A 57,671-nucleotide genomic window follows, 5' to 3' on the forward strand; every position below is an offset into this window, starting at 1 on the left:
AGAGTGAGCGAGGGCGACATTCGGTCACCTTAAAGTGTGCGAATGTCACATTCGGTCACCCCAAAGTGAGCGAATGGCACACCCAGTCACTCAGAGTGTGCGAGGGCGACATCCGGTCACCTCAGACTGAGCGAATGTCACATCCGGTCACCTCAGAGTGAGCGAATGGCACACCCAGTCACTCAGAGTGTGCGAGGGCGACATTCGGTCACCCCAAAGCGAGCGAAGGTGACATCCGGTCACCCCCAAAGCGAGCGAAGGTGACATTCGGTCCACCCCCCCCGAGGTGTTCACACCGTCGGCGCGGTTTTCTTGCCCGCGAGACCGCGCCAGGCGAGGTTTTCGAGCAGATCGGCAGCGGCGTCGACCTCGATTTCGCCACCGGCGACGCGGTCGGCGACGGCTTCACCGGCTCCGACGAGGGCGACGGCCATCAGTGCGAAATTCTGGCCCGGATCGGGGTCTTTGGTGCTCATTTCGAGCAGGCCCGCGGTGAGTTCGATCAACCGATCACGGCTGCTCTGGACCTGCGAGGCGAAGGCCGTCTGACCGATCGCCTGGCGGTACAGCACCATCCACGATTTCCGGTGTTCACCGACGAATCCGAGGAACCCGAGAAGTGCGCTGCGCAGCTGTTCGCGCGGGGTCAGCAACGGATCCGCGGCGGGTGTCATGGCTTCGACGAATTTGACGCCTTCGCGGTGGATGCAGGCGGCGAACAGTTCGTCCTTGGATCCGTAGTAGAGGTACAGCATGGGCTTGGAGATCGCAGCCTTCTTGGCGATCGCGTCCATCGATGTCTCGTGGAACCCGTTGTCGGAGAAGACATCGACCGCCGCGTCGAGCATCTGCTGCTCACGGACGGCACGGGGCAATCTTTTGGTGCCTCCAGCCATCTGTCCTCCAAACCGATGTCGAACACACGATCTTACTCCACGGTAAGGACGCCGGAGGCGGCAACGGAAATCTAGCAGGCGCCTTTGAACCGCGCGACTGTGGCAGCCGACGCGTCGACCTGCGCAGCTGGCAGCCTGCCGGTGGCGACGGCATCTTCGAGATTGTCGAGAACCTGCGGCACGTCGTCGGTCGTCAGCCACAGTGCAACGTCCGCGCCTGCCACCAGAGCCGCTTCGACGGCCGCGACGATTCCGAGCCGATCGGTGATCGCGGCCATGCCACTGAGATCGTCGGTGAAGATCGGTCCCGTGAACCGCGCGGCGCCGTAGCCGACGCCCTCGCGCAGCAACGACATCGCTGCAGGGCTGATGCTCGCCGGCACACCCGGATCCGTCAGTCCCGGCACGTCCAGATGCCCGACCATGATTCCCACACCCGTCTGCGACAGCGCGTTGTACGGAAGCAGATCGGATTGCCTGAGTTGCTCGATGGGAGGCGTCGTGACCGCACCTGTGTGCGAGTCGCCCGAGCCCGATCCATGACCGGGGAAATGCTTGAGGACCGGTTGGATACCTGCATCGCGCAGTCCCTGTGCGTAGGCACCGGCATACGCGATCACCTCCTTCGGATCGGAGGAGTAGGAACGGTCACCGATCACCGAGTCGTCGGGCTGGCTGCTGACATCGACGACCGGTGCGTAATCGACCGTCACCCCGAGATCCTTCAGACCGAGGCCACGTTCGAGAGCCATCTGGTACGTCTCGTCGACGCTCATCGTCTGGGCCGTCTCGCGAGCCGACGGGTCGGTTCCCAGCAGGTCTTCGACGCGGGAGACCCTGCCGCCCTCTTCGTCGATCGTCACCATCGGCGGCACCTGCGCTGCCTCGTCGATCTGGGGTACTTCACCGTTGGCCAGCGTCGACGAATCGGTCCAGCTACCGATGAAGATGCCGCCTACCTGTTCGCGTTCCATGATGTCGACGGCGTCCGCGGTTCCGGTGACGCCGACGGTCAACAATTGGGCGAGCCGTTGCCGCTCGGTGAGCGTTCCGACGAAGCTCGCACAGGCGTCCACCGGGGGCGGAGGCAGTTCCGTCGTCGCCTGGGTGGTCGGTGCGGCAGCGGAGGTGGCTACCGGAGCCGCCTCGGGAGCCTTGCTACTGCACCCAGCGATGAACCCGACCCCCAACACCACGGCGAGGACGGGAACGGGCGAACGGAACTTCATCATGATGCTCGACCGTAGCCGACTGCCAACGTCCGCGAAATCGAGGCGCCTGGGACTAACCTAGGACAAAAGCGACATCAGGAGGGACTTTCGATGCCTGCAGACCTCATACTCATCGCCTACGACGGGTCCGACAACGCCAAGCGAGCCATCGAGTACGCCGGCCGATTCCTGACGACGCATCGTGCCGTCGTCGTCACGGCATGGGAGCCGATGGTCCGTCAGGCAGCCCGCATGTCGGGGCTCTCCGGCGTCATGCAGCCGGAATGGGTTCCCGACGACACAGCCGAGGACGTAGCGCTGACCGACGCCAAGGTCACCAACAACGAGGGCGTCGCGCTCGCCGAACTGGCGGGCCTCGACGTGGAAGGCCACTGCGCCGAATGTACGACGGCAATATGGAGCGCCATCGTCGAGAAGGCCGACGACGTGAACGCCGACATCATCGTCACCGGCACCCGCGGCACCACCGGACTTCGTTCCTTACTCCAGAGTTCGGTCGCCGATCATGTGCTGCGCCACAGCCACCGGCCGGTCTTGATCGTTCCGCCCGGCAAGTAGGGCGCGTGCACCCTGGCGCCGCGGCCTTCGGGTGATACCGTGATCCGCGCGCGGGGATTGCCGGCCGTCGCACCGTGAGTCCTTGTCGACGAAAGTGGAGAACCGAGATGAAGTTCGCTGTCCCGGGAGTTGTTGCTGCGGTAGTCGGCGCGGTATTGGGTGCAGGCGTCGTGTTCGGAGTGACTGCGGCCGCGGCGGAGAACACTCGCCCCGACATCGACCGTTCCGGAAACGCCGATTCCTCGTTGTTGAACCAGGTTGAGTACGGCAGCCGCTGACGCTCCCGCATCGATCTCCACCGAACCACTCGGTCGTAGGTGGCTGCTCGGCGTCTCCGCCCTGGCGTTCGTTCTCACTTTTCTGCAGATTCCCGGATACACCGTTGCAGACACCAAGTACGACCTGACCCAGAATCCTCTCGGTTTTCTGGCTCGTGCGTCGCATCAGTGGACATCTCAGGCACCGCTCGGCCAGGTGCAGAACCAGGCCTACGGCTACTTCTTCCCGCACGGAGCGTTCTTCGCGCTCGGTGACGTTCTGTCGATTCCGCCGTGGGTGACGCAGCGCATCTGGTGGGCTCTGCTGCTGATCGCCGGGTTCTGGGGCATCGTCCGGCTCGCCGAGGCTCTCGGAATCGGCAGCCGCAGTTCACGGATCATCGCCGCGTGCGCGTTCGCTCTTTCCCCCCGCGTCATCACCACGCTGGCGTCGATCTCCTCGGAGACGATGCCGATGATGCTGGCGCCGTGGGTGCTGATTCCCATCGTCCGCGCTTTCCAGAGCGAGTCACCGCCGCTTCGCCGACTCGCCGCCCAGTCCGCGCTCGCCGTCGCTCTGATGGGTGCGGTCAATGCGGTCGCCACCGCCGCGGCCTGCCTCGTCGGGGTGATCTGGGTGCTGTGTCACCGACCGAACAGACGCTGGGTCGTCTTCTCCGGCTGGTGGGCCGGGTTCCTCGTGCTCGCGACGCTGTGGTGGATGGTTCCGCTTCTGCTTCTCGGGCGCGTCAGTCCGCCGTTCCTCGACTACATCGAATCCTCGGGTACCACGACGCAGTGGGCGTCGCTGGCGGAAATCCTTCGCGGAACCTCCAGTTGGACCCCGTTCGTCTCACCCGAGCGCGTGGCGGGCGCAGTCCTGGTCACCCAGCCGGCCGCCGTCGTCGCTACCGGGGTCATCGCGGCAGCCGGTATCGCCGGATTGGCCATGCGATCGATGCCTGCGCGCGGACGCCTCACGATCATGCTCTTCGTCGGCATCCTCGGGCTGACGGCGGGATATGTCGGCGAGCTCGGCTCACCGGTCGCCGACACGGTCCGCATGTTCCTCGACACCGCAGGCGCTCCGCTGCGCAACGTCCACAAACTCGAGCCCGTCGTTCGAATTCCGTTGGTGCTCGGTCTGGCTCACCTTCTGGCACAAGTTCCGCTACCCGGTTCGGTGCCCGCAGCCCGATGGCGTCGGGCCATCGCACACCCGGAGCGCGAGAAGATGACGGCCGTCGCCGGTCTCGTGCTCGTCGCTCTGACGTTCTCGACCTCGCTCGCATGGACCGGCAAGCTCGCCCCTCGGGGAGCATACGAATCCATCCCGGACTACTGGCACGACGCCGCGGACTGGCTCACCGATCACGCGTCGGGATCATCGCCCGACGGGTCCGACGCCGAACGCGCGCTCGTCGTCCCCGGTGCGCCTTTCGCACTGCAGACGTGGGGCCTCACGCGCGACGAACCGTTGCAGGCGCTCGCGACCACTCCCTGGGCTGTTCGTGATTCGGTTCCACTGACCCCGCCCGGCGCCATTCGCGCACTGGATTCGGTGCAACGACTCATCGCCGACGGCACCCCCTCGCTCGGGCTTGCCGATACGTTGCGGGGGCAGGGAATCGGGTACGTCGTGGTGCGCAACGATCTCGAACCAGAGACGTCACGATCGACGCGTCCGGTGCAGGTTCACGCCGCACTCGACGGCTCCCCCGGCCTCACGCGCGTCGCCGAGTTCGGCAAGGAGATCACGACCGGCACGGTGGAGGGCTTCACCGTCGACGGTGATCTCCGACCGTCGTATCCCCCCGTCGAGATTTACGCCGTCGAATCGACTGCGTCGGTGTCCGGCCCGTACACCGTCGACCTCGATCGAGTCCCGTTCGTGCAGGGTGGACCGGAATCGCTGCAGCGCTTGAATTCCCAGCGGAACGCCGGCGTTCCGGACCCGGTTCCCGCCGGGCCAGTGCTGCTCGCGTCCGACGCTGCAGCCGCGGGGATCGACGTCGACAAGGTCACGGTGACGGACACTCCGATGAATCGGGAGACCGATTTCGGGCAGGTCGACAACCACAGTTCGGCGTTGCGCTCGGTCGACGAGCCGAGGCGTTCGCTCAACGACGTCGCCGATTATCCGCTCTACGGCGCCGACACCGTGAACGGCGAATGGGAAGGCGCCCGTATCACCGCGTCGAGTTCGGCGTCGGATTCCACCCAGATCGGCGGCACCAAACCGGGCAGTGGCGTCGCCGCCGTGGTCGACGGTGACCTGGCCACGGGCTGGGTGTCCAACGGCATCGAAAGCGCGGTCGGACAATGGATACAGCTCGACTTCGACACACCGGTGCGCGACGGCCTGCTCCACCTACGTACCAGCCCCGGCACCATCGGGGATCCGGTGAAATGGCTCGAGATCACCACCCCCAACGGAAGCACTGCAGCACGGATCGACAAACCGGGCGATCCGATCACGGTCTCGCTTCCGGGCGGTTCGACGCCGTGGCTGCGCGTGACGGCCAAGTCGACGGTCGATGGAACGAGGGGAAGCCAGTTCGGGATCAGCGAACTCTCGGTCGAGGACTATTCGAATCGTGATGCGCCCCAGCAGGTATCGATCGTCCACCGGGCCGTACTGCCCGCCGTACACGACGGCGCCGAGGTCACGGCATGGGAGCTCGGCCAGGAATTCCCCGGCCGGCCAGGATGCCTCGACACCGCCGATCGCATCCGCTGCAGCAGCGGACTGTCGCAGGCACCGGAGGAACTCGGTAGATTCTCCCGAACACTGTCGGTGCCCGAAGGTACCGCCGTGCTTCCCGAACTGACCTTGCGGACCCGGCAGAGCCCGGAGCTGGAAGCTCTTCTGTCCCAACCGGGAAGGCCGTCGGCGCGCGGTGCCTCGGACGTCGGCGATCTGCACGGGTCGGCGTTCGCGGCCACCGACGGCGACGAGCGCACCTCGTGGACCGCGCCGGAGAAGAGCATTCGGTCGCAGGCGGGGACACAACCGACACTGACCATCGATCTGCCCGAGCCGACACTCGTCGACGGCCTCACGTTGACACCGAGCCTCGGCACCTTGCCCGCCCACCCGACGACCGTCGCCGTCAATCTGGGCGGCGGACCGCAGGTTCGCGAGGTCGACGCCGACGGCGCGACGACCGTCGAGCTCGAACCACGGGTGACGAGCCGCATCGTGCTCTCGCTCGTCGACTGGAAGGACGTGCTGGACAAGAATTCGCTCGGATTCGTTCTCCCCCAACCTCCCGGCCTCGCCGAGGTGACGGTTCTCTCCGGCGGGCGCGAGGTCGGAACTCCGCTGGACGAGAGCCGCGAAATCACCGTCGGATGCGACGTCGGCCCGGTCGTCTCGATCGCAGGCCAGACCGTCCGCGCATCGGTGACCGCGACGGCTGCGCAGTTCCGCTCGGGCGAGCCGCTGCAGGCGACGCTGTGCGAGGGCATCTTTCCCGTGCCGAACGAGACTCTGAACCCGATAGCACTGCCCCACGGCGAGCAGGACGTCGTCGTAGATCCTGGTGCTGCGTTCTTCGTCGACGGAATTCGGTTGCGCACCATGCCTGTTCCTGCGCTCAGTGCGACCAGCTCGGCACCCGTCGCCGCGTCGACCACCGCATGGACTGCCGACCACCGCGAGATCGACATCGGCGAGGCGGCGACGGATCAGCTACTGGTGGTGCCGGAGAGCAACAACATCGGTTGGGTGGCAACGGCGTCCGACGGGACGGAGCTGAAGCCGGTCGTCGTGAACGGGTGGCAGCAGGGATGGGTCGTGCCCGCGGGAACCACGGGGACCGTCACACTCGATTTCCCGTCGGACACGTGGTACCGGCTCGGGATATTCGGCGGCCTGCTTCTGCTGATTCCGTTGACGTTCTTCGTGTTCCGTCGCAGTAGGCCGACCGGCGACCCGGCTCCGCGCGCATGGCGAGCGAGCGTGCTCGGATGGGTCGCGCTCGCGGCGGCGTCGTTCGTCGTCGCGGGCATCGCCGGAATCGTGGTCACCGCCGCCGTTGGCTCGATCGCCCGCGTCGCAGCGCACCGATACGGGCCTGCCGCCGAGGCCCGGGTTCTCGTCGGTACCGCAGGAACTGCGACCCTCCTCGCGATGGCCCTGCTGTCCAAGGGACCCTGGCGCGCAGCCGACGGATACGTGGGCCATTCCTACCTGATCCAGCTGGCGGCACTGATCGCGCTGGTCGCGGTGGGCGTGGGTGCCCTACGGACCCGTACGTGAGGGGTCAGGCCCGGCCGTTACCCATGCGCTCACGGGTGCGGAGCGCACGCCGCGACGGCTCCTCCACGAGCGCATAACTGGCGGCCGCGACGGGAATCGACAGCGCGGTGGTCACACACAGCACCAGCACGAAATGCCCGGAGAACGGGATGATGCCGAACACCGGGAACACCATCGCAAGTATCACCAGGTGCCAGATGAAGATTCCGTACGACCAGCGGCCGAGAGCAAGTGTCACCGGATGCTCGAGAATCCGGTGACGGTGCGTGTCGGCCAACACGAGCGGCGCCAACAGTGCGAACGCGAGAATCGCGCCGAGCACGATCTTCACCTCGAACTGCCACGCCGCCGGACGCACCAGACCCTGTGGGCCGGCAAGGGCCGTCGCCGACAATGCGAATGCCACGATCGCGATCGCCGCGCACAGTGCCCGACGCGCGGCGAGCCGGTGGGCCCATGTCTCCTCGCTCGTCGAGTACTCCGCCAACAACATTCCTGCCGCGAACCAGGCGAAGTAACCCGGGAGCCAGTTGTCGTGATGGATCGCATCGGGCGTCGGTACCGGTACGAACGCCCAACACAGACTCGCTGCCGCCACCACGAACAACAGCGGCCGCCGCGCGCGTGCGGCGGCGCCGCGCAGGCGCAGCATCAGAAACGCGAACACGGGGAGAAGCAGGTAGAACGACACCTCGACCGACAGAGACCACATCTGCGTCATGCCCTCGGTCAACGTCAACGGCATGAACACCTGTGACAGCGACAGATTGGCCACCCACACCCGCCAACTGCTGCCGGTGTTCGGCAGGAACAACAGCACGAGCGTCACGACGACCCAGTAGGCGGGGAGAATGCGCACCGCCCTCGACCACAGGTATCGCAGCACCGGCTGAGCCTGCCCGAGCCCGCGCGCCTGGGCGGCGTGCGGTCGCCACAGCAGAAACCCCGACAACGCGAAGAACAGCGCGACGGTGAGGTCGAACCGACCCCAGATTCGGCCCATGATCGGTGAACTCGCCACGCCGGTCTGAAAAGCCACGTGCGTGACGATGATCCCGAGAGCCGCGAACGCGCGCATCCCTTCGAGCGACGGTATGAAGCCACGAAGCGGCACGACGGCGCGCGGCAAGGCCTCGATCGATGTGTTCATCGTCGACCAGTACAGCATCCTGGTCGCTTCATGGTGAATGTCGACCATCCTCGGGCGTGCCCGAGACTGCGCGACGTGATCACTGTTACTGTCACCAGCGACGTGGCGATTCCAATCGGACACTCCAGGTCGAGGTTTCGATTCTCCTCGACTTGTCGGGGGTGGAAGCAGGGGCGCGCCGGGACTTAAGACTAAGGAGATTCTCACATGGCGGAGCGCTCAGGGCCGAGCCGGATTCTCGCCCTCGCACTCGTTGGTTTGGGCGCATTCCTGCTGGTTGCGGCAATTCTCATTCCCACTTATACCGTCTCTCGCCTCGAGAAGACGCCGCTCGATCTGGAAGTCACGACGGTATCGACCGGCTCCGGCAGCGTGTTGAACGCGGCGTCGTTGGCGGCCGGCCGCGCACAGGTCGACGAGAACGTCCCCCTGGTGTCGCAGCGATTCGTCACCGTCGAGGATCCGTCCAACGCGGACGAGATGACATTGCAGGCCGGACAGACGCTGCGCCGCAGTGACAAACAGGGCGACACCGGCCTCCTCACCGCGAGCGTCGACCGCGTCACCATCGACCGCGTCAGCTCGCTTCCCGTGGAGGATCCCATCGGAACCATCCAGGTGCAGGGCGACAAGCCGGCCGAGGAAGTCCGCCACACCGGATTGCAGTACAAGTTCCCGTTCGGAGCCGAGCAGACCAGTTACCCGTTCTTCGATATCAATGCACGCGCATCGAAGGACATCGACTTCGTCGAGGAGACGGAGATCAACGGCACCAAGGTGTACAAGTACGAGCAGACGGTCGGTCCCGTCGACCTGGCCTCGGTGGTCAACATTCCGACCAACAGGGTCACACTGCCTGCCTCGACGTGGGGCGTCGAGGGCGGCGCAGACCCGGTCACGATGACTCGCTGGTACGAGAACAAGCGCACCGTGTGGGTCGAGCCGGAGACCGGCGTCATCGTCAAGGGTGAAGAGCAGGTGCACCAGTACTACTCGCGCACGGCGGGCACGTCCGAGGTCGACGTGCTCAACGCACCGATCACGTTCGACGAGAACACTGTCGAGTACCAGATCCAGCAGGCCAAGGACGGTCAGGACACGCTCTCGCTGTTCGGTCGCACAGTGCCGATCATCGCGGCCGTTCTCGGTGTCATCGCGCTGATCGCCGGCATCATCCTCGGCGTGCGCGGCGGAAACGGCCCTCGTCGGCCGGCCACCACCGGCGGACCTCGCGAGACGGACGGCGGCGGCGGATACGCAGCTCCCACCGAACCACGAGGCCGCGACTGGACGACGGATCAGACCGAGGTCATCCCACGCACGAATCTCTCCAAGGACTGATCACGAACAACCCCGGATGGCGCGGGGCGAGTGAATTTCACTCGCCCCGCGCCATCCGGTTTTCGTAGGACCGACGACTCTCACGCCTGCAGTCTCAAGCCCGGGTCAGAGCCACGACGCTCATCACGACGGCGCAGGCAGAGGCAACCGATGCCGCGACGACGACGAACTGCAGCACCGTCGAGGCCACCGTCAGCAGCAGCACGACCTCGACGGCCAGACCGATCCACCCGATCATCGCCAGCCGAGTTCTGTTGCCCGCGATGGCCCACAGCATTCCGCTCTGCACCACCGCGAGAGCCGCGCCCTGCAACGCGAAGATCCACACATAGCCCTGCACCGGCGCGTATGCCTCCCCGACGACGACCGGCAACAGCGGCGCAGCCACGGCGCAGCCGGCGACCAGCACCGCGCCGATTCCGGCCACCACGGCCAGCGCCGACCGGACAGCAGAGGCCGATTGCGCAGGATTCGCCATCCGCGGATACAGCACGACGCCGACGGCCTGAGGCAGCCAGAACGCCGCCTTCGTCGCAACGGCGCCGAGTGCGTACAAGCCTGCTTGTTCGGCGTCGAGCAGCGCCTTGGCGAGCACGAGATCGACTGCGGACAACCCGATCAGCGCCAACTGGACCTGCGACGCCCCGAGAACGGACGCGACGCTGAGCGTGGTCGTCGAGTGGCCCGGTGTCGCATCGGTTGCGAGCCGCGCCCCGATCGCCACCAACGCCGTCCCGACGGCGCTCGCCGCCAACACGATCCCCGGCCCGCCGCCGAACGCCAGTACGACGACCGCGGGTGCGACCTTGCCGACTCCGGCCGCGGCGAGAACGACACTCAGCCTGCCGAATCGAGCTGTGCCCTGCAGCAATCCCTGCTCCGTCGCGAGGAGCACCAGCACCGGTGCGACGACGAGCGCCGACGCGGTCGCCAGTACCCCGGTGTCCAGCGCGAAGGCCACGGCAGGCGCGAGCAGGAGTGCCAGCACCGCGACCACCGCGGCGGATCGGTATCCGAGAGTACGAAGTTCGGCGCTTCCCCGGCCGCGCACCACCTCACGCGCGACGACCGACTGCACGGCGAGCGCCGGAACAGCCAGCACGAGTTGAGCTGCGAGAAGGCTGGCGAACTCGCCGTACCCCGTGACGCCGAGCAACCGACTGGCGGGCAAGTGGAGGAGGTACGAGGCGGCGTTGGCAGCCATCGAACCGGCCGTGACCATCGTCATGCCCGCGACCGCCGAGGTACTGACGGTGCGAGACGGCATGTAGGACACGGTATAGGGTCCCGTGGGTGGTGTGGACGCAGCGCGGCCGGACGGTCGCACCGGCAGCGTTCAGCCTGATCCTCGCGCTCGCGATTCTCGGTCCCCTGCTCGGGCCCGGTTACCTCCTGCTGCGCGACGCCGTCAGCACACCCCGCTCGTACCTGACCGACGCCGCGCTCGGCACCACCGATGCTGCGGCCCGTGCCGTCCCGCAGGATGCATTCGTGGCGGCGGCCTCGACCGTCGTCGACGGCGGCATCGTCGTCAAAGCGATTCTGCTGCTGGCGCTCTGGTTCGCCGGCTGGGGAGCCGCGAGGATGGCCCGCGCTGTGCTCCCGTCGTCGGGCACGCCTGCGCTGCTGACCGCCTCGGCGGTGGCGATCTGGAACCCCTACGTCGCCGAGCGGCTGCTGCAGGGGCATTGGAGCCTGCTGGTCGGGTACGCGGCTCTGCCGTGGACGGTCACCGCGGCGCTCACGCTCGTACGCACCGGCCGGTGGGCTCCGCTCGCGGTGTGTCTCGCGGTTGCCGGTCTCACGCCGACCGGTGTGCTGCTGTGCGGATTCGCCGCCGGTGTATGCGTGGCCTGTGTACGCGTGGCCGGCTCGGCCCGCAGACTTTCGATCGCGTTCGCGCTCACCGCCGCCGCGTCCCTGCCGTGGCTGGTCGCGACGGCGGTCTCGGGCGGCGGCGCAGTGGGCACCGACCCGGCCGGAGTCGCAGCGTTCGCCGCGCGAGCCGAACCGGGACTCGGGACGATCGGCAGCCTCGCGGGCCTCGGCGGAATCTGGAACGCCGACGCGGTACCGACGACGAGGACGTCGCTGTTCGCCGTCGTCGGCACAGTGCTGCTGCTGGCCGTCGTCGCGCTCGGAATCGTTCCGCTCTGGCGTCGCCGGCGACATCCCGTCGTTCTCGCGCTCGGTTCGATCGCCGTCGTCGCTGTCGTCGGTCCTGCGCTCGGGGCGACCGCGCTCGGTCTGCGGCTCGGCGAATGGGCGGCGACGGACGTGCCGGGGGCAGGGCTGCTGCGCGACAGCCAGAAGTGGGTCGCGCTCGCCATGCCGTTCTACGCGCTCGCCGCGGCGGCAGGCGTCACCTGGGCCGGTGTGAAACTGCGCAACGCGTGGTTGCCTGCGGTCGCAGCGATCCTGGCAGTGGTGATCGCGCTTCCCGACCTGGTGTGGGGCGTCGCAGGGCAGTTGGAACCCGTCGAGTATCCGTCGTCGTGGGCATCGGTCGCCGCCGAACTGGACGGCCGGAGCGGCGATGTCGCGGTTCTACCCGCGGGGACGTTTCGGCTCTTTCCGTACAGCGGCGACGTGCCCGTGCTCGACCCGGCGCCGCGCATGCTCCCGCTCGACGTGCTGCAGACAGGCGAACTCGTCGTCGCGGGCGGGACCGTTCGCGGTGAAGGGGCGCGCGCCGAAGCCGTCGAAGCGGTCCTGTCGGCGGGCGGTGCGGCCGATCGTCTCACCGAGCTCGGCGTCGGCTGGGTCCTGGTGGAACGTACGACGCCGGGGCAGCTCGGCGATTCGCAGGCGACTCTCGACCAGCTGGAGCCGGTGTTCGCCGACGACGAGTTGGCGCTCTACCGGGTCCCCGGCGACCCGGCGGATCAGGGATCGGGACAGGGTTCGGGACACGACTGGGCCGTGGGCGCAGCGCACATCGTCTGGATCGCGATGGTTGTCGGCGGGCTCGGCGTCCTCGCCTATCGCCGAATCGGCTGAGGCAGCGCCTGCGACACCAGCCCCGACACGTGGGATCCCGACACCGATGCCTCCAGCACGCTGTGCACCTCGTTCGCGCACTGTTCCCACGAGAATTCGCGGGCACGGACCCGCGCCTTCTCACCCAGGTCGTCGCGTACCTCGGCGTCGAGCAGCAGCCCGGCGATGGCGTCGGTCAGCGCCGGCACGTCGCGGTCACGGCCTTCGGAACCGACGAGCAGGCCCGTCACGCCGTCGATGATCGAGTCGGTGAGTCCCTTGGAACTGCGGTATCCGACCGTCGGCACACCGTGCTGGGCCGCCTCGACGACCGCCAGCCCCCAACCCTCCTTGCGCGAGGGCATCACGTGCACCCAGGAACGTCCGAGCAGCTCGTGTTTGCGCCGCTCGTCGACGTGTCCGTGGAAGGTCACCGCGTCGGGAATGCCGAGCTCGTCGACGCGGTCTCGCAGATTCTCTTCCCACCAGCCGCCGCCGATGACGTCGAGATGGAGGTTCGGAATGCGCAGCCGCAATGCGGCGACGGCAGCGAGGGCGTCCTCGATCTGCTTGTGCGGCACCAGGCGTGAGAGCACGGACAGCGACGGGTGCGCCGACCTGACGTCCTCGGGCGTGGTCGCGGGTAGGGCGTCCACACCGTTGCGTACGACGGCCACGCGGCCGCGGTCCACCCCGAGCGTGACCAGCTCGTCCGCCGACGGCAGCGACACCGTCAGGTACTGGTTGCGGCGGTGCACCCGCGGCGACACCGCACTTTCGAGCCACCAGCCGAGCTTCGCCATCAGCGGACCTGCCACGGGCCACTGTTCGCGGTGGCAATGGTGGACCAGCAGGGTCACCGGAGCACCCGAGACCAGACGCGAGAAGAAGGGAATGCCGTTCTGCGTGTCGACCACCGCGTCGGGCCTGATGCCGCGGAGAGGACCGAATCCGACGCGGCCTGCCAGAATCGCGGCCAACGCGCGGGGGTAGACGCCCAGCCGCCCGCCCGCCCGACTGATGCGAATGCCGTCGACCCATTCTTCCGCCGGAGCACCCGGATACGATGCCGTCCGCAGCGTCACCTTGACACCCAGCCTCGCCAGGCCCGCACCGACCTGCTCCAGATAACGCTCACTACCGCCCCCCTGTGGATGGCCGGTATCGCGCCAGCACAGCAACAACACCTCGCGCACAGAATCCGTCCCCCATCGCGGCCGTGTACATGAACTTCGAAGACACCTTAGCGGTTCGCCCAGCCCCGCGACGGGCCGACATGGCGCCCTCGCCTAGTCTTCTTGCTCGTGCGCACAGTCCGGAACGTCACCAGGCTGTTCGCCGCGCGTGCGACGCTCGGCCGCTCGGTGAGCCTGCTCCGCGATTTCGGGCACGAACAGTCCGCCCCCGACATCTTCTACGGTGCACTCGCTCGGGACTCCGTCGAGCTGATCGGCGACCTCTACAAGGGCCTGACCGGCGACGAGTTGCAGGGTCGCGTCGTAATGGACGTCGGCGGCGGGCCCGGGTACTTCGCCCAGGTGTTCCTGGGCCGCGGAGCTCGCTACATCCCGGTCGAGCCCGATGCGTCCGAGATGCACGCCGCAGGGTTGACGGTGCACGGCAGTGTGCGGGGTTCGGGAATGGCGCTGCCCTTCCTCGACGACAGCGTCGACATCTGCTTCTCGTCCAACGTCGCCGAGCACGTTCGCGAACCGTGGACGATGGCCGAGGAAATGCTTCGCGTCACCAAGCCGGGCGGGTTGATGGTGTTGTCGTACACGCTGTGGCTGAGCCCGTTCGGCGGCCACGAAACCCGGCCGTGGCACTACCTCGGTGGCAAGTACGCCGCGGCGCGATACCTGCGCACGCACGGTCGTCCACCGAAGAATCTGTTCGGGGAATCGCTCTTCGACATCGGTGCTGCCGACGGATTACGGTGGGCGCGAAGCACTTCCGGTGGCACTCTGCTCGCGGCTTTCCCGCGTTATCACCCACGCTGGGCGTGGTGGCTCATCCGCATCCCCGGTGTGCGTGAACTACTCGCCAGCAATCTCGTGGTGGTTCTGCGCGCTCGGTGAACCGGGAAGCTACGTTGGAACGATGACAGCGCTCGCATTGGACATCGGGGGAACGAAGATGACCGCGGCGGTCGTCGGCCACGACGGACGCCCAGGCGAGGCACTGGCAGTCCCGACGCCGGAGAGCGACGTCTGGAATGCCTGCTCCGAACTTCTCGATGCGGTGGCCGTCGGCTCCGACGTCGACAGGATCGGCATCGCATGCGCAGGCCCGGTGGACACGCTCGCCGGCTCCGTCGCACCCATCAACATTCCGGAGTGGAAGAACGGATTCGGCCTCGCCGACGCGGTTCGGCAACAGTTCCCCGACGCCTCGACGTCCATCGCGATGGACGGCGGGTGCGCGGCGCTCGGTGAGCACAAGTTCGGCGCAGCTCGCGGAGTCGACGACGTCCTCAGCCTCGTCGTGTCGACCGGTATCGGCGGCGGCCTGGTACTCGGCGGCGAGATCGTGCACGGCAGGAGCGGTAATGCGGGGCACATCGGGCACATGGTCGTCCCCGGTTCGACGACGCCTTGTACGTGCGGCGGCCTCGGCTGCGTGGAGACCGTGTCGAGCGGGCCGTCGGCGGTGCGCTGGGCGCAGGAGCAGGGGTGGCTCGGGTCCACCGGCGCCGAGCTGGCCAAGTCCGCCCAGGAAGGTGACGTCGTCGCGATCACGACGTTGCAGCGAGCGGGCGTCGCTCTCGGCCAGGCGATTGCGTCGGCGGCAGCCCTGGTCGATGTGAACCTCGTCGTCATCGGTGGTGGGTTCGCGCAGGCAGGCCCGCCGCTGTGGGATCCGATCCAGGAGTCCGCCGCGCTGCATGCGCGTCTGAAGTTCTTGGTCGGCCTGGAGATCGTGCCTGCCGAACTCGGTGCGGTGGGGACGCTGACGGGGGCGGCCGTGCTTGCGACGTCGCCTCCCAGCTGAGGTCGTTTCGCACGCTCCACGCACACCTTCCCAATTTCTGTAACGTGTTCTAGTGTCGTTTCATGACCGACTTCACGAAGCTGTTCCTCGGCGGGCACTGGACCGCGCCGTCGACCGAGGAGACCGCGGAGGTCTTCTCACCCGCAACGGAAGAGCGCGTCGGGAGCACTCCCGTCGCCGCTCCCGCCGATATCGACGCTGCCGCAGCGGCAGCGCGTACGGCCTTCGAGTCGGGTCCGTGGGCCCGAACCTCACCCTCGAAACGAGCACAGGTTCTCGGTAGGGTCGCCGCGCTGATCGAGGAGCGTAGCGCCGCACTGACGGCCGTGACCTCCGACGAGATGGGCGCGCCTCACTCGATGGTCGGGATGCTGCAGCAGACCCCGGCGCTCGCGGTTCTGCAGTACTACACGCAGCTGGCCGAGTCGTTCCCGTGGACCGAGACGCGGCACGGCCCGTTCGGACAGACGCGGGTCACCCGCGAGCCCGTCGGCGTCGTTGCCGCCGTCATCGCCTGGAACGTCCCGCTGTTCCTCGCCGTCAACAAGCTGGCCCCCGCACTGCTCGCCGGATGCTCGGTACTGCTCAAGCCCGCACCGGAAACACCCCTCGGAGCCAATCTGCTCGCGGACATCTTCACCGAAGCGGGAGTCCCCGAAGGCGTGCTGTCGGTACTGCCCGGCGGCGCCGAGACCGGGGAGTACCTCGTCTCGCACCCCCTGGTGGACAAAGTGACCTTCACCGGCAGCACCGCCGTCGGCAGGTCCATCGGCACCATCGCAGCGCAGCAACTGAAGCGGTGCTCCCTCGAGCTCGGCGGCAAGTCCGCGGCAATCCTGCTGGAGGACATGGACATTGCGTCGACGATGCCGATGCTGCTGCTGTCGGGGTTGATGAACACCGGTCAGGCGTGCGTGGCGCAGACCCGCATTCTCGCGCCGCGTTCACGCTACGACGAGATCCTCGACGCCATGGCCCTCGGCGCCGGATCGATGAAGGTGGGAGATCCGACCGATCCTGCCACCCAACTCGGTCCGCTGATCTCGGAGAAGCAGCGGCGCCGTGTCGAGGGCTACATCGCGAAGGGCAAGGAGGAAGGTGCGCGCCTGGTCCTCGGCGGCGGCCGTCCCGAGGGCCTGACCACGGGGTGGTTCGTCGAACCGACCATCTTCGCCGACGTCGACAACTCGATGACCATCGCCCGCGAGGAGATCTTCGGGCCGGTCCTGGCGGTGATCCCGTACGACTCCGAGGACGAAGCGATCAAGATCGCCAACGATTCCGACTACGGTCTCGCGGGCTCGGTGTGGACCACCGACATCGATCACGGACTCGACGTCGCCGCACAGATCAGGACGGGCACCTACGCGATCAACTGGTACGCCTTCGACCCCGGCTCACCGTTCGGCGGCTACAAGAACTCCGGCATTGGACGCGAGAGCGGACCCGAAGGCCTCGACGGGTACTGCGAGCTCAAGTCGGTCCTGATGCCGCCGGGGTATGCGGGCTGAAGGGTGCCGACATACATCTGCACCGGGATCTACCATTCTCATCCCACGTTTCGGGTGAGGACTGTAGATCCCGGTGCAGATTAGATGCTGGTTACGCTTCCAACCGCTGCTTCAGTGCGTCGAACTCGTCCTTGATACCGGTCGGCAGTTTCTCGCCGACGAAGTCGAACCACTCCTCGATCAGCGGGATCTCGGCCTTCCACTCGTCGACGTTCACCGCGAGAGCCTCGGCGACGTCTTCGACGGTGGTATCGAGTCCCGAGATGTCGAGTGCGTCGGCGGTGGGCACGACACCGATCGGAGTTTCGACGCCTGCAGCCTTGTGCTCGATGCGCTCCACGATCCATTTCAGGACGCGGGAGTTCTCACCGAATCCTGGCCAGAGGAAGCGCTTGTCGTCACCGCGGCGGAACCAGTTGACGTAGAACACCTTCGGAAGCTTCGACTCGTCGGCGTTCTTGCCGAGGTCGATCCAGTGCTGGAAGTAGTCACCGACGTTGTAGCCGAGGAACGGCAGCATCGCCATCGGATCGCGGCGGATGGTGCCGACCTTGCCCTCGGCGGCCGCGGTCTGCTCCGAGCCGACGGTGGCGCCCATGAACACACCGTGCTGCCAGTCGCGAGCCTCGGTGACCAACGGGACGGTCGTCTTGCGACGTCCACCGAAGAGGATCGCCGAGATCGGCACGCCCTTGGGGTCGTCCCACTCGTCGGCCATCGACGGGCACTGAGCCATCGGCACGCAGTACCGCGAGTTGGGGTGAGCGGCAAGCGAATCGGACTCCGGAGTCCAGTCGTTGCCCTTCCAGTCGATGAGGTGCTGCGGGTCGCCTTCGAGGCCTTCCCACCACACGTCGCCGTCGTCGGTCATCGCGACGTTGGTGAACACCGAGTTGCCCTGATCGATGGTCTTCATCGCGTTGGGGTTCGAGTCCCAGTTGGTGCCGGGTGCGACGCCGAAGAATCCGAACTCGGGGTTGACGGCGTAGAGGCGACCGTCCTCGCCGAAGCGCATCCAGGCGATGTCGTCGCCGATGGTCTCTGCGCGCCAGCCCGGAATGGTCGGCTGAATCATCGCGAGGTTGGTCTTGCCACATGCGGACGGGAACGCCGCCGCGATGTAGTACGCCTTGTCCTCCGGCGAGATGAGCTTGAGGATCAGCATGTGCTCGGCGAGCCAGCCCTCGTCGTGCGCCATGGCCGAGGCGATGCGCAACGAGTAGCACTTCTTACCGAGTAGAGCGTTGCCGCCGTAACCAGAGCCGAAGCTCCAGATCTCGCGGTCCTCCGGGTAGTGCGTGATGTATTTGGTGTCGTTGCACGGCCATGCGACGTCGTCCTGGCCTTCGGCGAGCGGTGCGCCGAGCGAGTGCAGTGCTTTGACGAAGAATCCGTCGGTTCCGAGCTTCTCGAGTACCGCCGCACCCATACGAGTCATGACGCGCATCGACACCACGACGTATTCGGAATCGGTGATCTCGACGCCGAGCTTGGGGTCGTCCGCACCGAGCGGTCCCATACAGAACGGGACGACGTACATGGTGCGTCCGCGCATGCTGCCGCGGTAGAGACCGGTCATGAGCTCACGCATCTCCGACGGGTCCATCCAATTGTTGGTGGGACCGGCGTCGATTTCACGCTTGGAGCAGATATAGGTCCTCGACTCGACACGTGCGACGTCGGAGGGGTCGGAGTTGCCCAGGAACGAGTTCGGCTTCTTCTCGTCGTTCAGACGGGTGAACGTCCCGGCGTCGACCAACTGAGTGGTGAGTCGTTCCCACTCCTCGTCGGAACCGTCAGCAAAAACCACCCGATCCGGCTCGGTGAGTTCTGCTACCTCCTGAACCCAGGCAAGGAGCTCCCTGTGCTGGGTGGGAGGTGCGGCGTCAGTGCCGTTCAAACCGGGAATGGTCGCTGAGGTCATCTAACTCTCCTGGGGTGAGCCGGAACCGGATCCAACGTCGTCCACTGCTGGGCAATACAGCGGCGCGACGCAGACCTGATTGTTCCCCTGGGTGGGGACCTGCCCGATCACTCGATCTGCGTATACAGCATCATACTGGTCACGTCAAACCCAGGACACGGGCGCCGGGTGTCCTGGTCCCAGGTTAACGCCGGAAGTTGCCAAACCGGAATCAGGGTGTTGTCCGATTGGTCACAAGAACGATTCAGCTACTGGAAAGTAGGCGTTCAGATGCTCCGAGCTGCCATGATTCCATGTCTTGACATTAAATTCTTTCCGTGAATTCTAGGGGAACAGCTCTTCTGAAGCCGATTGTTCCCACCGGGCGGTGCCGTCCGCGGCCCTGAATATGGCCCAGGATTCGTAATGACCACCACGTCCGAAACTGCTGAACGTATCCGTCACACCATCGGCATCTCGGTCGGTTGCCACCGTCACCCCGGCGTCGGTGGTGGACACGCGCGTCTCGAACAGGCCGTCACCGTCCACGTCGAACAGTTCGACGACGGCAGCTACCGAATGCTCCTCGAAGGCACAAGCGTCGAGTCCGGATGAATGCAGGCCGGGAACGATTGCATCGTCGATATCCATCAGCGAACACTCCGATCTTCTTTCATGACCCCGAAACCATCTATATGTTTCGACGCACGGAAGATGCCTACGGTTCCCCCCGAATGCGCGATCGGGAACTTCTCCACACCTCGGTCGAGGGCCGCCAGATCTCGATCGCACGCGGCCAACACACCGGCGCGGCGTTCGGCGGCAGATCGCAACTCGGCCTCCACCCGTTCGAGATCGGATTCGGCGGTGCGCAACGATGATCTGACCGATTCGCTCGACGCTGGTACGAACACCGATTCCACGGCCAGAACCCGCGCAAGAGCTGCCTGCTCCCACGACGACTTGGCCGACGCGGCTGCGTCGGCGGACCACGTTCGAAGGTGCGCACGGTCGGCGATCAGTGCCCTCGATCGCACCAGCCACCACGCCGACAGCGCTCCGACCAGCAGCGACATCGGTAGGATCACCAAGTCCAGGGCCGGCACCGTGGACAGCGGCGACACCGCAATTCGCCCCAGGCCCACACCCGCCGATGCTCCGACGACGACCATGACCCTGTCCTCGACGCCTTTCGTGCGCGCAGCGGGTTCGACCGATTCGGCCGGCAAATCCTCGTGTGCGGGAATGTCGACGCCGAGCTCGAGGTCGTCGGCGATCGCCCGCATCCGCACCGTCAGTCGTGAGTCGACACGCTCGCGCCCCTGCGCGAGTTGCTCGATCAGGTGCGAGGACAGGTGCTTCGACTCCGACCTCGCCGCCGTGGCGATGGATTCCCGTGCCCGTGACGCGAATCCGCGCGTCTCCTCGTTGATGTCGTGGATCGACTCGGCCCTGGCGAGTTGCAGTCTGCTGCGCAGTGTCGCCGTGCGTTCGGCCCGCTCGCGGTCACGCCGGTCCGTCAGTCGCGCGCGTTCGGCTCGCAGACCCGCCGTGCTCGACGCGCTCGTCACGGCACGCGCCTTGTTCACGATCTCGTGTCTCGCCCCAGCGGCCGCAGCATGCACCGACGCGTGGAATTTCCGTCGACGCGCCACATCGATGGACTGCGCAGACGCCGAGACGACGAACGCAGCGAGCTCCTCGATTCCCGATTCCTCGTACAGTTCGCGTCGAACATCGGGGTCCACGGCGATGCGGGAGCGTTCGGCGAGTGCGGCAGAGGTGGCCCAGAACGACACGTCCACCGCCCGCGGAACCAGCTCTGCGATGGAGGACGCCACCACACGTGCGACCGAACGCCACTCGCGGTGCACGTCGATCTTGTTGACGACGACGGCCACGGCGGTCGACTCCAGCGCGGGTGTCAGTTCCGCCAATGCGCGACGACCGATCGGCGCCGCAGCGTCGAGAACGAACACCACCGCCGCAGCGGATGCGACATCGGGACTGTGTTCGAGTGCGTCGCCTGCGCTGCGCTCGAGCTGAGTGCGCAGCGCCGACACTCCTGATCCGGCGATGCCCGTGATGTGCACACCGCGCGGCGTCACGCGCGCGGCGCGGGCGATCCCGTCGAGGCCCGCCGGGTTCCACCGCCGTAGAACACTGTTCAGGTCGGCGGGAACGTCGATCACGCGCGCATCCTCAGGTAGCCCCTCGATACCGCGAAGAAGGCCCGGCGGTGACTGGGGTCGACCGCCGAACACGCGCGTCGATGCCATTCCAGAGCCGCATCCACCGGAGAGCCGACGGGCTCCGCCACGTTCGTCGTACGTAGGGCCGACCGCATGATGACGAGCACTGCCTCGTCGGACGCGAGGTACTCCTCCAGTCTCTCGCTCACCGCCGGGAACTGGACGGCGAGCTCGGTCAGCCGGTGCGCCAGCCTGCCCGCTCGATCGACACGAACACCGTCGATGCTCGATCGAACTGCGTCCATCATCGGCGCGAGACCGCTGACCTCGGCCAGCCTGCGGCGCAGAAAAACATCGTTGCGAGCCGGATCCTCTCGAAGCGCCTCGACGACGGTACGGACCCCGAGCATCTCGATCGCGTCGACGAGATCGTGCCTGTCCTGCCTCGACAACGACGAGTCGGCGAGCTCGAACCGCTCGGGCGTCAGCAGCGCGGACTCGGCGATGGCCACGAGACCGTCGCGTAGCCCCGCGAACGTGACAGGTCGGCCGCCGAGCACCGTCCGCGCGATGGTGCCCGTCAACGGCAGGACCGGAACCCCTACGGCCTCCGTCAGTCGCTCGACCGCACCGGGGACGTCGTCGACGGTGTCGGCCTTGGCCAGTACGACCACCGGGCACGATGCAGCCGCGATGACGTCGACGTCGGCGGCCTGCACGCCACCGGCGAGCACATGGATCAGTACGTCGCCGTCGAGAATCGGATCGGGTGACCGCGGAACGTCGACGGCCGCGGACTCGGTGGTCTCCACGTCCGGGCCCGTCAGTTCCTCGTGGTGATCGAGGACGGCACGCACCGTCGACTTCCCGACACCCACGCGACCCGTCACTTGCACGCGGATCCGCGTGAAACACCGATCGAGCGCCGTGGACACCTGATGGCCGAGCTCGCCGTCGCGTACCGACAGCTCCGAAGCCAGCCGTCGTAGACGCCCCTGATCCACACCGTTCATCGAGATCCCCCCGGTGCGGCTTCGGGCCGCGAACGACAGGTCCCCACCCGTCGCGGCATCGCACCGGTGGCAATTCTGACATACGACGCCGACAGAATTCCTGCCGTGGAGGGGCCCTGGCCTGCACCGACATCAGAAGTCTCAACTTCAACTCGAGACCCATCTGTCACACACTCGCTCGATGGGCGACAATGGACCCGTGAACGACGCACGGAGCACCACCCAGAACCTCCAGCCGGGGGACGAGACGGCCCCCGAACGAGGGTCCCGGCTCTACCCACGAGTGACGAGTTTCAGGTCGAGACGTGGTGCTCTGACCGAGGCCCAGCAGACCACCTGGGACGCACTGTGGCCGACCATCGGCCGCGACGTCGCCGACGACAAGATCGACGTCGACGCCTGGTTCGGCAGGTCCGCGCCGGCAATTCTCGAGATCGGATCCGGAACCGGCACCGCCACCACCGCGATGGCGACGGCCGAGCCGCACGTCAATCTCATGGCCGTCGAGGTCTACCGCCCAGGTCTCGCGCAGACACTGCAGCAGATCGAACGCCAGCACATCGACAACATCCGCCTTCTGCGGGGTGATGCGATGGACGTTCTCGAGAACATGCTGACCTCGGAGTCGTTGACCGGAGTCCGCGTATTCTTTCCTGATCCGTGGCCCAAGGTTCGCCACCACAAGAGGCGGCTGCTGCAGGGACCGACGTTCGCGATGATCGCCGACCGGTTGAAGCCGGGCGGCGTTCTGCATGTCGCGACCGATCACGCGGAGTACGCGGAATGGATTGCCGAGGCCGGGAACGCCGAACCGGCCCTGTCCGTTCTCGACTGGGAATCTCCGATGACACACGAGCGTCCGGTCACCAAGTTCGAGGGCAAAGCCCAGCTTGTCGGCAGTTCGGTGACGGAGCTTATTTGGGGGAAGAGCAGATGATGAGCGCCAGCGCAGACGTTTCGGAGACCACGCTCGACCCGATACCCGCACTCGACACAGGTGATTCTCGACACACCAAACGTGTCCTTCTGGTGTGGGACGCACCGAATCTCGACATGGGACTCGGCGCCATTCTGGGCGGACGCCCGACGGCCGCGTACCGGCCTCGCTTCGATGCGCTGGGGCGATGGCTTCTGCAGCGAACGGCCGAACTGTCCGCGAACGGCACGACGACGCTCGAACCCGAGGCAACGGTGTTCACCAACATCGCGCCCGGCAGCGCCGACGTCGTTCGCCCGTGGGTCGAGGCGTTGCGTAACGTGGGATTCGCGGTGTTCGCGAAGCCGAAGGTCGACGAGGACAGCGACGTCGACGCCGACATGCTCGACCACATCGAGTTGCGTAATCGTGGTGGCGGGCTTGCCGGTGTCATGGTCGCGTCCGCGGACGGCCAAGCGTTCCGCGAACCGTTGGAAAGCATTGCCGCAACGGGTGTACCCGTCCATGTGCTCGGATTCCGCGAGCACGCAAGCTGGGCGGTCACCTCGGAGACCTTGGATTTCCTCGACCTGGAGGACATTCCCGGGGTCTTCCGCGAGCCATTGCCGCGGGTGAGTCTCGACTCCCTGCCGGACGAGGGCGCGTGGTTGCAGCCGTTCCGCCCACTGTCCGCCCTGCTCGTCGGGCGCCAAGGAGTTTCTTAAGTGTTCGCCAGATGGGGAGATCTCGTGTACCGCTTGCGGTTCACGGTCATCGGAGTCATGGTGGCGGGGCTTCTCGGCTTCGCTGCGTACGGGCTGGATCTGAACGATCATTTGAGCCAGAGCGGCTGGGACGACCCCGGATCCGAGTCGGTGCAAGCATCCCGGCTCGCCGATCAGACCTTCGGGCGGGACACTCAGGGCGACGTCATCGTCCTGTACTCGGCGCCCGCGGGTAAGACGGTCGACGACCCCGAGTTCAACTCCAAGGTCGTCGGCAGTCTCAACTCGCTCGTCGCCGATCACCCCGACCAGATCGCCAAGATCAACGGCACCTACTTCAAGGTGGACGGTGCAGTCAGCGTCGGAGCCCTGGCAACCCAGGACAAGACGCACGCCATCGCCAGCATCGCCATCGTCGGCGACGACGACACGCAGCTGACCAACAACTTTCAAGAAATCAAGGACGTCTTCTACATTGACGGCGTCGACGTCCAGGTGACCGGCCTCCAAGCTGTCGCAGGGGCGTTGCAGTCGACCATGGCCGGTGACATCCACCGCATGGAGCTTCTCGCCATCCCCGCCGTCGCGGTGCTGCTGTTCTTCATCTTCGGCGGCGTCGTGGCCGCCGCGCTACCGCTCATCGTCGGCGGTCTCACCGTCGTCGGCGCCAACGGCATCGTGAAGGTGTTCACCAACTTCACCGAGGTCAACAGCTTCGTCGCGCCCGTTGTCTCTCTCGTCGGGCTCGGACTTGCCATCGATTACGGGCTCTTCATCGTGTCGAGATTCCGAGAAGAGCTGGGCGACGGCTATTCGACCAAGCAAGCCGTGCGCCGATCGGTCATGACCGCAGGCCGAACGGTCGTCTTCTCGGCGACGATGATCGTCGCTTCGCTCGGTGGCCTGTTGCTCTTCCCTCAGGGTTTCCTGAAATCCGTCGCCTACGGGTCGATCGCCACGGTCGCCCTCGCCGCGCTGACCGCGATCACGATCCTGCCCGCGATGCTCGCCATCCTCGGCCCACGCGTCGATGCACTCGGCCTCAAGTTCATGCGCAAGACCAAGTCGTCCGAGGAAATCGAGAACGGCATGTGGGGCAAGCTGACCCGCTGGGTCATGCGCAACCCGCTCAAGGTCACCATCCCCATCGTCCTCGGCCTCGTGCTGCTGACGCTGCCGGTCGGCAACATCAAGTTCGGCGGCATCAACGAGACGTACCTCCCGCCGGACAACGTCACTCGACAGGCTCAGGGTGAGTTCGACGAACTCTTCCCGGGCCAGCGCACCGAGCCGCTCAAACTCGTCATCGAGAACGCGCAGGGAGCCAACCTCGCCGCGATCACCAAGCAGGCCAACCAAGCGCCTGGACTCGTGGAATCGTTCTCCCCCACCGGCGCCAGCAAAGACGGAGTCATCGTCTTCAAGGCAGGCCTCGTCGACCGCAACGACTCCAAACCTGCGATCGACTACCTGCGCAGCATCGACGTCCCCGACGGCGCGACCGTGTCCGTCACCGGAACCCCGGCGATCGAGCAGGACAGCATCGCCGCGCTGATCGACAACCTCCCGCTCATGGCGATCCTGGTCGTCTTCGTCGTCACATTGCTGATGTTCCTGACGTTCGGATCGTTGGTGTTGCCGATCAAGGCCGTCCTGATGACGACGCTCGGACTCGGCGCGACGATGGGCATCCTGACGTGGATCTTCATCGACGGCAACGGTGCGAGCTTCATGAACTTCACACCGGGGCCGATCATGGCACCCGTATTGGTGCTGATCATCTCGATTGTGTTCGGGCTCTCCACGGATTACGAAGTCTTCCTGCTCTCCCGCATGGTCGAGGCGCGCGAGAAAGGCGCGTCGACGAGCGAAGCCATCCGCATCGGGACCTCACACACCGGCCGCATCATCACCGCAGCGGCGCTCATCCTCATCGTGGTGACCGGGGCATTCGCGTTCTCCGATCTGGTGATGATGAAGTACATCGCCTACGGCATGATCGCCGCACTGATCATCGATGCGACCCTCATTCGCATGTTCCTCGTCCCCGCGACGATGAAACTGCTCGGTGACGACTGCTGGTGGGCACCGCAGTGGATGAAGCGGATCCAGCAACGACTCGGACTCGGCGAGACCATCCTCGAGGACGAGTTGATGCCGCAGGACGTTCCCGAACTCGCGACCGTGGGAGCAGCGCGGACATCGACCGTCCGTCCCCCTGTGCGCACGGCACCACGGCCGGACGAGCCGCTGACCGAGCCGATTCCCGTCGTCGCGCCGTCGGGTTCCGGGCCGATCCGTGCCACTCACGTGGCCAAGGAAACCGAACGACGATCGGTCACCGGCAAGCCTGAGAAGGCACCGCAAGAACAACCGCAGGCCCAGGTGGTCCGTCCCAGCACACCGATCGCACCGCCCGTCCCCGACGAGCAGCCTCCAGCGCGGACGCAAGCACCCACCACGCGGGAGACCGTGCAGCCGACTCGCGCATCCGGTGTGGGGCGCCCGACCAGCCCGGACCCTCGCTCCATCGAGAGTTGGCTCGCGGACCTCCGGGCACCGTCGGAGAAGCCCCGCACATCCGCAACCCCGACCGACGCTCCCTCGAACAACGACCAGGTAGTGGCCAACGGTTCTTCCGCGCGCAACGGGTACGGGCACGCAGGCACCAACGGGCACTCGCCGTACACGAACGGTTCCTCGAACGGCAGTGCAGCCAACGGCAGTGCAGCCAACGGCAGTGCGACCAACGGCAGTGGCACCAACGGCAGTGGCACCAACGGCAGTGGCACCAACGGCAGTGGCACCAACGGCAGTGGCACCAACGGCAGTGGCACCAACGGCAGTGGCACCAACGGCAGTGGCACGAATGGCAGTGCAACCAACGGCCGCGGGGCCACCACGAACGGCACCGGCGGTCTGCGCGGATACAGCACCGGTTCGAGCGGATCTTCCGATGCGGGCTCGGAGTCCACACGGAGGAGCACCCCGAGCGAACCGCAACCGCGGTACGACGCGTCGACGCGCAATGCGCCACCGCGCCGGCCCGAGCCTCCCCGCCAGGCCGAGCCACCTGCTAGGTCCGAGCAGCCTGCTCGGCCCGCCGAGCCGACGCGTCGGGAACCGGAACCCGGCAACGCCGAGAGCACTCCGTTGCCGACGTCGCGCGCAAGTCGCCGAGCCAACCCCGAGACACCGGAGTCGGATGACGAGGATCGCGGGCGTCACCGCGGTGGTCAGCAGGCGTTGAGCGTCAGTGAGTTGCTGGCGCGAGAGCGAAGGAAATAGGCGCGACACATACATGAGAGCGGTCACTCCGAATCATCGGAGTGGCCGCTCTTCGTGTGGCCCGGCACGATCGACAACCGTATCCAGACACGGGGGGAAGCATGTTCGCGAAGTGGGGAGATCTGGTTCATCGGCTGCGATTCACGGTCATCGCAGTGATGGTGGCGGGATTGCTGGGCTTGGCTGTCTACGGCATAGGCGTCGAGAATCATCTGAGCCAGAGCGGTTTCGACGACCCTGGATCGGAGTCGGTCGAGGCCGCAGCACTCGCCGATGCCACGTTCGGTCGCGACAGTCAGGGCGACGTGCTCGTCCTCTACACCGCGCCGGAGGGCAAGACCGTCGACGATCCCGATTTCTCTGCAGCGGTCACCGGGAGCTTGAACTCGCTGGTCGCCGATCACCCTGATCGGATCGCCGCGATCAACGGCACCTATTTCAAGGTCGACGGCGTCGTCAGTGTCGCGGCCCTGGCCACCGAGGACAAGATGCACGCGGTCGCCAGCATCGCGATCGTGGGCGACGACGACACGCAGCTGACCAACAACTTTCAGGACGTCGAGGACGCCTTCTACATCGACGGCGTCGACGTTCAGGTGGCCGGTCTGCAGGCCGTCGCAGGAGCGTTGCAGTCCACGATGTCCGAGGACATTCACCGCATGGAAGTACTCGCGATTCCTGCCGTCGCGGTGTTGTTGTTCTTCGTCTTCGGCGGTGTCGTTGCCGCCGCGCTGCCGCTGATCGTCGGTGGACTCACCGTCGTCGGCGCCAACGGTGTGGTCAGGATGTTCACCAATTTCACCGAGGTCAACACATTCGTGGCGCCTGTGGTCTCGATGGTCGGACTGGGGCTCGCGATCGACTACGGATTGTTCGTCGTCTCCAGGTTCCGCGAAGAACTCGGAGACGGCCGCACGCCGCAGGAAGCCGTTCGCCGTACCGTCATGACAGCGGGTCGCACCGTCGTGTTCTCGGCCACGATGATCGTGGCGTGCCTCGGTGGCCTGCTGCTGTTTCCGCACGGATTCCTCAAATCGGTTGCCTACGGATCCATCACGACCGTCGCACTGGCCGCACTCACTGCGGTGACGGTTCTCCCGGCGATCCTGGCGGTTCTCGGCTCCCGCGTCGACGCCCTCGGCTTGAAGTTCATGCGGAAGACGAAGTCCTCCGAGGAAATCGAGAACGGTATGTGGGGCAGGCTGACTCGATGGGTCATGCGGCGTCCGGTCAAGGTTGCCGCCGTGATCGTGTTGGGCTTGCTCGTACTGACTCTGCCCGTCGGCCGAATCGAATTCGGCGGTATCAACGAGACCTACCTGCCACCGGACAATCCCACGCGCGTCGCGCAGGCGCAGTTCGACGAACTGTTCCCCGGTCAGCGAGCCGAACCGCTGAAGCTGGTCATCGAGGGTGCCCAAGGTGCCGCGCTCGGCCAGATCACGAGCCAGGCCAACGACGCTCCCGGTCTGGTCGAGAAATTCTCGGCGACCGGGGCCAGCAAGGACGGCATCATCGTCTTCAAGGCCGGGCTGGTCGATCGGAACGATGCAGGCCCGGCCATCGACCATCTACGCAGCATCGACGTCCCCGACGGCGCAACCGTGCAGGTCACGGGAACCCCTGCCATCGAGAAGGATTCGATCGCGGCGCTGGTCGATCTGCTTCCGTTGACCGCGATCCTCGTGGTGTGCATCGTGACACTCCTGATGTTCCTGACATTCGGATCGTTGGTGCTACCGATCAAGGCCGTCCTGATGACGACACTCGGCCTCGGTGCGACGATGGGGATACTGACGTGGATCTTCATCGACGGGCACGGGGCGGGTCTGTTGAACTTCACTCCCGGTCCGATCATGGCGATGATTCTGTTGCTGATCGCCGCGATCGTGTTCGGCCTGTCGACCGACTACGAGGTGTTCCTGCTCTCCCGCATGCTCGAAGCGCGCGAAAAAGGCGCCAGCACAACCGATGCCATCCGGATCGGAACTGCGCATTCGGGTCGGATCATCACCGCGGCCGCGCTGATCCTGATCGTCGTCACGGGTTCGTTCGCCTTCTCGGATCTGGTGATGATGAAGTACATCGCCTACGGAATGATTGCCGCACTCATCATCGACGCCACGGTGATCCGCATGTTCCTGGTGCCCGCGACGATGAAGCTGCTCGGTGACGACTGCTGGTGGGCTCCGCAGTGGATGAAGCGGATTCAGCAGAAACTCGGGCTCGGCGAGACGTTCCTGTAGCCGGGCAGATAGGCGGGGCTATATGACGGCAGGGGTTGTGACGGCAGGAGTTGTGACGGCAGGAGTTGTGACGGCACGGGTTATGTGGCGGCGGGTGCCTTCTCCCGTTCGGCGAAGACCTTGGCGTATCGAGTTCCGGCGAACAGCAGCAGAAGTCCGACGACGATGAACGCTCCCACTCGGAACAGCCCGTCCAGTGCGACGAGATCGAACAGAAACAGCTTCGTCACTGCCGCGGCGGTCAGGGACAATCCCGTCAACAGTGCGGTGTGCGCGTACTTCTCGCTCCTGAGACCGAGGACGAGCAAAGCCATTGCCACGACCATCCATTCGATCGTCGCGAGGCACTGCCCGGCAACAAAACCGGTGGCGCCGCCGAATGTCGCGACACCGAGGGTCACCGTGGCCGAGGTGAGCGCATACAGCGACACGATCCCCGCGATCACCCAGCACGATCGAAGATTCGGGCCCACGATCGACAGCGTCGACGCGACGGTCACCAGTCCGACTGCGGTGACGGCCAACAGGACACCTGCGATCACCACGCCGAATTGCCCTGTCGCATAATCGGAGTCCATCAACGATGCAGGTGGGGAGACGACGAGGAACCCGAGCGCCCCGAGCATTCCGAACGCCGCACCGATCCAGTAGAGCAGCCTGGACGACATCTGCTGCGCTGCAGCAACAGCGCCCAATGCGATCACCAAGAGCGCAAGCGGGCGAAGGTCGACCGACGTCGGCACCAGTACGGCCTGCAGCAACGCGAGCGACCCGGCGACCGACAGCACGATCCTGGCGCGGGCGGGCAACCATGCAGCCAGGGCGATGGTCAGGACGCAGGCCACGGCGACCACGCCCTCGATCAGCGACTGCGTCCATGGCTCGAACACGGCGCCGATCGACAGAACAGGCACTGCGACGATGCCCATCGTGACCGTTGCCATCGAGTCGGCACTGTTCCGGCGCAGTAGTTCTGCAGCGCTTGCCACACCGAACACGAAGACGATTCCCGCAATGACGAGGAGCTGGATCGCGTCGGACGAGGGAAGTGTCCACATCGCCGCGCGTGCGATGCCGACGAGGAGGACGATGACGATCGGCACGGTGCGCACGAGTTCGAGAATCGGCCAGTGCCTCCCCAGCTGCGCAGGGAAGCTCGCGACGAACATGGCCGTGAAGAATGCGATGAGCGGCAACGTTATTCCGCCGGTGACGAACGGCGCGCACCCCGCAACGCCGATCAGGATCAACGACGCCATCGGCTGCGAGCGCCAGGAGACGGCCAATGCGACGCCTGCCGCGGCGATGCCGAACGCCACGATCAATCCGAGTGCCGGTTCGAGCCAACCGTAGATCACGGTCACCGCAACGACATCGAGGTACAGCCCGGCAATTCCGGTCGCTGCGACAGCGATCCCGCCCACACGCCCACCGGGCCTGCCGAACACGCGAGTCCCCACGAACACCAGCGCGGCCGAGAAGATCGCGCCTGCGCCGACGCGCAACTCCGGTCCGAACCACCCTGCCTGGGCCGCCAACACCAGCAGCATCACGACGCCGACGAGTGTGACGCCTGCACCTGCGACGGCCAGCAGTCTGCTGATCACCCCGTCCCGCTGCCACCAGGGGTCCTTGGCAGCAGGTGGGACCGGCCGAGGCGGCCGGGGTGGCAGGGTGTGCACCTGCCTCTGGGGCTGGGGCTGGGGCTGGGGCTGCCGCACGGGTTGGGGCTGGGGCTGCCGCACGGGCTGGGGTTGGGGCTGCGGTTGAAACTGCGACTGCGGTTGAAACTGCGACTGGGGTTGAAACTGCGGCTGAGATTGGAACTGCGGCTGGGACTGGGTCGCCAGCTGGGCGTGCAGAGCGCCCAGGTCGCCCGAAGCTTGACGCAGGTGCTCACCGAGGGACGCGAACTGGCCGGAGAGCCTGGCCACCAACTGCGGGTCGATGCCGGAACTACGCGGAGTTGTCATGCAGACGATCCTGGAAGATCGGTCGCCCTAGCGCGTGAGTAGTACTACCCGGTTGTCACCAGGGGTTTTGTCTTCGCCCTGGCCACGGTATGTGTGTTCGCCGAAACATCGAGGTGGTCAGCCCGCCTGCGCGATGCGCCACCGTATGTCGATGCTTGCCTTCGTCGGCACGTCTGGATGACGCCACAGGTGGGCCCCGCTCGCATCGCCGACCCCGACCCCGACCCCGACCAACAGCCGACCCCGATCAAACACTGGCCGGAGAATCAGCGAGCGATCCGTCACGACGCAGTCTGCCCCGCCAGCGCGAGTCTGAGTTCGCGACGCCGTTCGCGGCTGACCCGCCCACCGGACAGTGTCGGAGCCGAACCGAGCAGCAATGCCGTGTACGGGTGCGTCGGAGCATTGACGACACTGGCGGTCGGGCCCACCTCGACGATCTTGCCCTCATACAACACCGCGATGCGATCGACCAGTGATGCCACCGCCCCGAGATCATGGGAGATGAACAGCTGCGCGATGTTTCGAGACCGCCCGAGTTCACCCAGTAGTTTCAGGATCTGAATTCTGTTCACCGAATCGAGTGCACTGACCGGCTCGTCGAGCAGCAGCAGTGATGGATCGAGCACGAGCGCTCGCGCCACCGCGACGCGTTGACGCTGCCCGCCCGAGAGCTCCGCAGGTCGCCTCGACGCGATCGCTCGATCCAGGCCGACACTGTCCACCACGTCGGCGACTCTGGCGCGAATATCGCTGCGCTCCAGACCACCTCGGACCACGAGCCCTTCAGCGATCGATTCACCCACCTCGATGTCCGGGTCGAGGCTCGCGAGAGGGTCCTGAAACACGTACTGCACCGAACCGGTGCGTCGGTGCGCCCTGAGCTCGCTCGTGCTCAGTGAGTCGATTCGCTGCCCACGAAGTTCGACCGTCCCGGACGTCGGAGTGATCAAGCCGAGCACAGTTCGCGCGAGAGTCGTTTTTCCGGAACCGCTTTCGCCGATCAGTCCGACCTTTTCGCCTGCTTCGATCTCCAGGTCGATTCCGTGCAGGATCGTCTTGCGCTTCGATCGGACACCACGATCGACACGCAGGTTGTTCAGCCGCAGCAGCGGCGGACTATCGGGCACCTGCGTTCTCCTTCTCCAGCACGGCTTCCAAGCCGTAGTCACGATGGTTGTTCACCAGGTGGCGCGTGTACTCGTGGCGAGGTTCATTCAGAAGTCTCTCCGCTGTTCCCGCCTCGACGACGGCGCCGTCACGCATGACGATCACGTCGTCGCACACCTGCGCGACCACGGCCAAGTCGTGCGAGACCAGAACGAGCGCCAGCCCGAGTTCGATTCGCAGATCGTCGATCAGGTCCAGGACGGCGGCTTGCACGGTGACATCGAGCGCGGTCGTCGCTTCGTCGGCGATGAGCAGTTCCGGTTCTGCGCACACTGCGATCGCGATCAGAACACGCTGGAGCATGCCACCCGAGAGTTCGTACGGATGCTGCCGGTAGACCGACTCGGGGTCCCGCAGACCCATCTTGGCGAACAGTTCGACAGCACGTCGCTTGGCATCTTTCCGCGACAGCCCCGCGGTCGCCCGCAGCGCCTCGGCAAGCTGCTCGCCGACGCGTATCGACGGGTTGAGATACGCCGACGGGTCCTGAAACACCGCCGAAATGCGCGTCCCGCGGAGCGGACGCCACTGCTTGCTCGTCAGCTCGGTCAGCTCGACACCGCCGAAATCGATCGATCCGGACGACACTGCGATGCCGTCGGGCAGAATCCCGAGAATGGAACGGCAGGTCAACGACTTTCCACTTCCGGACTCGCCGACGATTCCGAGCGCACCACCCTTGTTCAGCACGAAATCGACGCCGCGTACCAGCTCGGTGCCGTCGGCCAGAGCGATGTGAAGATCGCTGACCGTCAGGACCGGGACCCGCTCCGATGCAGTACTTTTCGTCAGTTCGACCGTTTCAGTGGACATCGTGGTCGACCTTCTTCGTCTCGGTGTTCGTACGGGCCCTCGGGGCACTGCTGGCATCCCGTACGGCGTCGGCGAGGGCATTGAGTGCCCACACGGTCGCCACGATCAGCAGCGCGGGGACGACGGGTGACCACGGCGCCTGGTAGAGATACTGCAGACCGCCGGCCAGTAGGCCGCCCCACGTCGGATCCGGTGGTACGACGCCGATTCCGAGGAATGTCAGCGACGAGACGATGACGAGGCTCGCTCCGGTCATCGTGGCGAACGTGACACCGACGGCCGGTGCGACCTTGCGGACCGCGTGCCGCACGATGATCCATCGCGTCGTCGCCCCCATGAGCGCTGCCGCCTCGACGTACTGCGAGTTCGCGACCGTCATCGCTGCCGCTCTGGTGACTCGGTAGAAAGCGGGGGCGATGAGGATTCCGACCGCGAACATCGCCTGCGTCAAACCGTTGCCCAGCAGCGCCGTCATCGCCACGGCGAACACCAGGAAGGGCAGTGTGATGAGTGCGTCCATCAGACGCAGCGTGAACCATTCGACTCCGCGCCCCAGGTACACCGACAGGAATCCGGGAGTGACACCGAGAAGAAACCCGACGACGACGGCTTGCAGCGCGGACAGCACCGACACGGTGGATCCGGAGAGCACACGGCTGAACACATCTCGGCCGACGCTGTCGGTGCCGAGCCAGTGCGCAGCACTCGGACCGTCGAGGATGGCAGAGCTGTTCTGCTCCAACGGATCGAACGGCGCAAGCAGCGGCCCGAGGACAGCGAGGAGGACCACGATCGCCAAGACGACGAACGCGAGCTGCACCGAGCGGTACCGCACCAGTGTCGAGAACATGTCTGTTTTCACTCTCTCCGTTTGGCTGCAGGTTGGAGCATGCCCTGGGTGATGTTGACGACGACGTTGCACACCAGAACGAACACGATGGCAACGACGAGTGCACCCTGAACGATGGGTACGTCTCCGCGCAGCGCCGAATCGGCTGCCAACCGGCCGAATCCGGGCATCGAGAACATTGTCTCCATCACGACGGCCCCACCGATGAGCGTCGGAATCTTCATGCCGAGAATTGCCAGTGCCGGCCCGGCACCGTTACGCAGGGCATGGACGAGAAGGATCCTTCTCGGGCTGATCCCGCGAACGACGGCTCCGACGATGTAATCCTGCTCCAGTTCGGCGACCATCCCGGTACGCAACTGGCGCGCGACGTCGGCGACGACATCCATGCTCAGCGCCACGGCCGGCATGATCACGAGCATCAGCCATCGGTCTGGATCTTCTTCCAGCGGAACATATCCGGCCGACGGGAGCCAGCCGAGCCACACACTGAAGACCAGAATCAGACCGATCGAGATGACGAACGGTGGAAGTGTGGACACCACGGAGGTGTAGGCGGTGACCGCCCGATCGAACAGACTCCCCCGGTACACCGCGGCGAGCAGGCCGAGGCTCACTCCCGCGACCAGACCGATGAGCAACGCCAGACCCGCGATCGAGGCACTGACGGCGAGCCGCTGCTCGATGAGTTCCGACACCGGAATCTTGTTGAACCACGACACGCCGAGGTCGCCCGTCAGAACTCCCGACATCCAGTCGAGGTACTGAGACCACACCGGTTTGTCCAAACCGAATTCGGCGTCGATCCGCGCGATCGCCTCGGGAGTCGCTGCATCTCCCGCGATTCCAGCGGCGGGATTGAGCCCACTCGTCGCGCCCAGCAGGAACGTGATGAGCGTCGAGAACAGGAAGACCGGAACCACGATGAGCACGGTGCCGAGAACAACGCGGGCAACGCCGCGCAGCCGCGCCCCCCACACCGACGGAGCCGGTGCTCCGTCGATGTGGGGGGTCTCGATCGCGGTTGTCGTCATGAGACGGTGACGCCTTCCCACCGAACCTGGGACGGAAGGATGTTCAGGTTCTGCAGATCAGGATTGGACACGATGACCCACGGCTTGCTGAACAGGTAGTTCGTCGGCGACTGCTCGACTCCGACCTTCACCGCGTTCCACAGAACGCTCTGGTACTCGGGATCTTCCAGCGGCGTACTGCGAACCTGTTCGAGGGCGGCGAGGAACTCCGGGGAGGAGTGCGGTCCACTCAGATTCATGATTCCCTGCGGACCGTAGGTGGCGAGCAGATTCTGCACCGGGGACTCACGGCCGATGGTTCCGTCGGTGGCCAACTGCGGGTTCTTCGCGATGTAGACCTCGCTCTGCCACGTCGACGATCCCGGCGGCACGACGGAGATGGTCGACTCGACGCCGATCTTCTTCAGTTGTGCCTGAGCGAGTTCCGCGTGGCTGGACTCTGCCGACGAGGTGGTGATCTCGATCGACAACTGCCCTGGGCCGTAGCCTGCATCCTTCAGCAAGCTCACTGCACGGTCCGGGTCGTAGCTCCACAGGTTCTCGATCTCGGGGTTGAACGCGAGGTATCCCTTCGGGAACGGCTGGTTGGTGGTGCTGCCGAGTCCGCCGGTGACGACGTCGACGAACGCCTGCCGATCGAAGGCGTACCGGAATGCCTCGACGACCTTGGGATTGTCGAACGGAGCTTTGTTCAGGTTGATCGACACATCGGTCACCGCGAGCGAAGGCTCGACCGTCACATTCAGTCCGGCGGCTTTTGCTGCGTCGGCCTGCAGCGCAGGCAGTGTCGCGAAATCGATCGCACCGGACTGGACTCCGGCGACGAGCGTTGCCGGGTCGCCTACGACGCTCAACTCGAACCGATCGATGTCGATGTTCTCCGCATCCCAGTAGTCCGGGTTCTTCTCGAAGTACGCGTGATCCTCGGCGACGAAATCGGTGATCTTGAACGGGCCTGCTCCGACCGGCCACACGCTGAGCTTCTGAGTGTCCGACGCGGCCGCCGGGCTCGAGATCGCACCGGTGCGTCCCGCTACCAGGTACGGAATCTGATAGTCCGGGTACGCGAGCTTCAACGTGACATCGGTTGGGCTGTCGGCGGTCACCTCGGTGACGTCGGCCAACTGATCCTTGAGGAACGAATCTTCCTGCGTCTTACCGCGATCGAAGAATGCCTTGACGGCGGTCGCATCGAGTGCGGTGCCGTCGGTGAACGTCAGTCCGTCACGCAGTGTGAACGTGACTGCGGTTCCCGATGGGTCGTACTCCCAGCTCTCGGCCAACGACGGTTCGACGTTGCCGCTCTCGTCGAGCCGAGTGAGCGAGGCGTATGCGAGGCTGATGGTGTTGATGTCGTTGCCGGTGCGGCTGGTCACCGGATCCCAGGAGGTGGGGAGATAGAACGCCCACTTCACCTCGGATCCGTCTGCGCTGCTGCTGCCGCCGCAGGCTGTGGCGATGAGCGAGACGATCAAACCGAGTGTTACTACGCCGGCGGTCCGCCGACCTGTCTTGCTCACTGGATACTCCTGAAGAGGATGTCGATTGGGGTTTCAGACACTTGCCGGCAGCGCGCCGGGAAGTGGCGGTGGAGCAATTCCGTCACGGGAGGCACGCGTGTGCCGATTCTCCGCGAACGGGATCCCGAGATTGCCGCGCAGCGTGTTCTCCTCGTAGTCCGCGCGGACGACGCCGCGCTCGCGCAGGATCGGCAATACCTCGTCGACGAATCGCTGAAATTGCGCCGGGTGGCCGATGTGGATGTTGATACCGTCCAACGCCCGCCCGTCGAGCCAGCGCTGCAGCTCGTCGGCCACGGTCACAGCAGTGCCGGTGAACGGCGACAACTTGGGCGCGTTCAACGCCTCGACCGTCTGGCGCAGCGTCAGCCCCCGCTCGACTGCAAGCTCGGTGATCTTCTTGGCCTGGGTGTAGAAGCTGCGTTCGGCGTACTGCAGCGCCGAGGTCGGGAACGGCGCATCCAGATCGTACTGGGTGAAATCGTGCCACCCGAACGGTCGACCCAGCTCTTCGACGGATTTGCCGAAGTCGTTGTCGGCCAACTGCGTCGCACGTTCGATCTCGCGCGCGTCGGCGTCGGTGTCACCCACCGTCACCGACGCCCCTGGCAGTACGACGATGTCCTCCGGATCTCGGCCGTATGCCGCGGCGCGGGTCTTGATGTCGGTGTAGAAGGCAACACCGGCCTCGAAAGTGGGAGCGTGCGTGAAGATTCCGTCGGCGATGCGGGCGCCCAGGTCGCGGCCCTGCTCGGAGTCACCGGCCTGAAAGATGACCGGTTGGCCCTGACGTGAGCGCTCGAGGTTGAGCGGACCGACGACGGAGAAGTAGTCGCCGCGATGATCGAGGGTGTGGAGCTTGCTCGGATCGAGGAACGTCCGCGCCTGCTTGTCACGAGGAAACGCGTCGTCCTCGTACGAATCCCACAGTGCCTTGACGACCTCGACGTGCTCGAGCGCGCGCCCGTAGCGGGTTGCATAGTCGTAGTGCTCGTCGAGACTGTAATTGCCTGCGGTGCCCGCGTCACCGCTGGTGACGACGTTCCATCCGGCACGGCCCTTGCTGATCAGATCCAGCGATCCGAAACGGCGGGCGACGTTGAACGGCTGGTTGAACGACGTGGTGAGTGTTCCGACGAGCCCGATATGTTCGGTGGCGACGGCCAGCGCGGACAGCAGTGTCAGCGGCTCGAGCCGGTTCAGGTAGTGGGGCGGCGAGGACGGGGTGATGAACTGGCTGTCCACGATGAACACCAGGTCGAATCGTGCCTGCTCGGCCAGACGTGCGTAACGGATGTACCAATCGATGTCGACACTGGCGTCGCCGGGGATCTCGGGGTCGAGCCAGGAGTAGGGATGACCAGGGCCACCGGTCGGGGTGAGAACTGCCCCCAGCTTCAGTTGCCGTTTCGTCATGGATGTACTCCTTTGTCGTGTGCCACAAGTCGTTGTTCGGCACGCTTCGTGGAAGTGTATGAAACAAACGAGCGCGTGCAGAGAGTTAAATTCTCGATGGTTTGAAACATATTTTTTTGTTGCACCAGGTGGTTCGAACAAACATGGGTCAGTCGAAGTACTCGCGTGCCGACTCCGCTACCGCGGTGGCCACGAGATCGGCCAATTGATCGATTCCCTCTGACTCGTCGGGCAATTGGGTCGCCGAGATGCGCAGCAGATTCAGTCCTGACGGTTCGACGAACGAGCGCGATCCGGCTCCGACGGAGATCCCTTGCCGTGCCAACGCGACGAGCGCCGCCGTCTCGTCCGACACCGCAACCCACACGACCAGACTGTGCTCACCTGCGTACGCATCGATACCACGCGCGCCGAGAGCGTCGAGAAGCGCTGTCCGCCTGGAGGTGTACCGATCTCGGGCGATGTCCACCGAACGCTGCGCGTCGTCGCTTCCGATCAGGAATGCGAGGGTGTTCTGCAGAATTCGACTGTTCGATCCGACACCGTGGCTCCGAAGTTTCATCGCGTTCTCTATCAGGTCGCGCGAACCCCCGAGAACCGACGTTCGTACATCGATGCCGTATGCCTTGCAGTAGCTTCTGATTCGGATCACCCGGTCGGGAAGAACCGCGCCCATCGACGGCAGCGGTTCGGCTTCGAGGGGTCCTATCGAATCGTCCTCGATGACCCACACACCCTCGTGTCGACCGAGGACTTCCGCGAGTTCGGACGTCCTCGCCGCGGTCACGACGTGATCGACGGCGAACGGCGCACCGGGCTGGAAGACGAATGCGACTGCACCGGAACGTAATGCAGCGTCGAGCGCGTCGGGTCGGGGCCCGTCCGAATCCGCGCCGACGCCGATGGCATGCAGCCCCAGGTCCCGAATGGTATCGAGCACACCTGGTCCGAGCGGTTCGTCGACGGCGATCGTCGATCCGGGTGGCGCGGCGGCTTCGACGGCGAGCAGGAGCGCTTCGGTTCCGCCTCCTGCTGTCGCCCACGCCTGCGGCTCGAACGGCCAGCCGTCGGCGACTGCGGCACGCAGCCGCTCGGTCATGAGTTCTCGACCGAATACATTGAGCGTCTCGGCACCCAGACTCGACATCAGCGCGTCCGACAGCGACGGCTGCAGCGAGAGGTCGGGCGCGTTCTGCGCCAGATCGACGCCTCGCCAGTCCGGGATTCCGCGCTCGGGCACACTGTCCCGCGGCGGCAGCACGACGGTTCCGCCGCGCCGTCTGGTCTGCACGAATCCCTGCTCCTGCAGATGACTCCACGCGTTGACGATCGAGCCGACCGTGAGGTCCCCCGACTTCGCGAGTGCCCGAACCGTCGGCAGCCTGTCACCTGGGGCGAGCTCACCCGACCGAATCAGGTCGGCGACCGCGTCGGCCAGATCGCCTGTGCGGCCTGCGATGCGCTCGACGAGCCATTCGGGGGTTATGGCACCCGTCTCCAGCAGCGTTCCCATCGGGTGGCGATCTAACTCGCCGCGAGAGCGCCGACTGCGCTCCGCACCAGGATGTCCGGCGCACCGGGCAGTCGCAGGCGCTCGAGGAACTGGACCGTCTCGGCGGCAACCGATCGATGCGAGACGTCGTTGAGGATGTCGTGCCTGCCGCCGTCGACGAGCACGACCCGAGCGTCGGGCAACGAGTCCGCGACCCGAACGACGCCGTCCACCGGGCTGACCACGTCGGCTGTTCCGTGCACCACGAGGGCGGGTACCCGCACCACGGAGAGAACGTCCGTGGTCGCTCCGGGAGCGCGTGTCGCCAGCGCATCTCGGTCCAGGTTGGCGGCGGCATCGAGGACGCCTCGGTGAACCGGGCATGCCGATCGCAGTTCCAGCTCGTCGGTCCAGTCGGCCGTCGTCGCAGCGTTGCTCGTCGCAGCGTTGCTCGTCGCAGAGTTGCTCGTCGCGGCGGCGTCGACGAGCAGCCCTGCCGCCACGACCCCGGTGACGTCTCCTCGGGACGAGGCAACCGTCAGTGCCGTCAGTGCTCCACTGTCGGAGCCTGCGAGAACGATCGGGAGCGCACCATCTGCGTCGTCGACGGCCGCGGAAGCAGAAGTCGGGTCGTTTTCCACAACAGCTACCCGGTACCCGTCGAACGCGATCCGCCGGGCGAACCGGCCGTACACCCCTGCATGCTCGCCTCGGCCGGCCACTACTACCACCGAGCCGCGCACAGTCGTTTCGGGTTCCAGCCAGTCGATGCTCACAGATGTCCTCACTCGAGATGTTTGCGCAGCGCGTCCGGTCACCGCTTCACGTCACTGTGGCCGCTGGAAACAATTCGAACAAGAGTAAAAATCGGGCAGAACAAAACTCGTGCAATATCGACTACCTCGTGTTTTGTTCCGAACATATCTGTTCGGCCCATCGCACAAACCTGGTCGACATCGATCGACACCTACATGCCTCAGCCTCTCCACAGCCTTCCGGCTTCGTGGTTTGTCAGGATCCGAACATTCGACGGAGCGAGGTGCCGAGTGGGTGTTTGGCCGTGATCGAGCCGAAACGGATCTTTCCCCGGACCACGATGTGGAGTGGGCCGATCGGCGGGCCGGTGCGGACCTTGTTGTTCGCGCTCCCGCCGACGGTCTCGACGCCGTTGAGGTCGACCGTCGCCTCCGGAGGCAGCACGAGGGTGATGGAACTGCAGTAGTCGTCCACGGAAATCTCGACGACCTGGCTCGACATCACCGCCTGCGTGAAGTCCAAGGTCACACTCGACATCTTGCTGGTCACCGACAGCCGCGGCGGCACGGTCCACCGACCCTTGCGCGTGACCGTCGACATGGTGCCCCTGATGTCGCTGCTGCCGTTGCCGTCCCAGGGCGCCTGCGGGCGGGCCTGCGGCGGAGCGGCGAGCGAGTGCACCGGTCGATGCTCCTCGGCGATCCGCATGCCGGGAAGGTCGGCGAGGACGGAATTGAGTTCGCCGCGGGTCTTCGCCGCGAGGGCCGTGTCCATGCGTTCGGTGAACTCACCCAGAGACAACATCCCGAGCCCGACCGCACGCTGCAACAATTGGCCCACGTGTTCCTTCTCCGCATCGGACACCCGCAGATTCCGCTCCTCCATGACTGCCAGGATAGGGGTCAGACCGATCGGAGACCACGTTCGAGGACACCGAGCATGCCCTCGATCGATGCAGGCCACCCGAATTCCTCGGCCCGGCTGCGGGCGGCACCGCGTCGGGCCTCGGTGGGGAGTGCGAGCACCCGCGAGATCGCCGACGCGAATCCGTCGGGCGTGTCGTCGAACTGTCCCCCGCAGGCGGGGGTGACGATGTGCGCGAGCGCGGACGAGCGCGATACGACGACGGGTGTTCCCGCAGCGAGTGATTCGAGGGCCGCGAGCCCGAATGTCTCGTGCGGCCCCGGGGCCAACGCCACGTCGGCCGATGCCAGCAGCGACGCGAGTTCCGCTCGGCCGTCGACGAATCCGAGGAAATCGATCGGCAATCCGCGCGCACGACGTTCGAGGGCGAGCCGGCGCGGCCCGTCCCCGGCGATCACCAGACGAGCATCGACTCCCGAATCACGCAGTGCCGCAACGGAATCGATGCTCCGTTCGACCCGCTTCTCCACTGAGAGCCGCCCGCAGTGCACGAGGAGCTGTTCGGCACCGCCGTGCCACGCCGAGGCAGGGCCGTGGTGTCGTCGAGCCGGACTGAACATGTCCAGATCGACCCCGAGCGGCACTTCGGTGACATTGTTCGCGCCGATTCTGTCGAACTCTTTCCTGGCGAACGTCGTCGTGCACACGACGGCGTCGTACGACTCCGCTGTTCGCCGATTCGCGGCGTCGGCGATTGCACGAGCAGCAGTCGAGGGCAAGGCCTGCGCGAGCAGCCGGTCGAGCCGCTCGTGCGAGATCATCACACTTCCCACGCCGCGGCGACCGGCCCACGCACCCATCCCGCGAAGGGTCAACCGGTCCGACACTTCGAGGACATCGGGGCGTAGCGCGGCGGCGATGTCGGTGACCGTCCTGGGATCGGCGGCCCGGTACCCACCGGTCAGCGGGATACGTACCGCCGGAACCGTGATGCGGAGAACACCGGTCGGCAGAATCTGCTCTGTTCGCGCCGCTCCCGGCACGACGAGAACGACCTCGTGCCCACGCGCGCTGTAGCCGGCCCCGAGCTGATCCACGGCAGTACGCAGCCCTCCCGAGCGTGGCCCGTAGAAGTTCGCGAGTTGCACGATACGCATACGACCAGTCTCGTGCGTGGCCATGACCGGCGGACCAATGGACGACGAACAGTCGATCCATCGGAAATCGACACGGTCGGTTCGTCGAGTGCCAATCGGGGTAGCCACGGGAGATGAAGCTGACGTTGGCCGCGACCGGAACGGCTACCCCCGAACTCGCGTGGGAGCGCTACATGGACACGCGGCTGTGGCCGGTCTGGGCGCCTCAGATCCAGGGCGTCGAAAGCAGCGGTGACCGATTGGCCGCCGGTGTCACCGGACGAGTCGTCGGGCCGATCGGGTTCGCAGTGAACTTCGTCGTCGACGACGTCGACGAGCACGCGCGCATCTGGACATGGCACGCCTGGTGGCAGACGCATTTTCTGGGTCTTCGCCTGCGCCACAGCGTCGCCGACGACCCTCGGGGCAGTCGCACCACCCTGCAGATCGACGGGACTCCGCCTCTCGTCCTGCCGTACGCGCCGGTAGTCCGGTTCGCGCTCACGCAGCTGGTGAAGGGCTGACTACACAGTGCGCGTCCTACACAGGCCGCGTCCCCCACAGTGCGAGTCCTACTCGGTGCGGGTTGTCGTCTTCGGGTCGGTCGGGGTGTCGGTGACGTCGTCGGCATCGGGTGTCGGCAGCGACGGCGTGTCGCCCGACCCGTCCAGGTGATCGTCGAACTCCCCGATGGCCTCGTCACGCTCGGCGGCGTTCTGCTCGGTGTCGGCGCCCAGTCCACGAGACTTCTCGGTCGGGTCGACGGTGGTGTCCACTGGCTTGTCGGTGTCGGTCATGCCCACAGGGTTGCCCGCCGCCTACTGTCACAAACCCTGCTCGATCGCGTAGCGGGTCAACTCGACCCGATTGGCCAGGTGCAGTTTTCGCAGAGTCGCCTGAACATGGTTCTCGACGGTCCGGTGGCTCAACGTCAGCTTGGTGGCAATCTGTTTGGCGCTCAATCCCTTTGCGACAAGTCGGAGAACCTCGGTCTCCCGATCCGTCAGAGTGGGCCTGGCATCGAGCTCGGCGGTGGCGGGGCCTGCGGAGATTCGGCGATATTCACCGAGAACCAGACCGGCAAGGCCCGGAGTGAACACGGCCTGACCTGCTGCGGTAGCCCGAACCGCATCGAAGAGCTCCTCCGCCGATGCACTCTTGACGAGGTAGCCCGACGCGCCCGCCTTGATGGCGTCGAGCACATCGTCTCGTTCCGCCGACGCCGACAGCACGAGGATGCAACTGTTCGGCGACCCTGCCAGCACCTGCGCGGTGGCGTCGGCGCCGTTGCCGTCGGGAAGGTGCATGTCCATCAGTACGACGTCGGGCAGCGTCGCGGTCGCCCGTCGCCGCGCGGCCGCGACCCCGTCCGCAGTGGCCACGACGTGGAAACCCGCGGCGTCGAGATCCCTGGCGACGCCGTCGCGCCACATCGGGTGGTCGTCGACGACCATGATCGAAATCGGATTGTCCGTCACTTCTTCCCTTTCGGTACGCGAATCTCCCACTCGGTTCCCATGTCTTCTCCGGTGTCGAGAACCGCCGAACCGCCGAGGGTGTCGACACGTCCGAGAATCGACTTGGCCACACCCATTCTGCCCTCCGCTTCCGCTTCAGCGAGGCGACCTGCAGGGATTCCGCGGCCGTCGTCACGGACACACACCACTATCTCCTCGCCGACATCCTCGACCAGGACGTACGCGCGTGCACCGTCCCCGGCATGAAGTGCGACGTTCGACAGGGCCGTCGCGACGACGGCGGACAGCTCGTAGGCGGTATCGGGATGCAGCAGAACAGGATCGGCGGGTGCGGACAACGAGACCGTCGTCGACGTCTGCTGCCGGAGCAGGCTGCGAAGGTCGACGTCGCCACCGGCGCGGCTCGGCTCGGCCTGCTCCGAGATCAACATTCGAAGGGCGACCTCCTGCTCACCGGCCAGGTCGGCGAGTTCTGCTGCAGCACCGCCGATCTCGCCACCGCGCCGACGGACGAGCGCGAGGACCTGCAGAACGCCGTCGTGCACCTGCCTGGCGAGGCGCTCGCGCTCCTCGGTGATCGCAGCCAGACGAGCAGCGCGTTCGAGTTCTGCATGTGCACGCCTGGCAGTGTTGCTCGCCAGCCCGAGGGCCAGACCCACCGACACCAGGACCGGCGCCGTGGCGTCGGTCCACAGGTCGAGGTTCACCTGATCTCGCACGATCGCACTGACCGCCGACAGCAACACGCCCGACGCGATTCCGCCCTTGGGCCCGAACAGAATTGCCGCGGAGATGACTGCATTGGTGGCCCACAGCGTCGTCGGCAAGGTCTGGTGGGTGCTGTACCACTCGTGGTCCGATACCAGGCGCGTCGAGGCCATGAGACCGATCACCACGAGCTGATCGGCGAGTACGACCTTCCAACGCTCCACCGTCGCCCGGGACAACAGTATCGCCGATGCGCCGGTCCACACTGCCATCAGCGCCACGAAGAACCAGCTCAGCCGTTGCTCGGTGTAGTTGGACATCGAGGCGAGCTGATAGCTGATCGCATACAGAAGCGTGATCAGACGGAATGCCTGTGACGCCCGCCAGAGTGGGCCGACGGCGTCAGTCATGCTCGGGCTTGCGCAGTGAGCCCGGGTCGAGTTCTCGGTTGCGTGCATGCGGGCTGTCCGGTGCAGCAGGGAATCTCGGCTCTGCGGGATCGTGCTCTTCGAGTTCCTCGTACACCTCGTCCGGATCGTCGGCGAGCAGCGATCGGATAGCGGTGTTGAGCACGGCGACGATCGGGACCGCCAGCAATCCGCCGACGATCCCGGCGAGCAGAATGCCGACCGTGATCGCGAGCACCACCGCCAGCGGGTGCAGGCGCACTGCCCGCCCCAGCAGAAGCGGTTGCAGCACATGGCCTTCCAGCTGCATGACCGCGACGACGATGCCCAGCGTTATCAACGCGGTGATCAAGCCCTTGGTGACCAGCGCGATGAACACCGCGACGAACCCGGTGAGAAACGCACCGACGATCGGTATGAAGGCACCGATGAACACGAGGGACGCCAACGGCAATGCGAGCGGGACGCCGAGAATGGCGAGACCTGCTCCGATTCCGATCGCGTCGGCGGCGGCGACGGCGACCGTCGCGCGGACGTAACCGACGAGCGAGCCGAATCCCTGACTTCCCGCCAGACGAATTCGACGACGCGCCGACGTCGGGGCCAAACGGGTCACGAACTCCCAGATCTGATCGCCGCCGTAGAGAAAGAAGATGAGTGCGAACAGCGTCAGCAATGCACCGGTCAGGATTTCGCCGATGACCGTCGCGGTCGTCAGCGCGCCACTGGTGACGGCGGCTTGATTGTCCTGGATGACCTTGACGACGTTGTCGCTCGCCTGCCGGATCTGGTCCTCGCTGATATGCAGCGGGCCGTCGGTGAGCCATTGCTGGACGTCGTTGATCGATGTCGTGAACTGGTCACCGAGCTGCGGCAACCCATGGATGAACTGTTCGACGACGAACGTCATGATGCCCGCGACCACACCGATGCTCGCGATGATGACGATGACGACGGCCGCAGCTCGCGGGACACCGCGTCGTTGCATCCAGTCCACCAGCGGCACGAGCATCGCCGACGCGAGCAGCGCAAGACCGAGAGGAATGATCACCGTGTCCAGGCGAGCGACGACGTAGCAGAAGGTGATGAACGCGGCGAAGAGCACCAGCAGCCGCCACGCCCATTCGGCGCCGACCCGGACGAGCGGGTGAACCGAATCCGCCGCGGTGGAGCGCGCCTGAGGTGTGCCCGAGGGCACTCTTGGTGCTTCTGCCCGCGGCTCGTCTTCGGTCACCCGGTAAATTTAACCTGTGCTGGCATCTTTGAGAGCGGTCTCGCTCACCCTGAAGAGTCGCTGGCCTCTCTATATGTTGTCGATGCTGCTGGCCAATCTGTTCGGTGCGGTGTTGGTTTTCGCGTTCGTGCGCTACGGATTGCCGATCGCCGAATCGCAGTCCATCGTCGCGGACCGTGTGCGCAACGTCTATGTTTTCGGTGCTTATCTGGCGTTGGCGGGTCTGGTCAGTCTGTATTACGCGGCCAGGATGCTGCGCTCGGTCGTGCGGTGGCAGTTGCGCGGTGGCCCGCCGACTCGCCAAGAGCAGATGACGGCGTTGCACGCGCCGCTGCGTCAGGCCATCGTCCATCTTGTTCTGTGGGTCATCGGCGGTGTTCTGTTCGTCGTTCTCACGGTCACCGAGATGCCGTCGCTGTCGGTGGCCGTCATCGTCACTGTCGTCATGGCCGCCACGGTGACGTTCGGTTTCACGTACATGCTCGGCGAGCGCATCTTGCGACCCGTTGCGGCGATGGCGCTCAGCGAGGGCCGTTTCGATCGGACCATGACTCCCGGCGTCGGAACTCGCATGGCGATGACGTGGGGTCTGGGGACGTTGATGCCAGTCATCGGCATCATCTTGTTGTGCGCGACGCAGTTGACGACCGATCTGGTGTTCTCGCCGAATTCGCTCGCCATTGCGATCATCCTGCTCAGCGTTCTCGCGATCGGGCAGGCGTTCATTCTGTCGATGCTGACCGCGAGCCAGATCTCGGATCCGATCCGCCAGCTCAGGCGCGCCATCGAACGTGTGCAGCGCGGTGACAACGACGTCGAGGTCGATGTCTTCGACGGCAGCGAGATCGGCCGATTGCAGGTCGGCTTCAACCGCATGATGGAGGAGTCGGCCGAACGACGCGTCCTACGTGAGCTCTTCGGCCAACATGTGGGCGAGGACGTGGCGCGTCGCGCGTTGCAATTCGGTACCGAATTGGGCGGGGAAACGCGCTTCGTGGCGGTGCTCTTCGTGGACATGGTCGGTTCGACGGCGACGGCGTCGGAGCGCCCTCCCGGTGAGGTCGTCGTCCTCCTCAACGAATTCTTTCGCGTGGTCGTCGACGTCATCGACGAGCACCACGGTTTTGTCAACAAATTCATGGGCGACGCCGCACTCGCTATTTTCGGGGCCCCGCTGGATCGTCCCGATGCGCCGACGGCGGCGCTCGCTGCGGCCCGTGACCTGCGGTTCGCTCTCGACGACATCACCGGGCTCGATATCGGGATCGGCGTGTCGGCCGGTCTCGCAGTCGCCGGAAACATCGGAGCCAAGGAGCGGTTCGAGTACACGGTGATCGGCGATCCCGTGAACGAGGCGTCGCGTTTGACCGAATTATCCAAATTGCGGCCAGGTCGAGTATTGGCGTCGACGTCGGCCCTCTACTTCGCCAGCGACGAGGAACAGGAGCACTGGGAGCTCGGGGACCAGGTCCAATTGCGTGGACGACGACGCCCCACTCACCTTGCGTGGCCCATCGAGCATCCGTGATCGTGTCGGAGGGTGTGGTTACCCTGTGAAGGTGCCCGAACCGACACCCGAGGCCGCGGCCACAGTTCCGCGCCGCCGGAACCGGCTCCGCCTGTTGAAGTGGGTTGCAGCATTCGCCCTCGTCGCATTGTTGATCGGCGAGGGGATCTACCTGTGGCCGAGACTGCACGAATCGTGGACAGCGCTCACCGAGATTCACTGGGGCTGGCTCGCGGCGTGCATCTTCGCGCAAGCTGTGTCTCTGAGTGCGTTCGCTCGGGTGCAGAAGCAGCTCCTTCAGGCCGGCGGCGTGCGCGTCAGGCAATCCAAATCGGTTTCCGTGATCTACGGCAGCACCGCGATGTCCTTGACGCTCCCCGCGGGACAGGTCTTCTCCACCGCCTTCACCTACCGCGAGACCCGGCGGTGGGGTGCCAGTCCCGTCGTCGCGTCCTGGCAGTTGGCCATCTCGGGCGTCATTGCAGCGGCAGGGCTCGCCGCGCTCGGCGTCGGCGGCGCGCTGCTAGTCGGCGGCTCGGTCAGCACGTTCACGCTGGTCCTACCCATCGTCGGTGTCGCGGCCATCGTGTTCGGCGTCCGCTACATCTCTGCGCACCCGCAAAGCATCAGGGCGTCTGCGGGCTGGGTTCTGCACAGGGTCAACAACTTTCGCAACCAACCTCCCGACGCCGGCCAGGGACGGATCGACGAGGTCATCGAACAGATCCAGTCGGTTCGACTCGGCAAGCAGGACGCGGCGCTGACTCTGTCCTGGTCGGCGGTCCACCGTCTCGCCGACGTCGCCTGCCTCGGCTTCGCATGCTTCGCCGTCGGCTCCGACCCTCGACTGTCCGGCCTGTTGATCGCCTTCGCCGCGGGCAAAGCCGTCGGATCCGTCCCACTGGCACCCGGTGGCCTCGTCATCGTCGACGCCACCCTCATCGCCTTTCTCACCAGCGCTGCCAGCATCAGCGCCTCGCAGGCCGTCGCCGCCGCGTTCGTGTACCGAGGCGTCAGCTTCATCCTCGTCGCCATCGTCGGCTGGATCGTCTTCCTCGTCCTGTTCCGCAAGCACCAACACGAGGACCTGCACTACGACATCGCGATGGAACAGCGCGAGACCCAAGAACTCCACAAGGGTGCCCAAGCCGCCCGCGAGGGTAATCCAGAAGTCGACTCGTCGGACCCCGAATCCGCCTGACTTCCCCCTGCCCGGAGTGACCGAATGTCACCCTCGCGCACTCTGGGGGGGTGACCGAATGTCGCCCTCGCGCACCTGACCACACCGAATGTCGCCCTCGCTCACTCAGAGTGACCGAATGTCGCCCTCGCTCACTCAGAGTGACCGAATGTCGCCCTCGCACACCGCGGAGTGACCGAATGCGACATTCGCTCACCTGACCACACCGAATGTCGCCCTCGCTCACTCAAAGTGACCGAATGTGACATTCGCACACCGCGGAGTGACCGAATGTGACATTCGCTCACCCAAACCCCCGAACCCCCGAACCCCCGAACCCCCGACCGCCAGTGAGTGGGCTGAATCACATAACAATCCGGGGGAATAGATGCGGACCCCGGTCCGCTTGTGTAGTATGCAACTTGAACCTTCAACCAATCAGGAGCTGCCATGACTACCGCGATCGCATTGCCCGAACTGTCCGCAGGAACCTGGAACATCGACGCCACGCACTCGACCGTCGGATTCACCGTCCGCCACCTGGTCGTCAGCAAGGTCCGTGGCCGTTTCCAGACCTTCAGCGGTGCCATCACCGTTGCCGCCGACGGAACGCCTTCCGTGAAGGCCGAAATCGACGTCACCTCCATCACCACCGACAACGAGCAGCGTGACGGCCACCTCAAGACCGCTGACTTCTTCGAGGTCGAGAAGTACCCGACCGCTACCTTCACCTCCACCTCCGTCAAGGCCGACGGCGGCGACTTCATCGTGACCGGTGACTTCACCCTGCACGGTGTGACCAGGCCCGTCGACCTGAAGCTCGAGTTCAACGGCGTCAACCCGGGCATGGGCAACGGACCGGTTGCAGGCTTCGAGGCCAGCACCGTCATCAACCGCAAGGACTTCGGCATCAGCATCGACATGCCCCTCGAAGGCGGCGGCGCTGTCGTCGGCGACAAGATCGTGCTGAACCTCGACATCGAAGCAGGCCTGGCTGCCTGATCTTGCTTCGCGCCCGTGAGCGCGAATCGAAGCCGAGAACAACTGTGCGCGCAGGGGTATGGGAAACCAACCCTGCGCGCACAGTCGTATCCACCATCGCACAGCCGTATCCGATACCGCACGGTCGGCGGAGCCGCATAGGGTGGGTCCGGTGAACAAGCGCAGCCCGATCATCGCCGCCGTCATAGACCTCGTTGCGGTCCTGATCTTCTGTGCAATCGGCAGACGCAGCCACGACGAGGCGAATGCCCTGACGGGGCTCGCGCACACCGCGTGGCCGTTCGTCGCCGCTGCCGTCATCGGGTGGGGTCTGACGATTGCGCTCTACCGCGACAAGTTCGACGCGTTCCTGATCCTCCCGACGGGGATCGTCGTCTGGGTGTCGACGGTTCTGTTCGGCATGATTCTTCGGGTCGTCAGCGGTCAAGGGACAGCGTTCAGTTTTGTCGTCGTCGCGACGATCGTGTTGGCCGTATTCCTCATCGGATGGCGTGCGCTTGCCAAGTTGGTACCGATCCCGAAAAACTGACGCCATCGTCCCGAATTTCGCCCCCTCACATGGGACAGTTCACATATGGCCGATGTGAAAGACAAGCAGGACACCGGGTTCTTCGGGCAGCCGTTCGCGCTCGCGAATCTGTTCGGTGTGGAGATGTGGGAGCGCTTCTCCTTCTACGGGATGCAAGGCATCCTCATCTACTACCTGTACTACTCGGTGGCCGACGGCGGACTCGGTATAGCGGAGAGTTCGGCGACGTCGATCGTCGGCGCATACGGCGGAACCGTGTATCTGTCCACCATTCTGGGCGCGTGGATCGCCGACCGACTTCTCGGCTCCGAACGCACACTGTTCTACAGCGCGGTCCTGATCATGTTCGGTCACATCGCCTTGGCCGTTCTGCCCGGATTTCTCGGTGTCGGAGTCGGTCTGGTTCTCGTCGCATTCGGTAGCGGTGGTCTCAAGGCCAACGCGACGTCGTTGGTCGGTGATCTGTACGGCGAGCACGACACCAGACGAGATGCGGGCTTCTCGCTGTTCTACATGGGCATCAACATCGGTGCGTTCATCGGTCCACTCCTCACCGGCCTCGCGTGGGACAAATTCGGTTTCCATGCCGGATTCGGGCTCGCTGCAATCGGTATGGCGCTCGGGCTGATTCAGTACACCCTCGGCCGCAAGCACCTGCACGGCATCGGTGCGACGCCGCCCAACCCATTGCCCGCTTCGGAGCGAATCAAATGGTCCGCAATCGGTGTCGCGGCCATCGCCGTCGTCGCACTGTTGTCGATCTTCGGTGCGATCCAGGCGTCGAACCTGTCCGACATCGTCGTCGGCGTCACCATCGTTGCCGCCGTCGGATACTTCGCACTCATTCTCTCCAGCAAGAAGATCACACGGATCGAACGCCGGCGGGTCATCTCGTTCATCCCGATGTTCATTGCAAGCGCCGCATTCTGGTCGCTGTTCCAGCAACAGTTCACGACGGTACCGCTCATCGCGGACACCAAACTCGACCGCAACCTGTTCGGGTGGGACTTCCCTCCGTCGTGGGTACAGTCGATCAATCCGGTGTTCATCATCATCTTCGCGGGAGTGTTCGCGGCGATGTGGACCAAGCTCGGCACACGGCAGCCGTCGACACCGCTGAAATTCGTTGCGGGCGTGTCGATCATGGGCCTGGCATTCCTGGCATTCGTTCCTTCGCTGGCGGGAACCAGCATGCCGCTGCTCGCCCTCGTCGGCATTCTGCTGCTGTTCACGTTCGCCGAGCTGTTTCTTTCACCCGTCGGGCTGTCGCTGTCCACCAAGCTCGCACCGGAGAACTTCCACACGCAGATGGTGGCGCTGTTCTTCCTGTCCGTCGCGCTCGGCTCGGCGATGGCGGGCACACTCGCGGGCTACTACGACGAGGACGATCCCAACCCGTTCTTCCTGACGGTCGGCCTGGCGTCGATCGGGGTCGGCGTCGTTCTCCTACTGCTGACGCCGTGGATCAAGAAGATGATGAGCGGCGTGCAGTAGCTATTTCCACAACAGCCACGCGGCAAGACCGAGACCGCATATTCCGACGGCGATACGCAGGACCGTCGGCGGGATGACCTTTACCACCGGTGGTCCGCAGTACCCGCCTGCGAACGCGCCGAGGGCGAGGGCCAGCGCCGCGAGCCAGTTCACTTCCCCGGAGAACGCGAAGATCACCGCGGCGACGAGATTCGCGACACCGAGGAAGAAGCTCTTCAGAACGCTTGCGCGCCAGATCGAATCGGACGTACACACGAGCGCGAGGGCCAGAAAGATGACACCTGCACCGGCGCCGAAATATCCGCCGTAGATCGCGACGAAGAACAGCGCGATCGGATACAGGGTCGGAAACTCTCTGTGCCCCGACATCTTTCGCAACTTCGGTTGCAGAAGCAGTGCAACAGCGGCGAAGGCCACCAGAAACGGCACGACGACCTCGAAAGAACCGGGCGGAGCCAGCAGCAGTACAGCTGCACCGATCAGACCGCCGAGGCCCGAGTAGATGGCGAACCGAACCAGCTGCTTTCCGTCCTTCGCCAGTTCGGACGACGCATTGGTCGTGGCTCCCACGCCGACTGCAACCATCGCCACGGTGTTGGTGACGTTCGCTGCGACCGGTGGCAGCCCGGCAGCCAACAGTGCCGGATAGGACACCAGCGAGGCCATACCGGTCACGAACCCGACGAGGCCGGCGAAGAAACCGGCGACGACGAGCAGACCGAATTCGAGCAGAGTCACGGGTAGTAAAACTACCCTTGCTCACTACTCGGCTCTGCCGGAGTCCATTTCGCGAATCAGGTGGGTGCTCATCTTCACTGCCTGGTCGGTACCGTCGGCGTTCTCGATGTACACCGCGAACGCGAGATCACCGCGATTGGCGATGAACCAGCGATCGTCACCGCTGTTACCGGCGAATCCGGTCAGCCCGCCGTAGGAGTCGAGGCCCTCGGCATGGGCCGAGTTCTGCAGCATCTCCCGCAGGCGTGCCAACGCGTCGGGTGCGATCGAGTCACTCGTCTTGTCGGCGACGGCTGTCTGACCCGCAACGATGAACGGCAGCGGGGCGGCACCACGAGCTATCGACGCACCGATCTGCGCGAGACCGAACGGTGTGACGGCGCTGTCCGTGGTTTCGTTGCCCACGGTGCGGATGCGATCGATCGAGTTGTTGCCCGACGGAATCTGTCCGGTGTACGCGTCGAGCCCGGGCATCGCGTAGTTGACGCCGAGACCCAGCTGCGTTGCATTGTCGCTGTCACCCGAGCGGACGACGTCGAGCAGGTCTTTCGCCGAACCCAGTGGATACATCCCGGAGAACGCGATCTGTCCCTGCTCGTTCGCGTAGCTGTTCTGCGCCGCTGCGACGACCGCACCGGTCGAGGGAACGATCGCGACGATCGACGCGGGTGTCCCGACGCTGACCACTGCTTCCTCTGCCGCCAACTGAATTCGCGGGTCGAGCGTCGAGTGCAGGTCGGGACCTGCGGGTCCCTGGAATCCGGCTTGACGGGTCACCGAGCCGTCGGGCCCGGTGACGTCGATGCCCCATCCGGCGGTCGAGTCGCGATTCTCCTGCCACGCGTTTCGCAGCGAATCCAGCAGAGGCGAGGTGATACGACGGTCACCGGCGATCAACTTGGGCGTCTGTGCGACGACCACACCGGGGATCGCACGTAGATCCTCCTCGAGGACGGCGAAATCGTCGTCGCGCAGATTGACCGCGAGGATCGAGCTACCCGGCGTCGCAGCGAGCTCGTCCTGCAGCGAGCCTGCGGTGATCAACGGTGCAACGACATCGATGACGTCGGCCAACCGCGCTGTGGACGCGGCGGGATCCTGCATACGGGTGGGATCGAGCAGGATCGCGTTGATGGTCCGTTCGTTCATGAGGACGTTCTGAGCGGCGTCGAACACCAATGGTGGTGGCGCATCGGTGCGCACATAACGGACGGACCCACCACCAGGCAGGTCCGGTGCGAGAATGTCGGGCTCCCAGCTGATGCGCCACCCGACGCTGAGTTTCTTGGCGGTGCCGCGGGTGGAGTACGCCCAGTCCTTGCCGTCGCCGAAGTTCCAGTCCGAGGCGAGGGTGAAGAATCCGGAGGAGTCGTCGAGACCGATGAACTGCGAGACCTCGAATTCGCCCGTCGGTGGCCCGCCTCCCGCCAGACCGTCGAACATCTGCGAGATGCTCGACGCCGCGGCGTTGGGATAGGACGTCAGATCGGCTGCTGCCTGGACGTCACGATCGTTGAGTGCTGCGACGAAGTCGTCGATCAACGCGGCGCCTTCGCTCGGCGGTTTTTCGAGCATCCACACCGCACCGGTAGCGGTCAGCGCAAGACTCGCCCCCACAGCAACTACATAACGTCCCCGTATCGCACCCACGCGCGCCGCCCTCCCAGAACCCATGCCCCATCTTAGTCACTCCAGTCACACGCGTAACAAGCACGGGATACACACACTCTGGTCACGATTGCGCTACACCCCACCGCCCGCCACGAAATGCGTGACCATATGTTGACCAATCGTGACTGCCATTACAAGGGTATGAATGCCTCGAATATGCAGTCAGCGCAGGAACCTCCCCGCGGCCTCGAGCGCAGGGGCCGAACTCTGACCGCCCGCCACGAACACCGCGAACGCAAGATCGCCCTGAATCCCGACGAACCAGCCGTGCGCGCCTTCGTTGTTCGGCCCGAATTCTGCGGTGCCCGTCTTACCCAGCAGCCCGGGAATGTCCTGGAGCTGCGTCGCGGTCCCGCCGGTCACCGTCTCACGCATCATCGTCCGAATCTGCTCGGCAACCTGGGCGTCCACGGGAGGCGGGGTCGTATCCGCCGTTCCCGGCTGCCCGCTGACCAGCGTCGGCGCCGTCAGCGCACCACGTGCGATCGACGACGCCACCAGCGCCATCCCGAACGGCGACGCCGTCACCTGCCCCTGCCCGATGGCCGATTCGACGCGTTGCGCCGGGGTGTCGGCGAGAGGGACGCTGCCGGTGACGGTGGTCAGGCCAGGGGTCACGTAGTCGACGCCGAGGCCGTACTGCAACGCGGTCTGCTGCAACCCGTCGGCCGGGAGCCCGACGCCGAGGCGTCCCATCGTCGTATTGCACGACCGCGCGAAGGCCGTGTGCAGCGGAACGGCACCGAGGTCGAAGTTGTCGTCGTTCGGGATCTGCCGTCCTTCGATGTTCTCGGTGCCCGGGCACGGGAGGATCGTGTCGGGGGTGGCGGTACCCGCTTCGAGAGCCGCCGAGGTGGTCACCGTCTTGAACGTCGATCCAGGCGGATACAGACCGGTCAAAGCGATGGGACCTTCGGCGTCGGCCGCGGCGTTCTGCGCCACGGCGAGAACGTTGCCGGTCGACGGCTGCACAGCGACGATCGCGGACTGCTGCGGCAACGACGCCAACGCGTTCTCGGCTTTCAGCTGCAGGCCGGTGTCGAGCGTCGTGGCGATGTCGGGGGCCGCTGTGGCGTCGATACCCGCCAGCTGTTCGACGGTTCCGTCGGCTTTCACCGCTTGAATCGCCCACCCCCTGTTCTCGACGAGCTGCTGCTGCCACAGATCGGATACGCCGGCCAACGCGGGCGAGGCCAGGGTGCGGTCGGTCGTCAGCAACCGTGTCTGCGGGGCGAGCGTGACGCCGGGCAGTGCAGCGAGCGGCGCCGCGATCGGATCGACGTCGGACTGCCGCAGCGGTACCACCGTCACGGTCTTTCCTTGTGCGGCAGCTAGATCCGAGGCAATCGACTCGGCGGTGATCGTGGGCACGACCCTGCCGATGTACGACGCGACAGCGGCAGGGTCGGCCGCGGCGTCGACGTTCACCAGGGTCACGACCTGTTGCGACATCAGTTCACCACCTGCGCGGTCGAACACCTTCGGGGTGACGAGTGCATCGGTCGGGGTGTATCGAATCGTGGTGTCGGCAGCCAATCCCGGAGCCAGAACGGCGGGATCCCAGTCGATCTTCCAGCCCTGATCGGTCTCGGTCGCCGTTGCCTGCGTGTCGTACTGCCACTGCTTGGGTTCGCCGTCAGGCTCCTCGGTGCCGTCGGTCGTCGTCGAGAAACGCCACGTCGCATCGAGTGTCACCTCTGCACCCTCCTCGGAGGTGGATGCGACGGCGAAGTCCGGGGTGGCGGTGACGGTTCCGCCTGCACTCAAGCCGTCGTACAGGCCGGTGAGCGCCGCGGACGCGGCGGCAGGATCGGTGGTGAGCGCCGCGGCTGCGTCGGCGGCGCCGCTGTTGACGGCATCGACGAACTGCTGAGCTGTGGTCTGTGGTTCGGGTGGACCGTCGTCGCTGCATCCGGCGAGGACCAGTGCCACGGCAGCTACGAGGGCGGAAACCGTCTTCTTCGATGTGCGCACAAACCCGATCATGCCTGAGTCGTGGCGAATTTCTCAGTATCGGTGTAATTGTGTAAGTGTGTAATCAATCAACCTCAGGAGATGTCATGAGACAGCACGGAAGAAAATTCGGGCGCCCCGGCGGCTGGCAACAGGCCGATGTTCCCGACGCGGTCGACGCAGGCGAATGGTTCAGCGGCAGGCTTCCCGACAGCTGGTTCGCAGGTGACGCCACCGTCGAGATCGACCGCGAGGAAATCGTCGTCATCGGCGAACTGCCCACCCCCGAGGACGCGTCGACGGCGTCGACCGAAGGCCGGATCGCGCGGTTCCGAGAGACCACACGCCAGGAGAGAATGCAGATCGCTGACGAGGCAGAGGCTCGATACGGACGCAAGGTCGCGTGGGGCGTCGCCGTCGACGGTGAAGCAGTGCTCTTCACTCACCTGGCAGTGCCGGTGATGACGAGGCTTCGTCAGCCCGAGCGCAAAGTGCTCGACACTCTGGTCGACGCCGGTGTGGCGCGCTCGCGTGCCGATGCACTGTCCTGGGCCGTCAAACTCGTCGGCGAACACACCGAGGAGTGGCTCGGCGAGTTGCGTGAGGCCATGAGCAAGGTCGACGACCTGCGCAAGAAAGGCCCCGCGTCGTAAATCAGTTGCGCAAGGACCGCGGCGGGGTTTAACGTTGCTTTCGCCTTGTTGCCAACAGAATCGGAGAGGCCGTTGCTCTTCTAGAGGTCAGTTCGCTTGCTTGTACGCACGCACACCTCTGGAGCAATCATGTCTACTTCTTCACTGCGCATTTCCGATCTTTCGTTCACCTGGCCCGACGGCGATCCGGTTTTCGACGGCCTCGATGCCGTGTTCCCCAGCAGCAGAACAGGTCTCGTCGGATCGAACGGTTCAGGCAAGTCCACTCTGCTCAAACTCGTAGCCGGGGAGTTGATCGCACAGAGCGGATCGATCACCGTTCCCGGCACGCTCGGCTACCTTCCCCAGGACATCGCACTGCGGGCGGGCCGACGCGTCGACGAGATCCTGCGGTTGCGCGAGCTGCGAGAGGCGTTGCACCGCATCGAGTCCGGCACTTCGAGCGAGGACGACTTCGCGACAGTCGGTTCGCGATGGGATGCCGAGGAGCGTGCGGTCGCCCTGCTGGACAAGCTCGGTCTCGGCCACATCGTCTCCGAGCGCGCCGATCTGGATCGGGTGGTCGGGTCGTTGTCCGGTGGTGAATCGATGCTGCTCGCGCTCACGGCGGAACTGCTGGCCGAGCCCGATG

Annotated in this window: 48 protein-coding genes (1 of these 48 running past the window's edge); 21 read left to right on the forward strand and 27 right to left on the reverse strand. The window is 65.4% G+C overall.

The window, feature by feature from the left end; genetic code table 11:
• Positions 1-290: 290 nt before the first annotated feature.
• Entirely contained in the window at positions 291-896 is a 606-nt protein-coding gene (locus RY1_RS15540; RefSeq protein ID WP_072804620.1) for a TetR/AcrR family transcriptional regulator, read from the reverse strand.
• 71 nt (positions 897-967) lie between these two features.
• The gene (locus tag RY1_RS15545) at positions 968-2,125 is read right to left on the reverse strand and encodes a glycoside hydrolase family 3 N-terminal domain-containing protein (RefSeq protein WP_072804884.1); all 1,158 of its coding nucleotides are present in this window, start codon (positions 2,123-2,125) and stop codon (positions 968-970) included.
• A 93-nt stretch (positions 2,126-2,218) separates the two neighbouring features.
• Here RY1_RS15545 and RY1_RS15550 point away from each other — a divergent pair, with 93 nt between their 5' ends.
• The 3 genes from RY1_RS15550 to RY1_RS15560 all read left to right on the forward strand — a co-directional run bounded on the left by RY1_RS15550 (position 2,219) and on the right by RY1_RS15560 (position 7,207).
• Positions 2,219-2,686 carry a universal stress protein gene (locus RY1_RS15550; RefSeq protein ID WP_072804622.1) on the forward strand — a complete coding sequence of 156 codons (468 nt, stop codon included), beginning with the start codon at positions 2,219-2,221 and terminating at the stop codon, positions 2,684-2,686.
• 107 nt (positions 2,687-2,793) lie between these two features.
• Positions 2,794-2,964 (forward strand): DUF2613 domain-containing protein, encoded by a 171-nt coding sequence (locus RY1_RS15555; RefSeq protein ID WP_072804623.1) that lies wholly within the window; start codon positions 2,794-2,796, stop codon positions 2,962-2,964.
• Positions 2,945-7,207: an alpha-(1->3)-arabinofuranosyltransferase gene (locus RY1_RS15560; RefSeq protein WP_084727463.1), complete on the forward strand. Its 4,263-nt coding sequence runs from the start codon at positions 2,945-2,947 to the stop codon at positions 7,205-7,207. Before RY1_RS15555 ends, RY1_RS15560 begins: the two co-directional genes overlap by 20 nt.
• A 4-nt stretch (positions 7,208-7,211) precedes the next feature.
• Here the strand turns inward: RY1_RS15560 and RY1_RS15565 are convergent, their stop codons facing one another.
• A complete protein-coding gene (locus RY1_RS15565; protein ID WP_072804887.1) occupies positions 7,212-8,357 on the reverse strand; it encodes an acyltransferase family protein in 1,146 nt (381 codons plus the stop codon).
• A 207-nt stretch (positions 8,358-8,564) separates the two neighbouring features.
• On the opposite strand from RY1_RS15565, the gene pgfA reads away from it, so the two are divergent.
• Positions 8,565-9,698, forward strand: coding sequence for a cell envelope lipid trafficking protein PgfA (gene pgfA / locus RY1_RS15570; RefSeq protein WP_072804625.1), 1,134 nt, complete (start codon positions 8,565-8,567; stop codon positions 9,696-9,698).
• A gap of 94 nt (positions 9,699-9,792) precedes the next feature.
• Here the strand turns inward: pgfA and RY1_RS15575 are convergent, their stop codons facing one another.
• Positions 9,793-10,965, reverse strand: a complete 1,173-nt coding sequence (locus RY1_RS15575) for a polysaccharide biosynthesis protein (RefSeq protein WP_072804626.1) — start codon at positions 10,963-10,965, stop codon at positions 9,793-9,795.
• Positions 10,966-10,994: 29 nt separating this feature from the next.
• Between RY1_RS15575 and RY1_RS15580 the strand changes: the two genes are divergently transcribed.
• Positions 10,995-12,698, forward strand: a complete 1,704-nt coding sequence (locus tag RY1_RS15580; RefSeq protein ID WP_371829481.1) for an MmpA family trehalose lipid delivery protein — start codon at positions 10,995-10,997, stop codon at positions 12,696-12,698.
• On the opposite strand, the gene RY1_RS15585 is transcribed toward RY1_RS15580, so the two are convergent.
• Complete coding sequence (locus RY1_RS15585; RefSeq protein WP_072804629.1) at positions 12,680-13,873, reverse strand: glycosyltransferase family 4 protein; 1,194 nt, start codon at positions 13,871-13,873, stop codon at positions 12,680-12,682. The genes RY1_RS15580 and RY1_RS15585 overlap by 19 nt on opposite strands.
• Before the next feature lie 108 nt (positions 13,874-13,981).
• Between RY1_RS15585 and RY1_RS15590 the strand changes: the two genes are divergently transcribed.
• The 3 genes from RY1_RS15590 to RY1_RS15600 all read left to right on the forward strand — a co-directional run bounded on the left by RY1_RS15590 (position 13,982) and on the right by RY1_RS15600 (position 17,179).
• The gene (locus tag RY1_RS15590) at positions 13,982-14,755 is read left to right on the forward strand and encodes a class I SAM-dependent methyltransferase (protein WP_139279873.1); all 774 of its coding nucleotides are present in this window, start codon (positions 13,982-13,984) and stop codon (positions 14,753-14,755) included.
• A gap of 22 nt (positions 14,756-14,777) precedes the next feature.
• A complete protein-coding gene (locus RY1_RS15595) occupies positions 14,778-15,668 on the forward strand; it encodes an ROK family protein (protein WP_072804632.1) in 891 nt (296 codons plus the stop codon).
• A 62-nt stretch (positions 15,669-15,730) separates the two neighbouring features.
• Positions 15,731-17,179 carry an aldehyde dehydrogenase gene (locus RY1_RS15600; protein ID WP_072804634.1) on the forward strand — a complete coding sequence of 483 codons (1,449 nt, stop codon included), beginning with the start codon at positions 15,731-15,733 and terminating at the stop codon, positions 17,177-17,179.
• 91 nt (positions 17,180-17,270) lie between these two features.
• Here the strand turns inward: RY1_RS15600 and RY1_RS15605 are convergent, their stop codons facing one another.
• The 4 genes from RY1_RS15605 to RY1_RS15620 form a co-directional block, all read right to left on the reverse strand.
• Complete coding sequence (locus tag RY1_RS15605) at positions 17,271-19,103, reverse strand: phosphoenolpyruvate carboxykinase (GTP) (RefSeq protein WP_072804635.1); 1,833 nt, start codon at positions 19,101-19,103, stop codon at positions 17,271-17,273.
• Positions 19,104-19,427: 324 nt separating this feature from the next.
• Positions 19,428-19,733: a DUF6802 family protein gene (locus tag RY1_RS15610; RefSeq protein WP_072804637.1), complete on the reverse strand. Its 306-nt coding sequence runs from the start codon at positions 19,731-19,733 to the stop codon at positions 19,428-19,430.
• Positions 19,733-21,274 (reverse strand): hypothetical protein, encoded by a 1,542-nt coding sequence (locus RY1_RS15615; RefSeq protein WP_072804638.1) that lies wholly within the window; start codon positions 21,272-21,274, stop codon positions 19,733-19,735. Before RY1_RS15615 ends, RY1_RS15610 begins: the two co-directional genes overlap by 1 nt.
• Positions 21,271-22,287 (reverse strand): hypothetical protein, encoded by a 1,017-nt coding sequence (locus tag RY1_RS15620; RefSeq protein ID WP_072804640.1) that lies wholly within the window; start codon positions 22,285-22,287, stop codon positions 21,271-21,273. Before RY1_RS15620 ends, RY1_RS15615 begins: the two co-directional genes overlap by 4 nt.
• Before the next feature lie 181 nt (positions 22,288-22,468).
• On the opposite strand from RY1_RS15620, the gene trmB reads away from it, so the two are divergent.
• The 4 genes from trmB (at position 22,469) to RY1_RS15640 (ending at position 29,462) form a co-directional block, all read left to right on the forward strand.
• Positions 22,469-23,224, forward strand: a complete 756-nt coding sequence (gene trmB, locus RY1_RS15625; protein WP_072804642.1) for a tRNA (guanosine(46)-N7)-methyltransferase TrmB — start codon at positions 22,469-22,471, stop codon at positions 23,222-23,224.
• Positions 23,224-23,928: an NYN domain-containing protein gene (locus RY1_RS15630; RefSeq protein WP_072804644.1), complete on the forward strand. Its 705-nt coding sequence runs from the start codon at positions 23,224-23,226 to the stop codon at positions 23,926-23,928. The genes trmB and RY1_RS15630 overlap by 1 nt, the downstream gene beginning before the upstream one ends.
• Positions 23,929-27,216: an MMPL family transporter gene (locus tag RY1_RS15635; protein WP_072804645.1), complete on the forward strand. Its 3,288-nt coding sequence runs from the start codon at positions 23,929-23,931 to the stop codon at positions 27,214-27,216. It abuts the gene before it with no gap.
• A gap of 101 nt (positions 27,217-27,317) precedes the next feature.
• The gene (locus RY1_RS15640) at positions 27,318-29,462 is read left to right on the forward strand and encodes an MMPL family transporter (RefSeq protein WP_072804647.1); all 2,145 of its coding nucleotides are present in this window, start codon (positions 27,318-27,320) and stop codon (positions 29,460-29,462) included.
• Positions 29,463-29,542: 80 nt separating this feature from the next.
• On the opposite strand, the gene RY1_RS15645 is transcribed toward RY1_RS15640, so the two are convergent.
• Positions 29,543-31,069: a DUF2339 domain-containing protein gene (locus RY1_RS15645; protein ID WP_072804648.1), complete on the reverse strand. Its 1,527-nt coding sequence runs from the start codon at positions 31,067-31,069 to the stop codon at positions 29,543-29,545.
• 69 nt (positions 31,070-31,138) lie between these two features.
• Here RY1_RS15645 and RY1_RS30635 point away from each other — a divergent pair, with 69 nt between their 5' ends.
• Positions 31,139-31,477 carry a hypothetical protein gene (locus tag RY1_RS30635; protein ID WP_072804649.1) on the forward strand — a complete coding sequence of 113 codons (339 nt, stop codon included), beginning with the start codon at positions 31,139-31,141 and terminating at the stop codon, positions 31,475-31,477.
• A 239-nt stretch (positions 31,478-31,716) separates the two neighbouring features.
• On the opposite strand, the gene RY1_RS15655 is transcribed toward RY1_RS30635, so the two are convergent.
• The 10 genes from RY1_RS15655 to RY1_RS15700 form a co-directional block, all read right to left on the reverse strand.
• The gene (locus tag RY1_RS15655; RefSeq protein WP_072804651.1) at positions 31,717-32,565 is read right to left on the reverse strand and encodes an ABC transporter ATP-binding protein; all 849 of its coding nucleotides are present in this window, start codon (positions 32,563-32,565) and stop codon (positions 31,717-31,719) included.
• Positions 32,555-33,418: an ABC transporter ATP-binding protein gene (locus RY1_RS15660; RefSeq protein WP_072804652.1), complete on the reverse strand. Its 864-nt coding sequence runs from the start codon at positions 33,416-33,418 to the stop codon at positions 32,555-32,557. The genes RY1_RS15655 and RY1_RS15660 overlap by 11 nt, the downstream gene beginning before the upstream one ends.
• Positions 33,408-34,280 carry an ABC transporter permease gene (locus RY1_RS15665; RefSeq protein ID WP_245819689.1) on the reverse strand — a complete coding sequence of 291 codons (873 nt, stop codon included), beginning with the start codon at positions 34,278-34,280 and terminating at the stop codon, positions 33,408-33,410. The genes RY1_RS15660 and RY1_RS15665 overlap by 11 nt, the downstream gene beginning before the upstream one ends.
• On the reverse strand, positions 34,277-35,302 hold the full coding sequence (locus RY1_RS15670) for an ABC transporter permease (RefSeq protein WP_072804656.1): 1,026 nt from the start codon (positions 35,300-35,302) through the stop codon (positions 34,277-34,279). The genes RY1_RS15665 and RY1_RS15670 overlap by 4 nt, the downstream gene beginning before the upstream one ends.
• Positions 35,299-36,822 carry an ABC transporter substrate-binding protein gene (locus tag RY1_RS15675; RefSeq protein WP_072804657.1) on the reverse strand — a complete coding sequence of 508 codons (1,524 nt, stop codon included), beginning with the start codon at positions 36,820-36,822 and terminating at the stop codon, positions 35,299-35,301. Before RY1_RS15675 ends, RY1_RS15670 begins: the two co-directional genes overlap by 4 nt.
• A 33-nt stretch (positions 36,823-36,855) precedes the next feature.
• Positions 36,856-38,238 (reverse strand): LLM class flavin-dependent oxidoreductase, encoded by a 1,383-nt coding sequence (locus RY1_RS15680; protein ID WP_072804659.1) that lies wholly within the window; start codon positions 38,236-38,238, stop codon positions 36,856-36,858.
• A gap of 148 nt (positions 38,239-38,386) precedes the next feature.
• Entirely contained in the window at positions 38,387-39,751 is a 1,365-nt protein-coding gene (locus RY1_RS15685) for an aminotransferase class I/II-fold pyridoxal phosphate-dependent enzyme (RefSeq protein ID WP_072804661.1), read from the reverse strand.
• Between the two features lie 11 nt (positions 39,752-39,762).
• Positions 39,763-40,506 carry an alpha/beta hydrolase gene (locus tag RY1_RS15690; protein WP_072804663.1) on the reverse strand — a complete coding sequence of 248 codons (744 nt, stop codon included), beginning with the start codon at positions 40,504-40,506 and terminating at the stop codon, positions 39,763-39,765.
• A 235-nt stretch (positions 40,507-40,741) separates the two neighbouring features.
• Positions 40,742-41,371 carry a DUF1707 SHOCT-like domain-containing protein gene (locus RY1_RS15695; protein ID WP_072804665.1) on the reverse strand — a complete coding sequence of 210 codons (630 nt, stop codon included), beginning with the start codon at positions 41,369-41,371 and terminating at the stop codon, positions 40,742-40,744.
• Between the two features lie 17 nt (positions 41,372-41,388).
• Positions 41,389-42,507, reverse strand: a complete 1,119-nt coding sequence (locus tag RY1_RS15700; RefSeq protein WP_072804889.1) for a glycosyltransferase — start codon at positions 42,505-42,507, stop codon at positions 41,389-41,391.
• 113 nt (positions 42,508-42,620) lie between these two features.
• Between RY1_RS15700 and RY1_RS15705 the strand changes: the two genes are divergently transcribed.
• Positions 42,621-43,010: an SRPBCC family protein gene (locus RY1_RS15705; protein ID WP_072804666.1), complete on the forward strand. Its 390-nt coding sequence runs from the start codon at positions 42,621-42,623 to the stop codon at positions 43,008-43,010.
• 48 nt (positions 43,011-43,058) lie between these two features.
• On the opposite strand, the gene RY1_RS15710 is transcribed toward RY1_RS15705, so the two are convergent.
• The 4 genes from RY1_RS15710 to RY1_RS15725 are packed head-to-tail and all read right to left on the reverse strand — an operon-like array spanning position 43,059 to position 46,277.
• A complete protein-coding gene (locus RY1_RS15710; RefSeq protein WP_072804891.1) occupies positions 43,059-43,283 on the reverse strand; it encodes an autophagy-related protein 2 in 225 nt (74 codons plus the stop codon).
• Between the two features lie 27 nt (positions 43,284-43,310).
• Positions 43,311-43,940 carry a response regulator gene (locus RY1_RS15715; protein ID WP_174565401.1) on the reverse strand — a complete coding sequence of 210 codons (630 nt, stop codon included), beginning with the start codon at positions 43,938-43,940 and terminating at the stop codon, positions 43,311-43,313.
• 20 nt (positions 43,941-43,960) lie between these two features.
• Positions 43,961-45,082, reverse strand: a complete 1,122-nt coding sequence (macS, locus tag RY1_RS15720; RefSeq protein ID WP_139279874.1) for a MacS family sensor histidine kinase — start codon at positions 45,080-45,082, stop codon at positions 43,961-43,963.
• A complete protein-coding gene (locus tag RY1_RS15725) occupies positions 45,075-46,277 on the reverse strand; it encodes an AI-2E family transporter (RefSeq protein ID WP_072804672.1) in 1,203 nt (400 codons plus the stop codon). The genes macS and RY1_RS15725 overlap by 8 nt, the downstream gene beginning before the upstream one ends.
• A 109-nt stretch (positions 46,278-46,386) precedes the next feature.
• On the opposite strand from RY1_RS15725, the gene RY1_RS15730 reads away from it, so the two are divergent.
• From RY1_RS15730 to RY1_RS15750, 5 genes are all read left to right on the forward strand, one after another.
• Complete coding sequence (locus RY1_RS15730; protein ID WP_072804674.1) at positions 46,387-47,841, forward strand: adenylate/guanylate cyclase domain-containing protein; 1,455 nt, start codon at positions 46,387-46,389, stop codon at positions 47,839-47,841.
• A gap of 25 nt (positions 47,842-47,866) precedes the next feature.
• Positions 47,867-49,021: a lysylphosphatidylglycerol synthase transmembrane domain-containing protein gene (locus tag RY1_RS15735; protein WP_072804675.1), complete on the forward strand. Its 1,155-nt coding sequence runs from the start codon at positions 47,867-47,869 to the stop codon at positions 49,019-49,021.
• 429 nt (positions 49,022-49,450) lie between these two features.
• The gene (locus RY1_RS15740; RefSeq protein ID WP_072804677.1) at positions 49,451-50,002 is read left to right on the forward strand and encodes a YceI family protein; all 552 of its coding nucleotides are present in this window, start codon (positions 49,451-49,453) and stop codon (positions 50,000-50,002) included.
• A gap of 142 nt (positions 50,003-50,144) precedes the next feature.
• Positions 50,145-50,531: a DUF3054 domain-containing protein gene (locus RY1_RS15745; RefSeq protein ID WP_371829479.1), complete on the forward strand. Its 387-nt coding sequence runs from the start codon at positions 50,145-50,147 to the stop codon at positions 50,529-50,531.
• A 45-nt stretch (positions 50,532-50,576) separates the two neighbouring features.
• The gene (locus RY1_RS15750; protein ID WP_072804678.1) at positions 50,577-52,025 is read left to right on the forward strand and encodes a peptide MFS transporter; all 1,449 of its coding nucleotides are present in this window, start codon (positions 50,577-50,579) and stop codon (positions 52,023-52,025) included.
• Here the strand turns inward: RY1_RS15750 and RY1_RS15755 are convergent, their stop codons facing one another.
• The 3 genes from RY1_RS15755 to RY1_RS15765 all read right to left on the reverse strand — a co-directional run bounded on the left by RY1_RS15755 (position 52,026) and on the right by RY1_RS15765 (position 56,420).
• Positions 52,026-52,763, reverse strand: a complete 738-nt coding sequence (locus tag RY1_RS15755) for a sulfite exporter TauE/SafE family protein (RefSeq protein WP_072804680.1) — start codon at positions 52,761-52,763, stop codon at positions 52,026-52,028.
• A gap of 24 nt (positions 52,764-52,787) precedes the next feature.
• Positions 52,788-54,437 carry a penicillin-binding protein gene (locus tag RY1_RS15760; protein WP_174565393.1) on the reverse strand — a complete coding sequence of 550 codons (1,650 nt, stop codon included), beginning with the start codon at positions 54,435-54,437 and terminating at the stop codon, positions 52,788-52,790.
• Between the two features lie 159 nt (positions 54,438-54,596).
• Positions 54,597-56,420 (reverse strand): penicillin-binding transpeptidase domain-containing protein, encoded by a 1,824-nt coding sequence (locus RY1_RS15765; protein WP_072804682.1) that lies wholly within the window; start codon positions 56,418-56,420, stop codon positions 54,597-54,599.
• Positions 56,421-56,494: 74 nt separating this feature from the next.
• Between RY1_RS15765 and abmR the strand changes: the two genes are divergently transcribed.
• Positions 56,495-57,040, forward strand: a complete 546-nt coding sequence (gene abmR, locus RY1_RS15770; RefSeq protein WP_072804684.1) for an ATP-binding transcription factor AbmR — start codon at positions 56,495-56,497, stop codon at positions 57,038-57,040.
• 129 nt (positions 57,041-57,169) lie between these two features.
• A protein-coding gene (locus RY1_RS15775; protein WP_072804686.1) for an ABC-F family ATP-binding cassette domain-containing protein crosses the window boundary here: on the forward strand, positions 57,170-57,671 show its 5' end (the start). 1,076 nt of this gene lie beyond the right edge of the window; only the first 502 of its 1,578 coding nucleotides appear in the window; the start codon lies at positions 57,170-57,172; its stop codon lies beyond the right edge, outside the window.

The organism is Rhodococcus yunnanensis NBRC 103083 (genome assembly GCF_001895005.1).
Taxonomy (GTDB): Bacteria; Actinomycetota; Actinomycetes; order Mycobacteriales; family Mycobacteriaceae; genus Rhodococcoides; species Rhodococcoides yunnanense.

Excerpts from the sequence above, each read along its gene's own strand:
- RY1_RS15540 (WP_072804620.1), bottom strand. The coding sequence starts at position 896 with ATGGCTGGAGGCACCAAAAGATTGCCCCGTGCCGTCCGTGAGCAGCAG.
- RY1_RS15545 (WP_072804884.1), bottom strand. The coding sequence starts at position 2,125 with ATGAAGTTCCGTTCGCCCGTTCCCGTCCTCGCCGTGGTGTTGGGGGTC.
- RY1_RS15550 (WP_072804622.1), top strand. The coding sequence starts at position 2,219 with ATGCCTGCAGACCTCATACTCATCGCCTACGACGGGTCCGACAACGCC.
- RY1_RS15555 (WP_072804623.1), top strand. The coding sequence starts at position 2,794 with ATGAAGTTCGCTGTCCCGGGAGTTGTTGCTGCGGTAGTCGGCGCGGTA.
- RY1_RS15565 (WP_072804887.1), bottom strand. The coding sequence starts at position 8,357 with ATGAACACATCGATCGAGGCCTTGCCGCGCGCCGTCGTGCCGCTTCGT.
- pgfA (WP_072804625.1), top strand. The coding sequence starts at position 8,565 with ATGGCGGAGCGCTCAGGGCCGAGCCGGATTCTCGCCCTCGCACTCGTT.
- RY1_RS15575 (WP_072804626.1), bottom strand. The coding sequence starts at position 10,965 with ATGCCGTCTCGCACCGTCAGTACCTCGGCGGTCGCGGGCATGACGATG.
- RY1_RS15595 (WP_072804632.1), top strand. The coding sequence starts at position 14,778 with ATGACAGCGCTCGCATTGGACATCGGGGGAACGAAGATGACCGCGGCG.
- RY1_RS15600 (WP_072804634.1), top strand. The coding sequence starts at position 15,731 with ATGACCGACTTCACGAAGCTGTTCCTCGGCGGGCACTGGACCGCGCCG.
- RY1_RS15605 (WP_072804635.1), bottom strand. The coding sequence starts at position 19,103 with ATGACCTCAGCGACCATTCCCGGTTTGAACGGCACTGACGCCGCACCT.
- RY1_RS15610 (WP_072804637.1), bottom strand. The coding sequence starts at position 19,733 with ATGGATATCGACGATGCAATCGTTCCCGGCCTGCATTCATCCGGACTC.
- RY1_RS15620 (WP_072804640.1), bottom strand. The coding sequence starts at position 22,287 with ATGAACGGTGTGGATCAGGGGCGTCTACGACGGCTGGCTTCGGAGCTG.
- trmB (WP_072804642.1), top strand. The coding sequence starts at position 22,469 with ATGGGCGACAATGGACCCGTGAACGACGCACGGAGCACCACCCAGAAC.
- RY1_RS15630 (WP_072804644.1), top strand. The coding sequence starts at position 23,224 with ATGAGCGCCAGCGCAGACGTTTCGGAGACCACGCTCGACCCGATACCC.
- RY1_RS15640 (WP_072804647.1), top strand. The coding sequence starts at position 27,318 with ATGTTCGCGAAGTGGGGAGATCTGGTTCATCGGCTGCGATTCACGGTC.
- RY1_RS15660 (WP_072804652.1), bottom strand. The coding sequence starts at position 33,418 with ATGTCCACTGAAACGGTCGAACTGACGAAAAGTACTGCATCGGAGCGG.
- RY1_RS15670 (WP_072804656.1), bottom strand. The coding sequence starts at position 35,302 with ATGACGACAACCGCGATCGAGACCCCCCACATCGACGGAGCACCGGCT.
- RY1_RS15680 (WP_072804659.1), bottom strand. The coding sequence starts at position 38,238 with ATGACGAAACGGCAACTGAAGCTGGGGGCAGTTCTCACCCCGACCGGT.
- RY1_RS15685 (WP_072804661.1), bottom strand. The coding sequence starts at position 39,751 with ATGGGAACGCTGCTGGAGACGGGTGCCATAACCCCCGAATGGCTCGTC.
- RY1_RS15695 (WP_072804665.1), bottom strand. The coding sequence starts at position 41,371 with ATGGAGGAGCGGAATCTGCGGGTGTCCGATGCGGAGAAGGAACACGTG.
- RY1_RS15700 (WP_072804889.1), bottom strand. The coding sequence starts at position 42,507 with ATGCGTATCGTGCAACTCGCGAACTTCTACGGGCCACGCTCGGGAGGG.
- RY1_RS15705 (WP_072804666.1), top strand. The coding sequence starts at position 42,621 with ATGAAGCTGACGTTGGCCGCGACCGGAACGGCTACCCCCGAACTCGCG.
- RY1_RS15710 (WP_072804891.1), bottom strand. The coding sequence starts at position 43,283 with ATGACCGACACCGACAAGCCAGTGGACACCACCGTCGACCCGACCGAG.
- RY1_RS15715 (WP_174565401.1), bottom strand. The coding sequence starts at position 43,940 with ATGGTCGTCGACGACCACCCGATGTGGCGCGACGGCGTCGCCAGGGAT.
- macS (WP_139279874.1), bottom strand. The coding sequence starts at position 45,082 with ATGACTGACGCCGTCGGCCCACTCTGGCGGGCGTCACAGGCATTCCGT.
- RY1_RS15730 (WP_072804674.1), top strand. The coding sequence starts at position 46,387 with ATGTTGTCGATGCTGCTGGCCAATCTGTTCGGTGCGGTGTTGGTTTTC.
- RY1_RS15740 (WP_072804677.1), top strand. The coding sequence starts at position 49,451 with ATGACTACCGCGATCGCATTGCCCGAACTGTCCGCAGGAACCTGGAAC.
- RY1_RS15750 (WP_072804678.1), top strand. The coding sequence starts at position 50,577 with ATGGCCGATGTGAAAGACAAGCAGGACACCGGGTTCTTCGGGCAGCCG.
- RY1_RS15760 (WP_174565393.1), bottom strand. The coding sequence starts at position 54,437 with ATGGGTTCTGGGAGGGCGGCGCGCGTGGGTGCGATACGGGGACGTTAT.
- RY1_RS15765 (WP_072804682.1), bottom strand. The coding sequence starts at position 56,420 with ATGATCGGGTTTGTGCGCACATCGAAGAAGACGGTTTCCGCCCTCGTA.
- abmR (WP_072804684.1), top strand. The coding sequence starts at position 56,495 with ATGAGACAGCACGGAAGAAAATTCGGGCGCCCCGGCGGCTGGCAACAG.